The following is a 57,291-nucleotide window of genomic DNA, read 5'->3' as shown; positions in this document are numbered from 1 at the left end:
ACCCTCAGTGCCCCGGGCCTGGCCCCGCTGGAGGTGGCGCTGCCGAATGAGACGGCGGCCCTGCGCGGTGTGACCATCTGGCAGGACACCTTGCGGGTGCCCGATGCCGGCGACGAGGCCGGGGCCTGGGTCAGCGAATTCATCGGCAAGCCCACGCGCCTGGTGCAGGTCCCGCTGGAGCGGGCGCGGACCACCGCCGCCGGCTACGGCAAGGATGATGACCAAGTCGCCTTTGCCGACGGTTTTCCCTTGCTGCTGATCGGCCAGGCCTCCCTGGACGACTTGGCGAGCCGGGTTGGCCGACCCCTGGAGATGCTGCGGTTTCGGCCCAACCTGGTGGTCGAGGGCAGCGAAGCGTTCGCCGAGGACAACTGGAAGCGGGTGCGTATCGGCGATGTCGAGTTCCGCGTGGTCAAGCCTTGCTCGCGCTGCATCCTCACCACCATCGATCCGCAGACGGGCGAGCGCAGTGCTGATCGTGAGCCCCTGGCGACCTTGCAAAAGTACCGGGCCCGGGAGGATGGAGCGATGTTCGGCCAGAACCTGGTCAACGACGGTCATGGCCAGTTGCAGGTGGGCATGCCGGTGACCGTTCTCGAATAGCCTTGGCGAGGCAAAAAAATGCCCGTCTCCTGGTGGGGGGACGGGCATTTTTCATGCGTTGCTAAAAACCGGGCGAGGGATCAGCCGCGGTATTCGCACAGGTAGGCGGTGTCCACCGCGACCTTGAGCTGAAACTTGCTGTTGGCCGGTACGTTGAAGTGGCTGCCGCCAGCGAAGGTCTGCCACTCGTCGTTGCCTGGCAGCTTGACGGTCAGGGCGCCGGAAACCACGTGCATGATTTCCCGTTGCGCGGTACCGAATTCGTATTCGCCCGGGGCCATGACGCCAATGGTGGCGGGACCTTCGGCCGTGCCGAAGGCAATCGACTTGACGGTGCCGTCGAAGTACTCGTTGACTTTAAACATGGGCGATTCCTCAAGAATGGGTCAAAAAGGCCGGCCAGTATGCACAAGGCCCGAAGGGCCGTCACCTGTCGCCATCAGGGAAGAATCAGCGGCAATAGGCGCGCCGTATTTCGTGCATCTTCCAGCGCCCGGTGCTGCTGGCCGTTGAACTGCATGCCCGCCAGTTGCAAGGCGGCATTCAGGCCCAGGGGGCGCTCCAGGCGCCGGGCCTTGGCGAAGCGCTGCTTGAGGTTCATATGGGGGACATCGTTGAGCAGGCTGTGCAAGTGCTGGTTGTGCCACTCCAACTGCAACTGCTTGCGATCGTAGTCGCCCCAGCTGGCCCAGCCTTCCAGGCGCGGCTGATGCTGGGTCAGCCAGCGTTCGAACTGGCTCCAGACTTCGGTCAAGGGCGCGGCGGCGTCGATGTTGGCCTGGGTGATGTGGGTCAGTTCGCGACAGAACGGCGTCAGCATCGGGCGCCGCAGGGGACGCACGAAGCGCTGGAAGTGGTCCTGTTCCCGGCCTTGGCGGTTGACCAGCGTGGCGCCGATCTCGATGATTTCCATCTCGCTCACCGGCCAGCCCCCTTCATCCGTCGTGGCTTCCAAATCTATTACCAGCCAGTGGGGCATTACGAATTCCAGCCTTCAACCTTCTTGATGACGCTTGAGCGTAGCCAAAGCCGGGGAATCCGCCTAGGGGGGAGTGCCAGGCGGAGTACTCCGTGGCCGGCATCGATGGCCGCCTGCCGGCCTATTCCACCTCCAGCAGTACCTGGCGGTTCTTCACCTGGTCGCCGAGGCCGACCTGGACCCGGGTGATCATCCCGTCGATTCCGGCCTTGAGCGGATGCTCCATCTTCATCGCCTCCAGCACCAGCAATAGCTGGCCCTTACTGACGCGCATGCCCTCGCTCACCAGCACGTCGACGATGGCGCCATCCATCGGTGCCTTGAGCGTTCCCGAATGGGCACTCAACTGGCTCTGGACCGGGGCATGGGTTCGATCCTGCAGGTGCAGGCTGCCCTGTCGGCTGTGCAGCCAGAGCTCCTGGTTTTCCAGGTGGTAGGCGTATTGCCGGCGGATGCCCCCAACCTCCAGGATGGCCCGGCGACCGTCGGCGCTGCAGACCTTCAACTCCACTAATTGCCCTGCCTGGTGAACCTGCACCAGGCCTGCGGTCCCCGGGCTCAGTTGCAAGGACCAGTGCCGTTCCTCCTGTCCCAGGCCGTAGTGCAGCGCTACACCGGCGTTATTGCGCCAGGCGGCGAGCGGCCCGGCATGGGCCTTGGCGCCGTGGTGATGAAACAACGCGGCGGCGATGGCCAGTTCCTCGTGGCCGGGAAGCTGCGGTTGCAGGCTCGGATCCTCGGCAAAGTGTTCGGCGATGAATGCCGTGCTGAACTGGCCGCTGGCGAACACCGGGTGCCCGAGCAGGTTGGCCAGCAGGCGCCGGTTGCTTTCCAGGCCCAGCAACACGCAATCCTCGACGCCGCGCAGCAGCTTGCGCCGGGCCTCCTCACGGGTGGCGCCGTGGGCGATCAGCTTGCCCAGCATCGGGTCGTAGAAGGGGCTGACCCATTGGCCTTCCTGTACGCCATGATCGGTGCGGATGCCCGGCGCCGGTTCCCAGCGCAGCACCTGGCCGGTCTGTGGCAGAAAACCCTGGGCCGGGTTCTCGGCATACAGGCGTACTTCGATGGCGTGGCCGGACAATCGCACCTGTTCCTGCTTCAGCGGTAGTGGCTCGCCGGCAGCCACCTGCAGTTGCAGGGCCACCAGGTCCAGGCCGGTGACCAGTTCGGTAACCGGGTGCTCCACCTGCAGGCGGGTGTTCATTTCCAGGAAGTAGAACTGCCCCCGGGCATCGAGCAGGAACTCCACGGTGCCGGCGCCAACATAGTCCACGGCCCGTCCGGCCTTGAGCGCCGCTTCGCCCATGGCCTGGCGCAACTCCGGGGTCATGACCGGGCAGGGTGCCTCCTCGACGATCTTCTGGTGGCGGCGCTGGATCGAGCAGTCGCGCTCGCCCAGATAGATCAACTGCCCGTGGTGATCGCCGAAGACCTGGATCTCCACATGGCGCGGCTCGACCAGCGCTTGTTCCAGGATCAGCTCGTTGCTGCCGAAGGCGTGCAGCGCCTCGGAGCGTGCGGTCCTGATTTGCTCCAGCAGTTGCCCGGGTTCCTGTACCAGGCGCATGCCGCGCCCACCGCCACCGGCACTGGCCTTGATCATCAACGGATAACCGATGCGCTGGGCTTCGCGCTGCAAGGTGGCATCGTCTTGTTCTTCGCCCTGGTAGCCCTGGATGCAGGGCACGCCGGCCTCGAGCATGGCGAGTTTCGAGCGGCGCTTGCTGCCCATCAGCTCGATGGCCGCGGCGCTGGGGCCGATGAAGGTGATGCCGGCAGCCGCGCAGGCCGCGGCGAACTCGGCGTTCTCCGAAAGAAAGCCATAGCCGGGATGGATGGCATCGGCGCCGCTGCGCCGGGCTGCATCGAGGATCGCGGCGCTATCCAGGTAGGACTGCTGGACCGGCGCGGGGCCTATGCGCACGGCTTCGTCCGCCATGCGCACATGGGGCGCCTCAGCGTCGGCGTCGCTGAATACGGCGACGGTGCGATAGCCCAGCTGCTGGGCGGTGCGCTGGATCCGGCAGGCGATTTCGCCACGGTTGGCGATCAGGATCTTGGTGAACGCGGGCATCGTAGGCTTCCTGTGTCTGTGTGGGGCGTCAGCCGGCCCAGGACGGTTTGCGTTTCTGCACGAAGGCCAGGGTGCCTTCGGTGCCTTCCTCACCGCTGACGGCCTGGGCGAAGTCGTCGGCGGCCTGGTCCAGTAGCGGTCCCAGGGGCTGGTCGACGCTGGCCAGCAGCAGGGCCTTGGTCTGTGCATTGGCCCCAGGGGCGCAGCGCAGGACCTGCGCCAGTTGCTGCTCCAGGCGCTCCTGCAGCGCCGTGGCATCGTTCTCGACGAAGTGCACCAGGCCCAGTTGCCGGGCCTCTTCGCCATCGAAGCGGGCGGCGGTCAGCGCCAGGCGCCGGGCCTGGGTCAGGCCGATGCGCCGGACCACGAACGGGGCGATCTGTGCCGGCAGCAGGCCGAGGCTGGTTTCCGGCATGCCGAACTGCGCCGAGTGCTCGGCGATGGCGATATCGCTGACGCAGGCCAGGCCAAAACCGCCGCCGAGCACCGCGCCCTGCAGTACGCAGACCAGCACCTGGGGGATTTTCTGCGCTTCTTCGAGCAACGCGCCGAAGGCCCGGTTCAATTCACGGTAGGCCGCGGAACCCCTGGCCCGGGCGCCGGCCATGTCCTTGAGGTCGCCACCAGCGCAGAAGTGTCCGCCAGCGCCCTGCAGCACCAGGGCCCGGATGCTGCGGCGCTCGTTCACGGCGGCCAGCACCGTGCGCAATTCCGCCACCATCTCGAGGCTCATGGCGTTGCGGCACTCGGGACGGTTGAGGGTGATGAACAGCACGCCGTCGCGTGATTCCAGCAATAGGGTCTGGCAACTCGGCAACAGGCTCATTTCTTCTTCCCGGGCAGGATGCCCATGAGTTTGCAGATGATCCCCAGCATGATCTCGTCGGCACCGCCGCCGATGGACACCAGGCGCACATCGCGATAGGCCCGGGCCACCGGGTTGTCCCACATGAAACCCATGCCGCCCCAGTACTGCAGGCAGCTGTCGCTGACCTCGCGGCCCAGGCGCCCGGCCTTGAGCTTGGCCATGGAGGCCAGGCGGGTCACGTCCTGGCCGCGCACGTATTGTTCGGTGGCCTGGTACACCAGGGCCCGCAGGCACTCGATCTCGCTGGACAGCTCGGCCAGGCGGAAGTGGATCACCTGGTTGTCGATCAGCGGGTTGCCGAAGGTCTTGCGCTCCTTGCAGTACTCGATGGTGCTGTCGATGCAGTACTCCAGGCCCTTGATCATGTTCGCCGCGCCGAACAGCCGCTCCTCCTGGAACTGCAGCATCTGCATCATGAACCCGGCGCCTTCGTGGCCGATGCGGTTGCGCTGGGGCACCCGCACGTTGTCGAAGAACACCTGGGCGGTTTCCGAGCTGCGCATGCCGAGTTTGTCCAGGTGCGGGCTGAGGCTGATACCAGGGGCGTTCATCGGCACCATGATCAGCGACTTGTTGACGTGGGGCTTGTCGTCCGATGTGTTGGCCAGCAGGCAGATGAAATCGGCGCTGGGGGAGTTGGTGATCCACATCTTGCTGCCGTTGATCACGTAGTCGTCGCCGTCCTTGCGGGCGTGGGTCTTGAGCCCGGCCACGTCGGAGCCGGCCCCGACCTCGGAAACGCCGATGCAGCCCACCTGCTCGCCGCTGATGGCCGGGCGCAGGAATTCGTCGCGCAGTTCATCGGAGCCGAAGCGCGCCAGGGCCGGGGTGCACATGTCAGTCTGCACACCGATGGACATGGGAATGCCGCCGCAGCGGATGGTGCCGAACTCTTCGGCGGCAACGACCGAGTAGCTGTAGTCCAGGCCCATGCCGCCGAACTTCTCTGGCTTGGAGATGCCCAGCAGGCCCAGCTCGCCGGCCTTGCGGAAAATCTCGTGGATGGGGAAGCGCCCGGCTTCTTCCCATTCATCGACATGGGGGTTGATCTCGCGCTCGACAAAATTGCGCACCGTGCGCCGCAGTTCTTCGTGTTCCTGGGTGAAGATCATTGTTGTTGTCCTTCTCAAGTTGAGTGACGTCGCCAGCGGATCGTTGTGGCCCACTACCTGCGGGCCGTTCTGCGCGATCAGAACCGCGCCACACCAAAGCTGTTGGGTTGCAGCGGGCGCACCTGGGCTTCATGGCAGATGTCCAGCAGCAGGCCCAGCAAGGTGCGCGTGTCACGCGGGTCGATCAGACCGTCGTCCCACAGGTTGGCGCTGCCGTACAGTGCGGTGGACTGGCTGTCGAGCTTCTGCGCGGTGACCTGCTCCAGCATGTCGAGCATCTTCGGGTCGGCCTCCTGGCCGTTCTTGGCGTGCTTGGCCTCGGTGACGATGCGCAGCACCTTGCCGGCCTGGGCGCCGCCCATCACCGCGGTACGGCTATTGGGCCAGGCGAAGATGAAACGCGGGTCCAGGCCGCGGCCGCACATCGCATAGTTGCCGGCGCCGTAGGAGCCGCCGACCACGATGGTCAGCTTCGGTACCCGGGCGTTGGCCACCGCCTGGATCAGCTTCGAGCCGTGCTTGATCACCCCTTGCTGCTCGGATTCGGTGCCGACCATGAAACCGGTGGTGTTGTGGAAGAACAGCAGCGGTGTCTGGCTCTGGTCGCAAAGCTGGATGAACTGCGCGGCCTTGCTCGCGCCCTGGGGGGTGATCGGGCCGTTGTTGCCGATGAAACCGCAGGCCCGGCCCTGGATCTGCAGGTGACCGCAGAGCGTCTGGGCATCGAACTCGCCCTTGAATTCCAGGAACTGCGAGCCGTCCGCCAGGCGCGCGACGATTTCCCGGGCGTCGTAGGGTTTCTTCGGGTCGTCGGGAACCAGCCCCAGCAGTTCCTCTATCGGGTACAACGGTTCGCTCCAGGTCCTGGGCGGCTGTGTCGGCAGTTGGGCATTCCAGGGCAACAGGCTGACGATCTCGCGAACGATACGGATGCCGTCGGCATCGTTTTCCGCCAGGTACTCGGCGGTACCGGCAACCTGGGCGTGCATTTCGGCGCCGCCGAGCTGTTCGTCGGTGGCCACCTCGCCGGTGGCGGCCTTGAGCAAGGGCGGCCCGGCGAGAAACAGCTTGGCCTTGCCGCGTACCACCACCACGTAGTCCGACAACCCGGGCTGGTAGGCGCCTCCAGCCGTGGCCGAGCCATGCACCACGGTGATCTGCGGCAGGCCCATGGCCGACATCCGCGCCTGGTTGGCGAAGCTGCGCGCACCTTCGATGAAGATCTCAGCCGCGTAGTTGAGGTTGGCGCCGCCGCTTTCGGCCAGGGTCACCACCGGCAGTTTGTTCTCCATGGCGATCTGCTGCAGGCGCAGGGACTTGTACAGGCCGCTGGGGGAAATGGTGCCGCCCTTGATCGCGCTGTTGTTGGCCGCTACCAGCACGCGCACCCCGCAGACATAGCCGATGCCGGCGATCAGGCCGCCACCGGCCTGGCTGCCGTCCTTGTCGTCGTGCAGCTTGTAGCCGGCCAGGCCGGCCAGTTCGAGGAACGGTGCGCCCGGGTCCAACAGCAGGTTGAGGCGCTCCCGGGGCAGCAACTGCCCACGCTTTTCAAACTTGGCCTTGGCTTCGGCGGCCTTGTCCAACTGGTGTTGCTGGATGTCGCGCAGCTGTTGCAGGCCGGCCAGCATGGCCTGGTGGTTCTGGGCGAATTGCGCGCTGTGGGGATCGAGTTGGGATTGGATCACCGGCATGGCTTATTCCTCGCCCTTGAGCACATCGGGCAGGTAGGCCCGATGAAAACCGTTGTACGAGTGGCTGTTGCGCGCCTTGCCCAGGGGCCAGGCGCGGCTGCCGAGGCTGGCGGCGCCGTCGATGCGCAAGGTGCTGCCGCTGATGAAGGCCGCGCCGGGGCTGAGCAGGAACACGATGGCCGCGCTGACTTCCGATTCGCTGCCGATGCGCTTGAGCGGCACATGCTCGCGCAGGGTGGGAATCACCGCCTTGAAGGCGCCTTCGTAGGTGTCCATGCCGCTGGAGGCGATCCAGCCCGGGGCCACGGCGTTGACCCGTACCCCGGCATGCCCCCATTCGTAGGCGGCGGTCTTGGTGAAGTTGTCCATTCCCGAGCGCGCAGCGCCGGAATGACCCATGCCGGGCATGCCGCCCCACATGTCGGCGAGCATGTTGACGATGCTGCCGCCGTGCTTGCTCATGGACTGGTTGAACACTTCCCGGGCCATGAGGAAACCGCCCACCAGGTTGGTGCGCAGCACGGTCTCGAAACCCTTCTGGTTGATCGAGGCCAGGGGCGCCGGGTACTGGCCGCCGGCGTTGTTCACCAGGCCATGGATCGGGCCAAAGCGCTCGATCAGTTCACCGACCAGGGCCTTGACCGCCTCCTCGTCGCGGATGTCGCAGGCCTGCCAGTCCACCAGCCCACCGTCCTCGGCGATCTCGCCGGCGACCTGCTGGAGTTTTTCCGCTTTGCGCCCCACCAGCAGCACCCGGGCGCCCAGGGCCGCCAGCTCATGGGCGGTGCAACGGCCGATGCCACTGCCGCCGCCGGTGACGAGGATGGTCTGGCCGGCAAACAATTGCGTTTTGAAGATCGAGTCGTACACCACGGCAGCTCCTTAATTGACGGCGTCGGCGATGCGCTGGGGCACCGGGATCTGGATTTCCAGCAGTTGCTGGGCGAAGGCCTTGCCTTGGGGGTCGATGCGCAGGCTGGCGACGCCACCGCCGCCCAGGGCGTTTTCCAGGAGGAAGTTGAGGCTGTGGGTGCCTGGCAGGTACCAGCGCTGGACCCGGCCGTGGACCGGGTCCAGCACATGGCTCATCCAGTCCACCAGGACTTCCGGGGCCAGGGCCTCGGCGATCCACGGCAGGTAGTCGGGGTGGCGGGCCATGACCCCGATGTTGCTGTGGTTGCCCTTGTCGCCGGAACGGGCCACCGCCAGCTTGACCAGGGGCACGCTGGCATCGGCCTGGCCCTGGGGCCTGGGCAGCGGGTGGGGAACGGGCAGGGCGCCTGGGTCCAGCGGCTCGGGCCCTGGCAGGGAGCAGGCATGGCGCTGGCCGGCGAAGTCGATTTCCAGGTGGCAGCGGTCCTTGTCCAGCAGGAAGGAGAACAGGCGGATCACCGGGTACACCGTCGGCCGCCCGCCGACGATGCCGGTCAGGCCCGGGGCCATGCCGGTGGCGGCCTGGGCGATCTCCCGGGAGAACAGCACCAGGGCCGCCTTGTTCGGATGGCGTACGGCCAGCTTGATCACCACTTCGCGGCTGTCCTGGCGCTGGCCGTGGGGGCCATAGGTGGCCTCGCTGCCCAGTAGTTCGATGTTCACTTCGCTGTAGGGGCCCCAGCCGCGCTGGCTGAACATCTCGCTGGTCTTGTCGATGATCGCCTGGCTGACCCGACGGGCCTTGGCCACCGCGTCGATGCCGGCCAGCAGGCAACTGGCGGTGCAGCGGAAACCGTCCGGGTAGGTGGCGCTGACCTTGTATTGATGGCTGGGGGGTATGCCCCGGGCGCCCTGGACGCTGACTCGGTCGGCCGCTTCCTGGCGCAATTGCACCTGGGAAAAATCGCAGATCACATCCGGCAGCAGGTAGGCCTGGGGGTTGCCGATCTCATACAGCAGTTGCTCGCCCACCGTCAGCGGGCTGACCAGGCCGCCCGTACCGGGTGCCTTGCTCACCACGAAACGACCGTCGGCCTGGACCTCCACCACGGGGAAGCCGATGTGCTCGTAGTCCGGTACGTCGCGCCAATCGGTGAAGTTGCCACCGGTGCACTGCGCGCCGCACTCGATGATGTGCCCCGCCAGGGCGGCCTGGGCCAGGCGGTCGTAGTCCTGCCAGGACCAGCCGAATTCGTGCACCAGGGCGGCGCTGACCACGGCGCTGTCGACCCCGCGCCCGGTAATGACGATGTCGGCCCCCAGTTCCAGGGCGCCGACTATTCCCGGGGCACCGAGGTAGGCGTTGGTGGAGACGCACAGGGGGGGCAGTGGAGCGCCGGTGAACATTTCCTCGATACCGGCGCCGGCCAGCTCCTTGAGCTGTGGTTGCAGGTCGTCGCCCAGCAGCACGGCAATCTTCAGCGGTACGCCGGCCTTGGTACAGGCGGCGCGCAACGCGTCGGCACAAGCCTGGGGGTTGACCCCACCGGCATTGCTGATGACGCGGATCTTCTGGGTATGGATCGAGGCCAGTAGCGGGGCGAGGACTTCGACGAAATCCGTGGCATAGCCTGCGCCAGGATCTTTCATGCGCGCCCCGGCCATGATCGACAGGGTAATTTCGGCCAAATAGTCGAACACCAGGTAGTCCAGGCGAGCGCCTTGTACCAGTTGTGCAGCGGCGCTGCTGGTGTCGCCCCAGAAGGCACTGGCGCAGCCGATTCGTACGGTCTTGGTCATGGCAGGGCTCTCTAGAAAAGAACTGCACGGAGGCTACCAAGCAAGCGCTTGGTTTGTAAATGCCTTGATCTATTCTTCTACCCAAGCGCTTGCTTGGGGGTCGTGAGGAGCTTAAATTGCGCGCGCATGCCCGGTTTTAACGGGCCCGGCCCCAGGGCTATCGATGAAGTGAAGGTAGGAGAACACCGGTGGACGAGCAAAAGGCCCAGCAGGTAGTACGCGAGCTGATCGCCAGTGGGCAAGTGACCGATCCCGATAGTGCGCGGGGCAAGTTGTTGCGCACGGCAGCGCACCTGTTTCGCAACAAGGGCTATGAACGCACCACCGTGCGCGACCTGGCCAGTGCGGTGGGTATCCAGTCCGGCAGCATCTTCCACCACTTCAAGAGCAAGGACGACATCCTGCGGGCGGTCATGCAGGAAACCATTCACTACAACACGGCCTTGATGCGCGCCGAGCTGGCCGAGGCCGGCAGCGTGCGCGAGCGCGTGCTGGCACTGATTCGCTGCGAATTGCAGTCGATCATGGGGGGCAGCGGCGAAGCCATGGCGGTGCTGGTCTACGAGTGGCGTTCGCTGTCGGCCGAAGGCCAGGCGGCGGTCCTGGCCCTGCGCGACGTCTACGAGCAGATCTGGCTGCAGGTACTGGGGGAGGCCAAGGAGGCAGGATTCATCAAGGGCGATGTGTTCATCACCCGCCGTTTTCTCACCGGCGCCCTGTCCTGGACCACTACCTGGTTTCGCGCCGAGGGCAGCATGAGCCTGGAGCAATTGGCCCAGGAAGCCTTGTTGCTGGTGCTCAAGGAGCATTGACGCGCTGATTAATTGTCGGTTGCGAGATTGTCTCCGTAACTGAAAACGCCTAGCTTTACGGCATCCCTATTCTTTTGTCCGAGGTGTGTTGCCTTGATGTCCTTGCCGTTGCGATCGGCCTTGCGAATGCTCTTGCTGGCGCTGGCAACACTCTGGATCGGCCCGGTTTTCCCGGCGCAACTGGTACGGGTCGCCGCGGCGCACTTCCCACCCTATACGGTGCGCCCTGAAACCGGGGCCGACACCGGCCTGCTGCCGCAATTGGTGGAGGCTCTCAACCAGTCCCAGAGCGATTATCAGTTCGTCCTGGTGCCTACCTCCATTCCCCGCCGATTCCGGGATTTCCAGCAGGGCCGGGTGGACATGGCGATCTTCGAGAACCCGGCCTGGGGGTGGCAGGGTATCGAACACACCAGCGTCGACATGGGGCTCGAGGATGCGGAGATCTTCGTCGCCCAGCGCCAGCCCGGGCGTGGCCAGGACTATTTCGCCGATCTCAAGGGCAAGCGCCTGGCGCTGTTCAGCGGTTATCACTATGCCTTTGCCCAGTTCAACGCCGACCCCAAGTATCTCACCGACACCTATGACGCCACGCTGACCTATTCCCATGACAGCAACCTGTTGATGGTCCTGCGGGGCAGGGCGGATATCGCCCTGGTGACCCGTTCCTATCTCAGCGACTTCCTGGCACGCAATATCGACAGCACCGACCAGTTGCTGATCTCCGAGCGGATCGACCAGGTCTACCACCACTACACGCTGATCCGTCCCAACGCGCCCATCACGGCCCAGGACTTTGCCGGGTTGCTGCAAAAACTGCGCGAGAGCGGCCAGTTGCTGAAGATCTTCGATCCGTACCGCATCGTGGTCTCGCCCGTGCCTCAGGCCTGAGGCCGACATTGTCGCGGTTCGGCCGGGCGGGCTAAATTTTCTTCGATGGCCCACGTCACTTGGTTGATTGTCCAACCGACGGTGATCTGGTCATGGCCCTTGTGAACCCGCTGAACATTGACGCACTGCGCGCCAGCATGGTGGTTGGTATCGATGGGATTGCCGCCCGCCAGGCGCTGTTCCAGCCAGGGGCGAACAGCGTCCAGGAACCCTCCATCCAGATCCAGGCCGCCGAAGCGGCACGGCAGGAACGCTTGGCATTCTGGTTGTCGGCCCAGGTCCACGCCTTGTACCTGGACCCACCGGGTTGCGAAGGGCCCCCGGCGTTTGTCCATGAGTCCGCTTGTGCCGGGCCTGACCGTTGTCGGTACTGCCAGCGGGAGTTTGATCTGCTGCACAAGCGCGCGGCCTTGCGGGTTTTGGGGCAGAGCGGCCTGCTCGAGGGATGAACGGCATTGGCCGGGTAGCCCGGCATCGGTCGCGGCTCAGCGACGGGCGAAGGTATCGGGGCGATTACCCGAGACTTTGCGGCAATGCACCAGTGCATCGCGAATCATGAAGTTCACCAGGGTCGGCGAGACACCAAGTTCCTTGGCGATGTCCTTCTGTGGAACGCCGTGCAGGCGATACATCTCGAATGCGTAGCGAGTGCGGGTTGGCAGCTCGGTCAAGGCATCGGCGATATTTTCCAGGGTAGAGAAGTTCATGTGGGAGGTTTCAGGTGAGGCGCCATGGACGACTACGTTCAAACCTTCCTCTTCGGTGCCCGAATACTTCTGTTCCAACGCCTGCTTGCGATAGTGATCGATGGCCAGGTTGCGCACGATCTGGAACAGATAGCTGAGCTGAGCCTTGAACGAAGAGGTGATTTGCGGTGCCGATTGCAAGCGGAAAAACGCGTCTTGAACCACATCTTCAGCTCGTGACCGACAGCCGGTGATACGCGCTGCAATCTTGACCAGGATCAGCCTGTTATCGACAAATGCCTGGAGTAACGGTGAATCGCACCTGCTTGTGGATACTTGTTCCGTCATGGAAATCACCTTGTTGCAAAGAGGGTAGTGGGACTACTGAAGCGTCAGACGCGTCCTACACATCGAGCGACAAATTAGGCTGAATGATAATGATTGTCAATTGAGAAAAAGAACTAATGCTCTCCTGATTTACAAATTGCGAACGGGTGCTCGCCTCCGTTCCCAAGCAGGGTTTGCAGAGCAGGATGCGGACTAATTATTTCAAGACGTCATCCGTTCCCATTGGAGAATGATTCCGGGTAACAGACCCGGCCACGGCGCCTTCCTGAGATCCATGGTCCACTTGTAACTGTCTGATTCGTCGATAGTTATCAGGGCATGCCAGGACAGGGGCCGCTCTCCATTGCAAGCACAATCCTGGCAGGAAAACCCATGACGGACGCGTTCGAACTCCCCAGTACCCTGGCCCAAGCCCTTCAACGCCGGGCGGTCCTGGCACCTGATCAAGTGGCGTTGCGTTTCCTCGCCGAAGACCAGGAGCAGAACGTGGTCCTCAGTTACCGGGACCTGGATCTGCGGGCGCGCACCATCGCCGCGGCCCTGCAAGCCAATGCCGAGTTCGGCGACCGGGCGGTGCTGCTGTTCCCCAGCGGCCCGGACTACGTCGCGGCGTTCTTCGGCTGCCTGTATGCCGGGGTGATCGCGGTGCCGGCCTATCCGCCAGAGTCGGCCCGGCGCCATCACCAGGAACGGCTGATCTCGATCATGGCCGACGCCGAGCCGCGGCTGCTGCTGACCAGCGCCGGGCTGCGTGAGGCCCTGTTGCAGATGGACGAGCTCAAGGCCGAGGGGGCGCCGCAACTGTTGTGCGTCGATACCCTGGACAGCGCCCTGGCCGAGGGCTGGCAGCCCGTCGAGTTGGCGGACGATGACATCGCCTTCTTGCAATACACCTCCGGTTCCACGGCCTTGCCCAAGGGCGTGCAGGTCAGCCATGGCAACCTGGTGGCCAACGAGATGCTGATCCGTCGCGGCTTCGGCATCGACCTCAATCCGGACGATGTGATCGTCAGCTGGTTGCCGCTGTACCACGACATGGGCCTGATCGGCGGCCTGCTGCAACCGATCTTCAGTGGCGTGCCCTGCGTGCTGATGTCCCCGGCCTATTTCCTGGGGCGGCCCCTGCGTTGGCTGGAAGCCATCAGCGAATACGGCGGCACCATCAGTGGCGGCCCGGACTTTGCCTACCGCCTGTGCAGCGAGCGGGTCAGTGAGTCGGCCCTGGAACGCCTCGACCTGAGCGGTTGGCGCGTGGCCTATTCCGGCTCGGAGCCGATCCGCCTGGACACCCTGGAGCGCTTTGCCGAGAAGTTCAGTGCCTGCGGTTTCACTGCCGATAACTTCCTGGCGTCCTATGGCCTGGCCGAAGCCACCCTGTTCGTCGCCGGTGGTGTGCGGGGCCAGGGCATCCCGGCCTTGCACCTGGACGAGCAGGCCCTGGCGCAGAACCGTGCCGAACCGGGGCAGGGCAGCGCGATGATGAGCTGCGGCTTCAGCCAGCCGGAGCACGCGGTGCTGTTGATGGACCCGCAGCAGCTTTGCGAGCTGCCCGATAACCGCATCGGCGAAGTCTGGGCCGCCGGGCCGAGCATCGCCCATGGTTACTGGCGCAACCCCGAAGCGAGCGCCAAGACGTTCGTCCAGCACGCCGGCCGCACCTGGTTGCGCACTGGCGACCTGGGCTTCATGCGCGATGGCCAGCTGTACATCACCGGGCGCCTGAAGGACCTGCTGATCGTGCGCGGGCACAACCTGTATCCCCAGGACATCGAGAAGACCATCGAGCGCGAAGTGGAAGTGGTGCGCAAAGGCCGGGTGGCAGCGTTCGCGGTCACCGACCAGGGCCAGGAAGGCATTGGCATCGCCGCTGAAATCAGCCGCAGCGTGCAGAAGATCCTGCCGCCCGAGGCGCTGATCAAGGCCATTCGCCAGGCGGTCGCCGAAGCCTGCCAGGAAGCGCCCAGCGTGGTGGTGCTGCTCAATCCCGGGGCCTTGCCCAAGACCTCCAGCGGCAAGCTGCAACGCTCGGCCTGCCGTACTCGCCTGGCCGATGGCAGCCTGGATTACTACGCGCTGTTCCCGGATGCCTCGACGCCGAGCCAGGACGCCACCGGCGAAGCGCCAGGCAATGAATTGCAGGCCCTGATCGGGCGCATCTGGCAGGAGCAACTGCAATGCGTTGCGGTGGCCGCCGACGATCACTTCTTCCTGCTGGGTGGCAACTCCATCGCCGCCACCCAGGTCATGGCCCGCCTGAGCCAGGAGCTGGGCCTGGAACTGGGGCTGCGCCTGTTGTTCGAGGCCCCGACCCTGGTGGCGTTCAGCGCCGAGGTCGCGCGCTTGCAGCAGGACGGTGGCAGTGCCCAGGGGGCGATCAACGCCCTGTCGCGCCAGCAGCCGTTGCCGCAATCCCTGGCCCAGAATCGCTTGTGGATCACCTGGCAGTTGGACCCATGCAGCAGCGCCTACAACATTCCCGGTGGCCTGCGCTTGCGTGGCGAACTGGACGAAGACGCCCTGCGTGCCAGCTTCCAGCAACTGCTCGAGCGTCACGAAGCCCTGCGCACGCGTTTCTTCGAGCGAGATGGCCAAGCCCTGCAACAGGTGGATGAGCCCTGCGAGTTCAACCTGCAACTGATCGACATCAGCGACCTGCCGCCGGCCGAACGCGAAGCCCGGGCCCGGCAGATCCGCGAGGATGAGGCCCACACCCAGTTCGACCTGGAGAAGGGCCCCTTGTACTGGGCGACCCTGGTGCGCCTGGATGATGAAGAACATCAACTGTTGCTGACCCTGCACCACATCATTGCCGACGGCTGGTCGCTGAACCTGCTGATCGACGAATTCTCGCGCCTGTATGCGGCCTTCGCCCAGGGCCAGGCCCTGGAGCTGGCGCCGCTGGCCCTGCAGTACGCCGACTACGGCAGTTGGCAGCGCCAGTGGCTGGCCCAGGGCGAAGGCCAGCGCCAGTTGGATTACTGGAAGCAGCAGCTGGCCGATGAAGCCCCAGCCTTGAGCCTGGCCACCGATCATCCGCGCTCGGCCCAGGTCCGGCACAGTGCTGCGCGCCACGGCCAGCGCTTGAGTGCAAACCTCAGCGAGGCCGTGCGCCAGGCGGCCCAGGCCCAGCAGGTGACGCCATTCATGCTACTGCTGGCAGCCTTCCAGACGCTGCTCTACCGCTACACCGGCCAGGGCGATGTCCGCGTTGGGGTGCCCAATGCCAACCGCCCGCGCCTGGAAACCCAGGGCTTGCTGGGCTTCTTCATCAACACCCAGGTCTTGCGCGGCCAGTTGCATGGGCGCCAGTCCTTCGCCGAGTTGCTACAACAGACTCGCCAGGCAGCCCTGGGCGCCCAGGCCAACCAGGACCTGCCGTTCGAACAGCTGCTGGAAGCCTTCCCCGAGGCCCGCGAGCAAGGCCTGTTCCAGGTCATGTTCAACCACCAGCAACGCGACCTCAGTGCCCTGCGTCGCCTGCCCGGGTTGCTGGCCGAAGAGCTGCCGTGGCACAGCCGCGAGGCCAAGTTCGACCTGCAACTGCACACCGAGGAAGATCGCAACGGACGCCTGAGCCTGGCCTTCGACTACGCCGACGAGCTGTTCGAGGCGGCCACCATCGAGCGCCTGGCCGGACACTTCATCAGCCTGCTGGAATATGCCTGCCAGCAACCTGAGGCGGCCCTGGGCGACCTGCCGCTCTTGAGCCAGGCAGAGGCCGAGCAGCTGCAACAGTGGAGCGTGGCCCCCTGTGCGCCGGCCGAGCGCTGGCTGCCGGAGCGCCTGCATGAACAATGGCAGCTGACCCCGGAACGCACCGCGCTGGTGTGGGAGGGTGGCCAGTTGAGTTTTGCCGAACTGCACACCCAGGCCAACCGCCTGGCCCACTACCTGCGGGACAAGGGGGTCGGCCCCGACGTGTGCGTGGCCATCGCCGCCGAGCGTTCGCCGCAACTGCTGATCGGCCTGCTGGCCATCGTCAAGGCCGGCGGTGCCTATGTGCCCCTGGACCCGGACTACCCCGCCGAACGCCTGGCCTACATGCTTGGCGACAGCGGCGTCGAGCTGCTGCTGACCCAGACCCACCTGCTCGAGCGCATGCCGGCCATCGAGGGTGTCAGCGCCATCGCCATGGACAGCCTCAAGCTCGACAACTGGCCGAGCCAGGCCCCGGGCCTGCACCTGCATGGCGACAACCTGGCCTATGTGATCTACACCTCCGGTTCCACCGGCCAACCCAAGGGCGTCGGCAATACCCACGCCGCGCTGATGGAGCGCCTGCAATGGATGCAGGACAGCTACCAGTTGCAGGCTGACGATGTGCTGATGCAAAAAGCCCCGATCAGCTTCGACGTATCGGTATGGGAATGCTTCTGGCCGCTGATCACCGGCTGCCGCTTGCTCATTGCCGCTCCCGGCGAGCATCGCGACCCGCACCGTATCGCCCAACTGGTGCAGACGCATGGCGTGACCACGCTGCACTTCGTCCCGCCGCTGTTGCAACTGTTTGTCGATGAGCCGCTCAGCGCCGGCTGCCATAGCCTGCGCCGGGTGTTCTCCGGTGGCGAAGCCTTGCCCGCCGAGTTGCGCAATCGCCTGCTCGAACAACTGCCGGGCGTGCAACTGCACAACCGCTATGGCCCGACCGAAACCGCAATCAACGTCACCCACTGGCACTGCGCGGTGGCTGACGGCGAGCGCTCGCCCATCGGTCGTCCCTTGGGCAACGTGATCTGCCGCGTGCTGGATGCCGAACTCAACGTGCTGCCGGCTGGAGTACCCGGCGAGCTGTGCATCAGCGGCCAGGGCCTGGCCCGGGGCTACCTGGGGCGGGCCGCCCTGAGTGCCGAGCGGTTTGTCGTCGATCCACTGAGTGCCGATGGGGCGCGCCTGTACCGTACCGGCGACCGGGTGCGCTGGTGCGCCGATGGCGTACTGGAATACCTCGGTCGCCTCGACCAGCAGGTCAAGCTGCGGGGCTTCCGGGTCGAACCCCAGGAGATCGAAGCGCGCCTGCTCGCCCAGGACGGCGTAGCCCAGGCCGCGGTGCTGGTGCGTAAGACCCAGGCCGGAGCGCAGTTGATCGGCTACTACACGGCCCATGCCGACGATGAAGATGAACAACAGCAGAGCACGCGCCTGAAAACCGCCCTGGCCGCCGAGCTGCCCGAATACATGGTGCCGGCGCAACTGGTGCGCCTTGAGTCCATGCCCCTGAGCCCCAGTGGCAAGCTGGATCGCCGGGCACTGCCCGAGCCGCAATGGCAGGTGCGTGAGCATGTCGAGCCCGACACCGAGCTGGAGCAGCAGATCGCGGCGATCTGGCGCGAGGTGCTGGGCCAGCCGCGCATCGGCCTGACGGACGATTTCTTCGCCCTGGGCGGCCATTCGTTGCTGGCCACCCAGATCATTTCCCGCACTCGCCAGGCCTGTGATGTGGAGCTGCCCCTGCGCGTGCTGTTCGAAGCCAGCGAGCTGGGGGCCTTTGCCGAACAGGTGCGACTGATCCAGGAGACCGGGGCGCACAACCAGCAGCCACCGATCGCCCAGGTCGATCGCAGCCAGCCGGTGCCGCTGTCCTATTCCCAGCAGCGTATGTGGTTCCTCTGGCAGATGGAGCCGGACAGCCCGGCCTATAACGTCGGCGGCATGGCGCGGCTGAGCGGTGTGCTGGATGTCGGGCGTTTCGAGGCGGCCTTGCAAGCGCTGATCCTGCGCCATGAAACCCTGCGCACCACCTTCCCCAGCATCAACGGCGTGGCCCGCCAGCAGGTACATGCCGACACCGGCCTGCGCATGGCCTGGAAGGACTTCTCGGCCCTGGCTCCCGAGGCGCGGCAACAGCGCCTGCAGCAACTGGCGGACAGCGAGGCGCACCAGCCCTTCGACCTGGAAACCGGCCCTTTGCTACGGGCCTGCCTGGTCAAGGCCGGTGATCAGGAACACTACTTCGTCCTGACCCTGCACCACATCGTGACCGAAGGCTGGGCCATGGACATCTTCGCCCGTGAGCTGGGAGCGCTGTACGAAGCCTTCCTCGACGATCGCGATTCGCCGCTGGAACCGCTACCGGTGCAGTACCTGGACTACAGCGTGTGGCAGCGCCAGTGGCTGGAGTCCGGCGAACGCCAGCGCCAGTTGGACTACTGGACCGGGCAACTGGGCAGCGAGCATCCATTGCTGGAGCTGCCCAGCGACCGGCCGCGGCCGGCGGTACAGAGCCACCAGGGCGAGCTCTATCGCTTCGATCTTGGCGACGCACTGGCGGCCCGGGTCCGGGCTTTCAATGCCGAGCAGGGCCTGACCCTGTTCATGACCATGACCGCCGCCCTGTCGGTGCTGCTGTATCGCTACAGCGGCCAGACCGACCTGCGCATCGGCGCGCCAGTGGCTAACCGTATCCGCCCGGAAAGCGAAGGCCTGATCGGGGCTTTCCTCAATACCCAGGTGCTGCGCTGCCAGCTGGATGGACAGATGAGCGTCGGCCAGTTGCTGGAGCAGGTACGCCAGACGGTGATCGAGGGCCAGTCCCACCAGGACCTGCCGTTCGACCATCTGGTGGAGGCCCTGCAACCGCCGCGCAGCGCCGCCTACAACCCGCTGTTCCAGGTGATGTGCAACGTCCAGCGCTGGGAGTTCCAGCAGAGCCGGCAACTGGCGGGCATGACCGTGGAGTACCTGGTCAACGATGCCCGGGCCACCAAGTTCGACCTCAACCTGGAAGTCACCGACCTGGACCAACGCCTGGGCTGCTGCCTGACCTACAGCACCGATCTGTTCGACGAGCCGCGCATCGCGCGCATGGCTGCCCATTGGCGCAACCTGCTGGAGGCGTTGCTGGGCGATCCGGCACAGCGCCTGTGCGAACTGCCATTGCTGCAGCCAGACGAGCAGCGCCAACTGCTCGATAGCCTGGGCAGCGAAGCCGGCGAGCAGCGCCTGGACCAATGCATCCAGCAGTTGTTCAGCCAGCAGGCCCGGGCTCGCCAGGATGCCCCGGCGCTGACCTTCGCCGGCCAGACCCTGAGCTACAGCGAACTGGACAGCCGCACCAATCGCCTGGCCTGGATGCTCCGCGAACGTGGGGTGGGCCCGCAGGTGCGGGTCGGCCTGGCGCTGGAGCGCTCGCTGGAAATGGTGATCGGCCTGCTGGCGATCCTCAAGGCCGGCGGCGCCTATGTACCGCTGGACCCGGAATACCCCCTGGATCGCCTGCACTACATGATCGAGGACAGCGGCATCGGCCTGCTGCTCAGCGATGCGCGGATGTTCCAGGCCCTCGGCGAACTGCCGGCAGGCGTGGCGCGCTGGTGCCTGGAGGAAGACGGTGCACTACTGGCCGACTACCCGGCCAGCGAGCTGCCTTTGGTCAGCCTGCCGCAACACCAGGCCTACCTGATCTACACCTCCGGCTCCACCGGCCTGCCCAAGGGCGTGGTGGTCTCCCATGGGGAAATCGCCATGCATTGCCAGGCGGTGATCCGCCGGTTCGGCATGCGTGCCGACGATTGCGAGCTGCACTTCTATTCCATCAACTTCGACGCCGCTACCGAGCGCTTGCTGGTGCCGTTGCTCAGCGGTGCCCAGGTGGTGTTGCGGGCCCAGGGCCAGTGGGACGCCGAGGAAATCTGCCAGTTGATCCGCCAGCATCGGGTCAGCATCCTGGGCTTCACCCCCAGCTATGGCAGCCAGTTGGCCCAGCACCTGGCGACCCAGCAGCAAACCCTGGCAGTACGCATGTGCATTACCGGTGGCGAAGCCCTGACTGGCGAGCACCTGCAACGCATTCGCGCGGCCTTCCAGCCGAGCCTGTTCTTCAACGCCTACGGTCCGACCGAAACCGTGGTCATGCCATTGGCCAGCCTGGCGCCGGAGCAGTTGGCCGAAGGCGTGGCCAGCGTGCCCATCGGCAGCATCGTCGGTGCGCGGGTGGCCTATATCCTCGATGCCGACCTGGCGCTGGTGCCCCAAGGCGCGACCGGTGAGTTGTATGTCGGCGGCGCGGGCCTGGCCCAGGGCTACCATCGTCGCCCGGGCCTCAGCGCCGAGCGTTTCGTCGCCGACCCGTTCAGCGGCGCCGGCGGTCGCCTGTATCGCACCGGCGACCTGGTGCGCCAGTGCGCCGACGGTCAGGTGGAATACATCGGCCGGGTCGACCATCAGGTGAAGATCCGCGGCTTCCGTATCGAGCTGGGGGAAATCGAATCCCGCTTGCTGGATCATCCTGCGGTACGCGAAGCGGTGGTGCTGGCGCTGGATGCGCCATCGGGCAAGCAACTGGCAGGTTACCTGGTGACCGAGGTCGCCGGGCAGGACGAGGCGGCGCAAGCCGAGCTGCGGGAAGCCCTCAAGCAGCAGTTGAAGACCCAGTTGCCCGACTACATGGTGCCGACTCACCTGATCCTGCTGTCCAGCATGCCGCTGACCGCCAACGGCAAGCTCGATCGCCGGGCCTTGTCGGTGCCGGACCCGGAGCTCAATCGCCAGCAGTACGCGGCCCCGAGCAACGAGTTGGAGCAGAGCCTGGCGCGCATCTGGTGCGATGTGCTGAACGTGCAGCAAGTGGGCCTCAACGACAACTTCTTCGAACTGGGCGGCGATTCGATCTTGTCGATCCAGGTGGTCAGTCGCGCCCGCCAACTGGGCATCCATTTCACCCCGCGTGACTTGTTCCAGCACCAGACCGTGCAGACCCTGGCGCGAGTGGCCAGCCGCAGCCAGCGCATCAGCGCCGAGCAAGGACTGCTCAGCGGCGAGGCACCTCTGACCCCGATCCAGCATTGGTTCTTCGATAGCCGCATCCCGCAGCCGCAGCACTGGAACCAGGCGCTGCTGCTGGAGCCGGTAACGCCCCTGGATGCCCAGCGCCTGGAGCAGGCACTGCTGGCGGTGGTGGAACAACACGACGCCTTGCGCCTGCGCTTCAACCAGAGCAACGAACAATGGCGCGCCGAGTACTTGCCGCTGTCCGATGCGCCGTTGCTGTGGCAGGTACGGGTGCCGTCCATGGCGACCTGCGAAACCTTGTTCGCCGACGCCCAGCGCAGCCTCGACCTGGAGCATGGACCGCTGCTGCGCGCGGTGCTGGTGGACGGTCCGGAGGGTGAGCAGCGGCTGCTGCTGGCCATCCACCACCTGGTGGTGGACGGCGTGTCCTGGCGGGTACTGCTGGAGGATCTGCAGAACGTCTATCGCCAGTTGGAGGCGGGCCAGGCCGTGCAGTTGCCGGCCAAGACCAGCGCCCTGCGCGACTGGTCGAGCCGCTTGCAGGCCTACGCCGGCAGTGAGTCGCTGCGTGAGGAACTGGACTGGTGGCAACAGCAATTGGCCGGCCCGGCGGCGCAATTGCCAGGGTTGCAGCCGGACGGTGGCCAGCAACACCAGCATGCCCGCAGCCACAGCGTGACCCTGGATGCCGAGCGCACCCGTCAACTGCTGCAACAGGCCCCGGCGGCCTATCGCACCCAGGTCAACGACCTGCTGCTTACCGCCCTGGCCCGGGTGCTGTGCCGCTGGAGCGGGCAGCCTTCGGCACTGGTGCAACTGGAAGGACACGGCCGCGAGGCGTTGTTCGACGAGATCGACCTGACCCGCACCGTGGGCTGGTTCACCAGCGCCTATCCGCTGCGCCTGACGCCGTTACAGGTAGAAGAAGCCGCCGGGCAGGGCGCCTCGATCAAGGCGATCAAGGAGCAATTGCGCGGTGTGCCGCACAAGGGCCTGGGCTATGGCGTGCTGCGCTACCTGGCCGATGACGCCTGCCGAGCGGCCCTGGCGGCGCTGCCGCTGGCGCCGGTGACCTTCAACTACCTGGGGCAGTTCGACCAGAGCTTCGGTAGCGATGCGCTGCTGCGTCCGCTGGACGAGTCAGTCGGCCCGGCCCATGCCCTGGAGGCACCGCTGCCCAACGAGCTGAGCATCGACAGCCAGGTCTACGGCGGTGAACTGGTGCTGCGCTGGACCTACAGCGTCGAGCGCTTCGACCCTGAGCTGATTGCCGAGCTGGCGGCGGCCTACCTGGGTGAGCTGCAGAGCCTGATCACCCATTGCCTGAAGGATGATGCCGGTGGCTTGACGCCGTCGGACTTCCCCCTGGCGCGCTTGACCCAGGCCCAGCTCGATGCCCTGCCAGTACCCGCGGCGCAGATCGAGGATGTCTATCCGCTGACGCCGATGCAGGAAGGCATGTTGCTGCACACCCTGCTGGAGCCGGGTACCGGTCTCTACTACATGCAGGACCGCTACCGCATCAACAGTGAACTGGACCCCGAGCGCTTCGCCCAGGCCTGGCAGGCCGTGGTGGCCCGGCATGAAGCCCTGCGCGCCTCGTTCTGCTGGAACGTGGGCGAGGACATGCTGCAAGTTATCCACAAGCCGGGCAGCACGCCGATCGAGTACCTGGACTGGAGCGATGCGCCGGAGGCTGAACAAGAAGCCAGTCTGCAAGCCCTGCACAAAGCCGAGCGCGAGGCCGGTTTCGATCTGCTCAACCAGGCGCCGTTCCACCTGCGGCTGATCCGTGTCGGCGCCGCGCGCTACTGGTTCATGATGAGCAACCACCACATTCTCATCGATGCCTGGTGCCGCTCGTTGTTGATGAACGACTTCTTCGAGATCTACACCGCCCTGGGCGAAGGCCGCGAGGCGCAGTTGGCTGTACCGCCGCGCTACCGCGACTACATCGGCTGGCTGCAACACCAGAGCCTGGCCGAGGCGCGCCAGTGGTGGCGGCAGAATCTCGCGGGCTTCGAACGCACCACGCCGATCCCCAGCGACCGGCCGTTCCTGCGCGAGCATGCCGGCGACAGCGGCGGCATGATCGTCGGCGACTGCTACACCCGGCTCGATCCACGGGACGGTGCGCAATTGCGCGAGCTGGCGCAGCAGCACCAGTTGACCGTCAACACCTTCGCCCAGGCGGCCTGGGCCCTGGTCCTGCGGCGCATGAGCGGCGACCGTGACGTGCTGTTCGGCGTCACCGTGGCCGGGCGGCCGGTGGACATGCCGCAGATGCAGCGCACCGTCGGCCTGTTCATCAACAGCATCGCTCTGCGGGTCAAGTTGCCTGAGGATGGCCAGCGCTGCAGCGTGCGCCAATGGTTGGGCCAGTTGCTGGATAGCAACATGCAGCTGCGGGAGTACGAGTACCTGCCGCTGGTGGCGATCCAGGAAACCAGCGAGCTGCCCAAGGGCCAGCCGCTGTTCGACAGCCTGTTCGTGTTCGAGAACGCCCCGGTGGAGGTCTCGGTACTGGACCGGGCCCAGAGCCTGAACGCCACTTCGGATTCCGGCCGTACCCACACCAACTTCCCGATCACGGCCGTCTGCTACCCGGGGGACGACCTGGGGCTGCACCTGTCCTATGACCAGCGCTACTTCGAGCTGACGACCATCGAGCGCATGCTGGGCGAGTTCAAGCGCCTGCTGCTGGCGCTGATACAGGGCTTTAATGGCGACATGGCCGAGCTGCCGTTGCTGGGCGAGGAGGAGCGTGATTTCCTGCTGGCCGGTTGCAACCAGAGCCAGCACCAGTACCCGCTGGAGCGCAGCTATGTGGAGTTGTTCGAGGCCCAGGTGGCCGCGCATCCGCAGCGTATTGCCGCCAGCTGCCTGGAACAGAGCCATAGCTATGCCGAGTTGAACCTGCGCAGCAACCGCCTGGGCCATGCCCTGGTGGCCCAGGGCGTGGACTTCGACCAGCCGGTGGCCCTGCTGGCCGAGCGTGGCCTGGAGCTGTTGGGCATGATCATCGGCAGCTTCAAGGCCGGGGCCGGCTACCTGCCCCTGGACCCGGGCCTGCCGGGCCAGCGCCTGGGCCGCATCATCGAGCTCAGTCGCACGCCGATCCTGGTCTGTACCCAGGCTTGCCGTGAACAGGCCCAGGCCCTGCTGGACGAGTTCGGCTGCGCCGGTCGTCCGCGCCTGCTGGTCTGGGAAGACGTCCAGGCCGGGGCTGGGCGCGAGGACAATCCCGGACGCTACAGCCGTGCGGACAACCTCGCCTACGTGATCTACACCTCCGGTTCCACCGGCCTGCCCAAGGGCGTGATGGTGGAGCAGCGCGGCATGCTCAACAACCAGTTGAGCAAGGTGCCGTACCTGCAACTGAGTGAGGCCGATGTGATCGCCCAGACCGCCTCCCAGAGCTTCGATATCTCGGTCTGGCAGTTCCTTGCCGCGCCGCTGTTCGGCGCTCGGGTGGACATCGTGCCCAATACCATCGCCCATGATCCCCAGGGGCTCCTGGCCCATGTCCAGGAGCAGGGCATCACGGTGCTGGAGAGCGTGCCGTCGCTGATCCAGGGCATGCTGGCCCAGGACGCCATCGCCCTGGACGGCCTGCGCTGGATGCTGCCCACCGGCGAGGCCATGCCACCGGAGCTGGCGCACCAGTGGCTGCTACGTTATCCACAGATCGGCCTGGTCAACGCCTACGGCCCGGCGGAGTGCTCCGACGACGTGGCCTTCTTCCGCGTGGACCTGGCCTCGACCCGGGGCAGCTACCTGCCCATCGGCACGCCCACCGATAACAACCTGTTGTATCTGATGGACGAAGCCCTGGAGCTGGTGCCCCTGGGTGCGGTGGGCGAGCTGTGCGTGGCCGGTACCGGTGTCGGCCGTGGCTACGTCAGCGACCCGTTGCGCACTGTGCAAGCCTTCGTGCCCCATCCGTTCGGTGCTGCGGGCGAACGCCTGTACCGCACCGGCGACCTGGCACGCCGGCGCAGCGACGGCGTGCTGGAGTACGTCGGGCGGATCGACCATCAGGTGAAGATCCGTGGCTACCGCATCGAACTGGGCGAGATCGAAGCGCGCCTGCACGAACAACCGGAGCTGCGCGATGCCGCGGTCGGGGTGCAGGAGGGCGTCAATGGCAAGCACCTGGTGGGCTACCTGGTTGCCAGCGATTCGGGCCTGGGGCAAAGCGAGTGCCTGGAGCGGATCAAGCCGCGCCTGCGCGCCGAGTTGCCGGAGTACATGGTGCCGCTGCACTGGCTGTGGCTGGAGCGCCTGCCGCTCAACGCCAACGGCAAGCTCGATCGCAAGGCCCTGCCGGCCCTGGAGATCGGCCAGTTGCAGAGCCAGGACTACCTGGCCCCGAGCAGCGAGCTGGAGCAGACCCTGGTGGACATCTGGGCCGAAGTGCTCAAGGTGGAACGGGTGGGGGTGCGCGACAACTTCTTCGAGTTGGGCGGGCACTCGCTGCTGGCTACCCAGATTGCCTCGCGGGTACAGAAGACCCTGCAACGCAACGTGCCACTGCGGGCGATGTTCGAATGCAGCACGGTGCAGGAGCTGGCGGCCTACATCGACGGACTGGGGGCCAATGAAATCAGCGAGGAGAAGGTCGATCGCCTGAGCGACCTGATGGCTGAGCTGGAGGGCTTGTGACCCAAGGGTGACGGGGCCTTGTTCGCTGGCCAGTCAGGTTCTGTTGGCCAATAGCCCCTCAAGCCCTCTGTTATGATCGCGCCCGGCCCAGGTCCACGTACCTGCGCCGGGCGTTTTCATTCAAGGACCGGAACCATGGCAGAGCAGCTTTACTGGCACGATATCGAAGACACCCTGGGCCACTGGAGCGGCCTGGGCGTCGAGGTCGAACCCGGCGCCACGGACAAGCCGCCGCTGTACCTGCGCACCGGCGCGAATGCCCGGTTCAAGCTGATGCACCATGACACACCGCTGTTCTGGGCCACCATTGCCCGGGACCATGGCGGTGTCTGGCTGGTGCGCAAGCCGCTGGTCGATGGCGCTGAATGCCGGTTGCTCGCCCCCATCGACTCACCCACCGTCGAACAGCACGCGGCATTGGCGCCCGAGCTGCGGATCAAGGCCTGGAGCCGCTATTTCGTCAGCCGTCTGGGCGCCAGTGCCCGGCACTTCCTCACCCCTGGCTACTGGCTGGCCCAGGGCCTGGTGCCGGAGCCGTCCAGTACCGGCCACGGCCTGGACAAATGGCGCTTCACCTCGAGGGTCGACCCGTTGACCCACGTGCCCAGCTGGTTCCTGTATGGCGAGGACTTTCTCGACAACCTGCAACCCCAGACCCTGGAGTGGATCGACTGGTGGCACGGCGGCGGCAAGCTCATCGGCCTGCATCGCGTCGATCCACAGGCGGGGCGGCTCAAGTGGTGGCGCAAGAAGGCCCGGGAGGACAGCCTGCCACCGGTGCTGTTGTGGTACGTCGGCGGACTGGCGTCCTACCTGGTGATCGATGGGCACTACCGTTTGCAGGCCGCCATCGCGGAAAATCTCGCGCCGTCCTTCATCGTCCTCAGTGCTACCCGCGCGCGTGACTTCACGCCGAGCCTCGAGCATCGGCAACGGGTCATGGATTCGCTGCACAAGCGTGGCGATGCGGTGCCACGCAACAAGGCCTTGAGTACCGAGAACCTCAACCGGGTGCTGATCCAGGCTTTCGACGATCGGCCGCACTACGTCAGCGCGACCCAGGCCTGGGCCGGCAATGAACCCCAGGAACAGTGGTGCGATGAGGTGCGCCAGTGCCTGATCGGGCAGGGGCTCGAAGGTGAGGTGGACGCAGTGATTGCCCGGCGTGGCTGACGGGGCCTCTGTTATAGTCGCGCCCGCGCGCCACAGGGCAGGGGATTAGGGACGATGGTGGAACAGGTTTTCTGGCGGGATATCGAGGATCTGGCTGGCAACTGGAGCGGCCTTGGGGTGGACGTCAGGCACCCGGCCAACGGCAAGCCGAACCTGCGCCTGCTCAGTGGCGATAACCGGCGCATGCAGTTGGTCGTGGGAGGCCAGACGCTGCTGTGGGCCACCATGTCGCGCTGTCTCTACGGGGTGTGGCTGGTGCGTAACCAGTTGCTTGGGCAACTGCCGCAAACCCTGGTCGAGCCCATCGATTCGCCCCAGGTGGAACAACATTCGCGTCTCGCTCCGTCCCTGCAGCTCAAGGCCTGGAGTCGGTTTTTCGTCCAGCAGTTGCTGCGACATCAAGCGGATTTTCTCTACCCCGGCTATTGGTTGGTGCGGGCCCTGCAGCCTGCTGCCCACCCCTATGGGCGATCACTGCCCAGCGGCATCGACCAGTGGTACTTCAAAGGCGGCGAAGATGCCCTGAGCCATATGCCGCAGTGGACCATCGACGGCCGCAACATTCTCGACAACCGCCAGCCTGGCCCGGCGCGTTGGGTCGAACTCTGGGCAGGGGGTGGCGCGGTGGTTGGCCTGCATGGCGTCGATCCGCTGGCCGGGCGCCTGAAGTGGTGGCGCAAGAAGGCCCGTGAAGGCAGCTTGCCGCCGATCCTGTTGTGGTATGTCAGCGGCCTGAACAGCTACCTGATTCTTGACGGGCATTATCGTTTGCAGGCCGCCATCGATGAGAACCTGCCGCCGCAGTTCCTGGTGCTCAGCTCGCCGCGGGTGACGGCCTACGCCCCGAATCCGCAGGAGCAGCAGAAGGTCCTGGGGGCGCTGCAGGTGCAGATCCAGCGCAAGAACCTGGAGACTGCGCGCTTGAACCAACTGCTCATCAGCACCTTCGACGACCGGCCGTATCACGGCTTCGGCAGCCAGTCGTGGGCGGGGATCGCTTCGGAACAAGTGTGGATCGATCAGGTGAGGGGTGTTCTTGAGGAACGTGAGGAGGCTGGCGAGCTGGACGTTATCCTGGCTCGCGAAGCCCCCGAGCATGATTGATCCCACTCGCCAATGCCGAGTCCTGCAGGCGCTGCGTGTTCTGGCTGATTACTTGGGGCCGAGGATCTGCGTCAGCTTGCTCGGGGCTGGGGCACCTTGCTGTTGTTGCAGCTCGCCCTTGTCGTCGAGGTAGAAGATCGCCGGGGTGGCCGACAACTCCAGTTCCTCCATGAGCTTCATGTTGGCGTCGAGTTTGGCCTGGATCGCTTTGGGGATGCTTTGCAGGGGTTTCAGGCTGCTGCCCTTGCCGGCCTTCTCGTGATCCTGCAGGGCCTGGCTCGGGTCCTTGGCGGCCAGCAGGGCGGCGGATTTGCCTGGGCTGTCCTCGCGGATGATGCCGACCATGATGTGCCGCAGTTGTACCTTGCCGGCCTTGACCCAGGGCCGGGCCTGTTCCCAGAACATGTTGCAGTAGGGGCAGTTGGGGTCGCTGAACAGGTAGACGATACGTGGCGCATCGGCCTTGCCGTCGGCGATCCAGTCGCTTTTCTCCAGGTTGCCCCAGACTTCCTTGGCCATCGGTGCATAGACCAGTTTCTGCAGCGGTTCGGCGCTGAGGTCCTTGCCGTCGGCGTCGTACAGGTTGCCCAGCAGCACGTGCTGGCCATCGGCGGTCAGGTACAGGGTCATGCCGCGGTTCTGGTACTGCGCGGCATAACCCTTGAGGCCAGCCGGAGCGTCGAAGCTGCCGATGATCTTGGCGCCCTTGGCTTCGATCTTGCGGATCGGCGCGGGCAGTTCCTCGGCCTGCAGCAGCGGGACATTGAGCAGTGCCGCGCCCAGGGACAGGCTCAGCAGGTGGCGGATGAAGGGCATGGGGGTTTCCTTGAGGGGGCGACCGGAGTCGGATGGATGCCGTCGAAGTTCTCCAGGGCGCGGGCCAGGCTGGCCTCCGAGAGTTCCCCGAGATGGCTGCCCAGCAGGCGGCCGTCGGCGCTGTAGAACAAGGTGGTGGGCAGGGCCATGGAGCCCACGGCCTTGCCCAGGCGGCCACTGCCGTCGAACAGTACGTTGTCCAGGTTCAGTTCCTGGGTGGCCAGGAAGGTGGCGACGCTCTGCATGCTCTCGGCCTGGTTGACGAACAGGAAGGTCAGGTCCGGGCGTTGTTGCTGGGCTTTTTCCAGCACCGGCATTTCCCGCCGGCAGGGTGGGCACCAGGTGGCCCAGAGGTTGATCACCAGCGGCCCGCCCTGGTAGTCGGTGAGCTGCACGGTGTCGCCGTTGGCGTTGCGCAGGGCCACTTCCGGCAGGCGCGTGCCCTGGTCGTAGAGGCTCAGGGACAGGGTCGCCAGCAGCCAGAACGCCAGGCCGGTAGCGATCCCGGCGCCCAGGGGGCGGCGCAGGGCCGGGCGTTTCCAGCCCCAGGCCAGGGCTGCCAGGAGCATGACCAGCACCCCGGGCCAGGCCAGGAAACCGCCGTCGCGCAGGTCGATGGTCATCCACAGGTCGTGCTGGTAGTGCTTCCAGTAGGCGATGACGAAACTGACCCGGGCGGCGAGCATGCCAATCAGGAACAGCGAGAACAGCACCGACTCCGGGTTGTCACCGCCGCGCTTGGCCACGCGCCAGCCCACCAGCGTGGCCAGGGCCAGGGCACTGATCAGCAGCAGGTGGTTGAGGGCGATGGCGAAGGTGCCGATGGTAAAGGTCAGCATCAGCGGGCTTCCAGGGTCTGGGTCCAGCGTTGCAGGAAGGTTGCGGCATCCACTTCGCCGGTGATGCGTTGGCTGCGGCGTTCGCTGCCATCCGGGCCGATCCACAGCATGCTGGGAGGTCCCGGTACCTTGTAGCGGCCGAGCAGTTCGCGGCCGTCGGCATTATCTAGGGTTACGTCCAGGCGCAGCAGGCGCACGTCCTTCAGGGCCTCCAGGACCTGGGGCTGGCCGAATACGGTCTTCTCCATGATCTTGCACGACACGCACCAGTCGGCGTAGTAGTCCAGCAGCACCCACTGGCCCCGGGCCTGGGCGCTGTCCAGGGCGCCTTGCAGCTCGGCAGGCGTCTTGACCGTGGTGAAGGCGTCGTGGGCACTGGCGTTGCTGGCGGGGGCGCTGCCGCTATAGACCTTCAGCGGGTGCAGCAGGTCGTCGCTGCCGCCAGCGGCGCCCACCAGCAGCACGCTGCCCCAGATGCCGAACAGCAACGCACCGGCACCGAACAGGTGCAGCAGGCGCCCGGCGATCACCCGTTGCTGCCAGGCGCAGTAGGCCAGTACCAGGGCCAGGGCACCCCACAGGCCGATCCACAGGCTGGCGTTCAGCACCGGACGCAGCATGTAGATGGCGGTGCCGAGGAAAAGGATGCCGAACACGCCCTTGAGCAGGTTCATCCAGGGGCCGGGCTTGGGCAGGAAGCGGTTGCCCAGGGTCACCAGCAGCAACAACGGCAGGCCGATGCCCAGGCCCAGGGCGAACAGCGCCAGGCCGCCAAACAGGGCATTGCCAGTCTGGGCGATATACAGCAGGCCGCCGGCCAGGGGCGCGGTCATGCACGGGCCCACCAGCAGCGCGGACAGGGCGCCGAGGACCCCGCAGCCGATCAGGCTGCCGCCCTGGCGCTGGCGGCTGGCGCCTTCCAGGCGATCGCGCAGGAAGGCCGGCATCTGCAATTCGAAGAAACCGAACATCGGCAAGGCCAGCAGCACGAACAACGCGGCGAAGCTGCCCAGGACCCAGGGTTGCTGCAGCCAGGCTTGCAGGTTGCTGCCCAGCAGGGCGGCGATCACGCCCATGCCGGCGTACACCAGGGCCATGCACAGCACATAGCTGGATGCCAGGGCCAGGCCCCGGCGCGGGCTGGCGCCACTGCCCACCACCATGCCGGCGAGGATCGGCAGCATTGGCAGCGAGCAGGGAGCGAAGGCCAGCAGCAGGCCGAAGCCGAAGAACGCCAGCAGGCCCAGGCCCCAGGATTTCTGTTGCAAGTCGTTGGCCAGCAGTTGGTCTTGGGCTGCCGCGGTGTCTGCGTCCTGGACGCTAGCGTTGGCCCCCACGGCCGGGGCTCCGCCCAGGTCCACTTCCAGGGTTTGCGGTGGATAGCACAGGCCGGCGTCGGCACAACCTTGCCAGCCCAGCTTGACCTTGCCCGTGGCGGTTGCCGGCAGTTTCACCTCCAGGCCCTGGCGGTACACGGTCTGGTCGCCGAAGAATTCGTCGCTATGGGCTTCGCCCGCCGGCAGGCTCGGCTGCTGCTCCGGCGGCAGGCCGTCGAACTTCAGGCGTTTCTGGTACAGGTAGTAGCCGTCGGCGATCTGCCAGAACAGCTGGGTCTCGCCCGAGGGCAGGCGCTCGGAGCTGAATACGAACGCCTGGCCCACCGGCAGGAAGTCGGGCTTGACCTCGAACGGATTGTTGCCGGCTTGCGCCAGGGTGGTGAACAGCATGAACAACAGGATGAACAATCGACGCATGGTCAAGCCTTAAACCGGTGCAAGTTGCGAGCACAATGGCCGGCCCTGATTAACCGATGATTAAACCGCGCCTTGTGGCCCGGAGCGGGCGGGCATAATGTCCGCTTAATCCGCCGCTTGCTTAATCAACGCCCTTTGTACAGGACCGACCATGCACGTACTTGTCTGTGAAGATGATGAGCTGATCGCCAGCGGGATCGTCGCTGGCCTCACGGCCCAGGGCCTGACGGTCGAGCATGTGGCCACCGCTTCGGCGGCGCGGGCCATGCTCGGCGTGGCCGATTTCGACGTGATGGTACTGGATCTTGGCCTGCCGGATGAAGATGGCCTGAAACTGCTCAAGCAGCAGCGCCAGCAGGGCCTGGAGATCCCGGTGCTGATCCTCACCGCCCGGGACGCGGTGACCGATCGGGTCGACGGCCTGCAGGCCGGGGCCGACGACTATCTGCTCAAGCCCTTCGACCTGCGCGAGCTGGCGGCGCGCCTGCATACCCTGTTGCGCCGGGCGGCGGGACGCAGCGTCAACCTGATCGAGCATGGGCGCCTGACCTACGACCCCAGCACCCGCGAGACTTTGCTCGGCGGGCAGCCGGTGGATCTGTCCCGGCGTGAGCAGTCGTTGCTTCAGGCTTTGCTGCACAACCGTGGCCGGGTGCTGTCCAGCGAGCAGCTCAAGGACAGCGTCTACGGCTTCAACGACGAGCTGGAGAGCAACGCCCTGAACGTGCACATCCATCACCTGCGGCGCAAGCTCGGCAATGGCATCGTCGAGACCGTGCGGGGCCTGGGCTATCGCCTGGGGCCGGCGGATGGCGAGGAGAGTCGCTAAGTGAGGAGCCTGCGCCTGCGCCTGAGCATCACCCTGGGCGCTGCCTTCATCCTGATCTGGACCCTGGCCGCCGCCTGGATGCTCAGTGATCTACGCAATCAGATGATGTTTTCCCTGGACCAGCGACTGGTGGCTTCGGCGCGAATGGTCGCGGGCCTCTTGGAGCAGATGCCGGCATTACCGTCCCATGGCCCGCACGATCACATCGACAGTGGTGCCCTGAGCATTCCCGGCGGCATGGCTTGCCAGGTCAGCTCCCTGCGCGGACAGATCCTGGCCCGTAGCCACAGTACTCCCGATCACCCGCTGGAAGCGGAGAAGCTGGGGTTTCACGACCAGATGATCGACGACGCGCCCTGGCGCACCTTCACCCTGGTGCGTGGCGACCTGCGTATCACCACCGCCGACCGCCAGGTGGAGCGCGAGGCCCTGAATTTGTCGATCCTGCTGGCGGCTTCGGTGCCGGTGGGCGTGGCCCTGCTGGGTTGCCTGTGGCTGTTGTGGCTGGGGATCGGCCAGAGCCTGGCGCCGCTGAACCGCATCCGTGATGCCCTGATGCGCCGCAGCGCCGATTCCCTGGAGCCGTTGCAGATCCAGCCCATGCCCAGCGAGTTGCGCCCGCTGCTGGAAACCCAGAACCAGCTGTTCCAGCGCATTGCCCGGACCATCGAGCGCGAGCGGCGGCTGACCGGCGATGCCGCTCATGAACTGCGCAGCCCGCTGACGGCGATCAAGACCCACCTGCAAGTGGCGCGAATGACCGAGGGCGCGGCCCACGACCAGGCATTGGCCCGGGCCGAGGAGGGCGCCGATCGCATGCATCGGACCCTGGAGCAACTGTTGTTGCTGGCTCGCGTCGAGGGCAGCCTGTCGTTCGATGACGGCGTGCAGTGCACGGCGGAACAGGTGGCGCGCCTGGCGATCCAGGACGCGGTCGTCGGCGCCCGCCAGCGGGTCCAGTTGAATCTGGAGCCGACCGCGGCTGGCGCTGCGGTGGATATGCCCTCGACCCTGGCCATCGCCGCCTTGCGCAACCTGCTGGACAATGCCCTGCGCCATACGCCCGAAGAGTGTCCGGTGGAGCTGAACCTGGAGCTGGTCGCCGGTCGGGTGCGTTTCCAGGTGCGGGACCACGGGCCGGGGATTCCCGAAGCGGATCTGCAACACCTGACCCAGCGCTTCTGGCGTGACAGCCAGAGCAGCGGTTGCGGCCTGGGGCTGGCGATCGTCCAGGCCATCGTCCAGCGCTGTGGCTGCGAGCTGCATTTCGACAGCCAGTCCGATGGCCTGCGGGTGGAACTGACCCTGCCTGCCCGGCGCGCTTGAGCCTTCCTGGCCCAGGACGGGCCTTTGGGCAATTTCCCCGATCCAAGGTGTAAATCCCGACGCTGCTGGTGCGTTTTCAGAACAGGAAAACCTGTCAATGCGCACCTCCTCTCGGCTGCGCATCCGGCCGGTGGCCGTTTTGCTCAAATTGCAGCGTGAGGGTTCCACAGATGTCAGCCGTTACCAGCCTTATGGAAGATCAGCCGGTGGGGCTTGCCGCCCCGGTGGCCGAGACGCTCTACCAGTTCGACGAGTCGCCCCTGCTGGCTCGCCAGAATCGCCAGGAGTCCAATGCCCGCAGTTATCCGCGGCGCATTCCCCTGGCCCTCAAGCGCGCCAGCGGTATCCACGTCGAGGATGTCGAGGGGCGGCGCTTCATCGATTGCCTGGCCGGTGCCGGCACCCTGGCCCTGGGCCACAACCATCCGGTGGTGATCGCGGCGATCCAGCAGGTACTGGCCGATGAACTGCCGCTGCTGACCTTGGACCTGACCACGCCGGTCAAGGACCAGTTCGTCCAGGACCTGTTCGGCCTGTTGCCCGAAGCCCTGGCCGCCGAGGCCAAGATCCAGTTCTGTGGGCCCACTGGCACCGATGCGGTGGAGGCGGCCCTGAAGCTGACCCGGACCGCCACCGGGCGCAGCACCGTGCTGTCGTTCCAGGGTGCCTACCACGGTATGAGCCAGGGCTCGCTGAGCCTGATGGGCAGCCTGGGACCCAAGCGGGCGTTGGCCGGGCTGTTGAACAACGGCGTGCAGTTCCTGCCATTCCCCTATGACTATCGTTGCCCGTTCGGGCTCGGTGGCGCCGCCGGGGTCAAGGCCAACCTGAACTACCTGGAGAACCTGCTCTGCGATCCGGAAGCCGGCGTGGCGTTGCCGGCAGCGGTGATCGTCGAGACGGTACAGGGCGAGGGGGGCGTGATCCCGGCCGATTTGGAATGGCTGCGCGGCCTGCGCCGTATCACCGAGAAAGCCGGGGTGGCGCTGATCGTCGACGAGATCCAGAGCGGTTTCGGACGCACCGGCAAGATGTTCGCCTTCGAGCATGCCGGGATCATTCCGGACGTGGTGGTGCTGTCCAAGGCCATCGGTGGCAGCTTGCCGCTGGCGGTGATGGTCTATCGCGACTGGCTCGATACCTGGCAGCCCGGCGCCCATGCCGGCACCTTCCGTGGCAACCAGATGGCCATGGCCGCAGGTTCCGCGGTGATGCGCTATCTCAAGGAACACCGGGTGACCGAACACGCGGCGGCCATGGGCGAGCGCCTGCGCGAGCACCTGCTGATCCTGCAGCGCGACTACCCGCAACTGGGCGACGTTCGTGGCCGGGGCCTGATGCTGGGAGTGGAACTGGTGGACCCGCAAGGTACGCCGGACGCCCTGGGGCATCCTCCGCAACATCAACGCCTGGCGCCGCTGGTGCAGCGCGAGTGCCTCAAGCGCGGCCTGATCCTGGAGCTGGGCGGGCGCCATGGCAGCGTGGTGCGTTTCCTGCCGCCGTTGGTGATCAGCGCGGCGCAGATCGACCAGGTGGCGGAGATCTTCAGCAAGGCAGTGGCCGCCGCCGTGGCCAGCCTCTAATTTTCCACGACCCTGGTTCGTTACTTCTACACCATCGCCGCGCCTGGGCGCGGCGGCACTCATTCAGTGATGGAGACAAGCAATGACTTCTGTATTCGACCGCGACGACATCCTGTTCCAGGTAGTGGTCAACCATGAAGAGCAATATTCGATCTGGCCTGACTACAAGGCCGTGCCGCAAGGCTGGCGCACCGTGGGCAAGAGCGGCTTCAAGAAAGACTGCCTGGCGTACATCGAGGAAGTCTGGACCGACATGCGTCCCTTGAGCCTGCGCCAGAAGATGGATCAGCAAGCGGTTGCCGGCTAAGCCTTCGCTGCCATGAAAAAGCCCGCTGGACGTTCGGTCCAGCGGGCTTTTTCGTGCCTGGGGCTCAAGCTCGCTTGACGGCTTGCAGGGTGTAGCTCAGCGGCAGGCGCCAGGGCGCATGCTTGAGTCGATATTCGCCGTGTTCGTCGGCGTCCATCTGCCCGGGCAGGGCTTCCCATGGAATGCTCTGGTGCTCCACCAAGCCAGTGATTTCCAGGCCCTGGCCCAGCAATGCGCTGATGATCTCGCCCAGGCCATGGTTCCATTCGTGGGTGACCGTGGCCTCCAGCTCCTTGTCGGTCTCCACGTAAGTGCTGCTGTCGTCCCAGACCAAGGGTTCGCTGCGCTCGAAGTAGGACAGCTCCACCCGTAGCGAGTCGCTGTGATCTTCGTTGATCGCCCAGAGCATCGGGTGCCCTTCGCGGATGAACAGCCGGCCACCGGGCTTGAGCAGGGTGCCCACGGTCCGGGCCCATTGCTCGATGCTTGGCAACCAGCACAGGGCGCCGATGCCGGTGTAGACCAGGTCGAAGCTGGCCGCCGGCAACACATCGGCCGCCTTGTATACATCCGACTCGTGGTAGTCGATGGCGGTGTCGCAGCGCTGGGCCAGGGTGCGGGCCTCGGCGAGGGAAGCGGGGGAGAAGTCCAGGCCGCTCATCTGTGCGCCCAGGCGGGCCAGGGACAGGGTGTCGGTGCCGATATGGCATTGCAGATGCACGCCGCGCAGGCCACGGATATCACCCAACAGCGGCAGGTCGAAACGCACCACGTCGGAGAGGTATTGCGGATCGTCGATGAAACGCTGTACGCAATAGTCCGGCGAAGCAGCATGCAGGGGTGCGCGTTCGTCCCAGTTGGTCTTGTTGAGGTTTACGTAATCGCTCATGGCGCTCTTCCTAGCGTCTATTTAGGCGAGGCGCAGACTAGCACTGGGAAATGAGCGCGATCTTGAGGAAATATGTAAGCGCCGCCGCGCCATTTGTAGCCGTTGCCGAGCCTTCAGGTCATGGACGCATTGCAGCCCTGCGACGGGGTGCCGCCCAGACCGTTTTCAGATTCGGCAACGGTTACAGGCTCAGCTTTTCGGGGCCAGGGCCTGGATGATCTTCTGTTGGTTGGTTTCCAGCTCGCTGGCAGGGTCGGCGCTGTCGGTTTCCAGCACCAGCAACTGGCTGCCGCCGGCGCTGATGGCGGCCTTCAGTGCTTCCGACGGCTGGCGGTGATGCAGGACCAGGGCCACGTCGTTGTCCTTGAGTCGAGCCTGCAGTTTCTTCAGGGCCTCGGGCGTCCATTCGTTGTCGGCCCGGGCATCCACCTCCAGCAGCTCCAGGTTCAGGCCACTGACCAGGTAGCCGAAATGTTCCGACAGGCTCAGCACGCTGAGGTTGTCGGCTTCGGCCAGGCGCGCCTCGCTGTCGGCGCTGAGCTTGAGCAGGCGCTGTTTCAAGTTGGCCAGGTTGCTCTCGATCTGCGGTTTGGCCCCGGGAGCCAGGCGCACCAGGTCGGCCGCCAGTACGTCGGCCATGCGTCCCAGGTTATTGCTCGACAACCATGGCTGGGCGTTCAGGCCGTCGCTCTTGCCCGGCTGCAGGGCGATGCCGGGCAGGGCGCCATCCACGGGGCGTGCGGCATCGATTTCGACGATGCGGATATTGCTGCGCCGGGCATTGGGATACAGCGGGTCGTCCGGCCAGATCGAGCGCAGGCCGATCACCGCGTCGGCACCCTGGGCCAGCTTGCCCAGGGCCGGGGCGCCGCGCCCGGTGAAGTAGGCGGTTTGCCGCGAGCCCGGCAGGTTGGCCGGGGCGGCCCGCTCCAGCTTGACGTCGGTGCCTTGCAGCAGGATCTGGCCGAGGCCGAAGGTCACCGGCAGCGAGGCCAGCACCATCAGTGGTTGTCGGGTGGCGGTGGGTGCCGGTTGGCCCTGGCGGACATTGTCCGCTGCCGACAGAGTCGGGGCATGGAGCAGGCCGCCGAGAACCAGGACCAAGGCCAGGCGCGGCAGTGACAGATTGGGTGATGAATTGTGCATTTATCCGATATTCCCTTTCAGGCTGGGGACGGTGCCGCGGGCGATGGCGGCCAGGGCGAAGCAGATGCCGGCCACCAGGATGATCGCGGCGCCGGAGGGGACCGGCAGGTCGAAGACGATCGGCAGCAGGATGCCGCACAAGGTGCAGAGGGTGGCGATGCTCACCGAGATCCAGAAGAACCCCTTGAGCGACTGGCTGAGCAGGCGCGCTGCGGCGGCCGGGATCACCAGCAGGGCGCCGACCAGGATCGCGCCGATGACTTTCACCGCGGCCACGGTGATCAGCGTCACCAGGATCACGAACAGGTAGTCCAGGGCCTTCACCGCTACGCCACGCACCGCCGCCAGCTGTGGGTTGAAGCTGGCCAGCATGATGCGGTTGTACAGTGGCAGGCTCAGGCCCAGGACCATGCTGCCGACGACCAGCAGCACCAGCAGGTCATCGCCATTGACCGTGAGCACCGAGCCGAACAGTACGTTTTCCAGGATGTGTACGTTGATCTTGCCGGCCAGGATCAGCAGCAGGCTGGCGCCCAGGGCCAGGGATACCGAGAGGAAGACCCCGATCAGCGTGTCCGGGGCCAGGCCGGTGCGATTGCGCAGGTAGTTGAGCAGGATGCCGAACAGCAAGCAGTAGCCGAACAAGCTGCCGTAGGGGCCGGTGTAGGGTTCGCCCAGGAGGATGCCGATGGCTACCCCGGTCAGGGCGGCGTGGCCCACGGCCTCGGAGAAGAACGCGAAGCGCTTGACCACTACCAGGGTACCCAGGCCGCCGAGCACCGGGCCGATCAGCAGGCCGGCGAGCAGGGCGTTGACCACGAAACCGTAGGCCAGGGCTTCCGGCAGGTAGCCTGAAGAGGCCCAGCCCTGGACCATCAGGCGGAAAGCTTCATAACTCATCAGGCAGCGCTCCCGGCGGCTCGTGGATGGGTGGAAAACAGGCTGAGCAGGCGCTCCGGCGTCAGGGTCTGCTGCGCCGGGCCGTCGAACAGCACCCGGCGATTGAGACCGGTGACCCGGTCCGCCAGGCGGCCTACGGCTTCCAGGTCGTGCTCGATCCACAACAGGGTAATGCCGCTCTGGCGCCAGTCCTGGAGCAGGCGTTCGAAGACCTGGATCCCGGCTTCGTCGAGGGCCGACATGGGTTCGTCCAGGACCACCAGTTGCGGCGCCGGGATCAGGCCCTGGGCCAGCAGCACCCGCTGGCGCTCGCCACCGGACAGGGCGCCCATGCGGCGCTTGCGCTTGTCCTGCATGCCAACGCGCTCCAGTGCTTCGCCGATGGCCTTGGCGTAGTGTCGGCTCAGGCCGAGAAAGGCCGGCCGGCGCTGGCACATGGCGGCCATGAAGTCGTCCACGGTCATCGGCAGGCCGCGATCGAACTCCAGGGCCTGGGGTACATAGCCGATGATGCCTGGGGTCGTCGGCCATTGCAGGCGCAACTGGCCCTGGTGGGGCATCTGTCCCAGCAGGGTCTTGATCAGCGAACTCTTGCCGCCCCCGTTGGGGCCGACCAGCGCGTGCACGCTGCCGGGCTGCACTTGGAATGTCACCTGGTCGAGGATGGTGGTGCGGCCCAGGACCAGGCTGACCTGGTCGAATTCCACGGCCGGGCCTCGTAGCAGGGTCTCGATGGCGGTCATGCCCCGGCCTCCTGGATGGCCCGGACCACGGTGTCGAGGTTGCCCTTCATTTCCTTCTCGTACTTGTCGGCGCTGTAGTCGCCGTAGGAAATGTGTGACAGGGGGTAGAGCTTGACCCCGGACTCGCGCTGGATGGTCTCGACGTAGGTGGAGGGGAAGTCCATCTCCGAGAAGATCACCTTGACGTCCAGTTCACGCAGTTGGTCGATGGTCTTTTTCAACTGGCTGGGGCTGGGCTCGATGCCGTGGGCCGGCTCGACCACGGCGGTCACTTCCAGGCCGAACTCGCGCAGCAGGTAGTCGTAGGCGGCATGCACCGTGGCTACCCGCAGGTCGGCGTTGGGCGCCTGGGTCAGCTTGGCCAGGGCATCGGCGCGCATCTGCCGCAGGCGCTTGCCGTAGGCGCGGGCATTCTGGGTGTAGGTCTTGGCATTGGCCGGGTCCATCTTGCCCAACTCCCGAGCGATGTTGTTGACCTGGGCGATGGATGCGCTGATGGACAGGAAGGTATGCGGGTTCACCACCTTGCCGGCACCTCGGGCAGCGACGCCGGTGGCGGCCAGCAGCGGTACGTTTTCGTTGGCCTCGATCACCGGGATATCCGGGCGCTCGCTGGTGGCGATCATGCGGTCGGCGAAGTCATCATGGCCCACGCCGTTGAGCACGATCACGTCCAGGGTGCCGATGCGCTTGATGTCCTCGGCGCGGGGTTCGTAGGCGTGGGGGTTGAAGCCCGCCGGGATCAGCGGCACCACGTCGGCCTTGTCACCGACGATGTTGGCTACATAGCTGTAGTAGGGATGCAGGGTGATGCCGATGCGCAGGCGCTTGGCGGCATCGGCATTGGCCATGGGGCTAAGGAACAGGGCCAGCAGGCTGATCAGCAACACCTGAAGGACGGGGCGACGTGGAGATGAAATGGGCATGGGCTAGTGTTCTTCTCTCGGGGGACGGCGTGGACTCAGTGGCGGTGCTGGCGGGTCACTCCGGCATCGAATTGCGCCACCACCTGCTGCCAGCCGGCAGCGATCAGCTGTTGCTGGCCGAGGTCGTGGGGGACGCTGGCCGAGGGACTGCGGTTGAGCCAGATGTCTACCTGGGTGGCATTTTCGGGGGCGATACGCATGAGGAAGGAGCCGGCTACCTGGGGGTTCTGGCTCAGCCCCAGGTAGGCCTGGTCTAGCGCCTGCCAGGTGTGTCCGCCACGGCTGACCGAGCTGGCGTCCTGGGCGAAGGGGGCGAAGCCTTCCTCGGCCAGTTGCTCGGGGCTGGGCAGGGCCTGACCTTCGGCCAGCAGCAGGCGGATCTCGTCGAGGGTCACCCGCAGGTCGGCATAGATGCCTTGTTCGCCGGCGCTCAGGTCGCGGCGGGCATCCAGTTGATGGGCGGCGATGGCACTGCTGGTGTCCGCCTCGCTGTGCCACAGCACCACGCTGGCAGCGCTGCACAGGATCACCAGGCACAGCAGCAGGACATAGAGGGTTTCGTGACCGGCGCCGGCGGGACGCACGACTTGGGTAGTGGCGTTCATTGGGCCTCGATATCCGCTTGGTCGATCTCGACGACGTGGCCGGGGCCGGCATCGAACAGTACGTAGAACTCCGCGGCAGGCTTCTTGAAAGTCAGGGTCGAGTCGTTGCCCAGCTTGCCGGGCACCAGGATGGTCTCGTCGTAGCCGATCACGTCCAGGGTCACACCCGGGGCGCCACTGCCGTCGGAAAAGCCGCCGGTGCAGCGAATCTGCTCGGCATCGATGGCCTTGCACTCGCACATCGGGTTGTGGGCCAGGGCGCTGTGGCTGAACGTCGTGCCCGCGAGCAGCAGGGCTGCGGCGCCGAGGCGCCGGGTGAAGAGTGCGCGAGTCATGGTTTGCCTCCTTGTTTTTCGAGCCAGGCCACGGTGGCCGGCGAGGCCTGGCTCAGGGGAATGGCCGCCTGGTGCATGCTGCCGTCCCAGCCTTCCATGGTGATCCACAGTTCGGCGTCGGCCTTGGTCTTTTCCGGGATGGGCAGGCTGGCCCCCATGCGGTATGGGCTGCCGAAGAAGATCACCCCGGCGGCCCGCAGGCTGCGAGGCTTGCCAATGCGCAGGTAGGTGGCCTTGACCGGTTCGATGCAGGCTTGGCACAGGGCTGCGTTGAAGCTTTTCAGGTAACCGGCGGGGCCGTCGCTGCGAGGCGCTTCATCGCGCATTTCGGCCAGGCGCAGGCTCCAGGGGCCGACCTGGACTTCGCCGATCTCCCGTTCGCCCAGGCCGCTATCGCCACGAAACAGCGCGGCATCGGCGAAGTACTTGGGCATGAAACCCAGGGGAATCAACACCAGCAGGATGTTCAGGTGAAAGCGCCATTTGTGCCAGAACCGGCTCAGGGGCGAGTCAGGGGTAGCGGTGTGGGTCCGACTCACAGTGGGCTCTCCGAGGTTTCCCTGCTCAATGCCGGGGTGGGGGTACGTACGGGGCGCGCACGGGCGGCCTTTTCCTCGCGCTTGAGGGCGTTGGCGGTAGCCAGGGCGGTGCGCTTGGTCCAGATCAGCAGGCCGCTGAGGACCATCATGCTCAGTACCAGGCCGAAGAAGAACCAGATCAGCTTGACCCAGATCCCACCGAAGTCACCGGTATGCAAGGGGCGCATGGACTCGGTGACGAACTCCAGGGTGGTGCGGTCGCCCAACAGGTGCGAGGCATCCAGGGAGCCGGTATAGGGGTTGATATTGGCGGTTTGGAACATCAGCGGATACCAGCCGCGCCCGCCAACGTACAGGTGGCTGTAGGCATTGCTTGGTAGGCTGACGAAGCTGATATCGAAGCCAGGGATCTTCTGGGTGGCGGTAGCGATGGCCTGATCCAGGCTGATCATCGGTGTCGGGCTGCCGTCGGCGCTGACTGGCACCTGTTCCCGGGCGATTACCGGGACGATGGGTTCGCTGGAGATGCTGATGTGGTTGTCGCCCAGGATCGCGCGAATCAGGAACCAGATACCGGTGATGGAGATCACGGCAATGAACCAGATCGACCAGATGCCGCTCAGGCGGTGGAAGTCGCCCCAGAAGATCCGGGCGCCATGGCGCAGGCGCAGGGTCGGCTTGAGGAAGCCCTTCCAGAACTTCTTGTAGACCACCAGGCCGGTAATCAGCGAGATGAGCATCGGTACGCCAAGGAACGACACCAGGTACCAGCCCCAGCTGTAGCCGTTGGTGAAGGGGACCAGCCACCAGCCATGCAGGGCACGGGTGAAGGCCTGGAAGTCGAAGTCCGGGCTGGTGCCCTGGATGGCTCCGGTATAGGGATTGACGTAGAGCGTGGGTGAGCGGCCGTCCGGATAGCTGACGCTGACACTGAGGGCAAAGTGGCTTTCATCCGGCGTGATGATGGTCTCTACCTGCGTCTGGGGCTCGGCACGCTTGATGGCCTGGACGATCTGGTCGTAGTTCAGCGGTTGGGCATCATCGGTGGGCTTGCTGGCGCGAACATCGGGGTTGGCCAGCCAGACGATTTCCTGGCTGACCACTGCCAGGGTGCCGGTAACGCAGACGATCAGCACGAAGAACCAGATGGGCAGTGCCAGCCAGCTGTGCACCAGAAACCAGATTTTTGAGCGGGATTTCTTCGACATTGAATGGGCGTCTTGATTCGAGGAGTGGAGCGGCACTGGAACCCGGACCGGGCCTGGCGTGGTTCACGCTGGGCAGGGTCATGGCCAACGCGGCCTGCTGCATCTAATTAAGACGAATGAGAATCGTAAATCCCGAAAGGCGATATGAAAGTAAATGTTACAGAGCCTGTTGAAGCTTGCAGGCAAGGGCATTTATCGCAACGACAGGTGGGAAGATAAATAGGAAGCGAGGCGGGATTGCCGCTGGTCGGGCCGGCGCCAGCTCCGGTGGAAACTGGCGCCGGGGGAGTCAATGGGCCTGTTGCTGGAACAACTGCACGGCGCGCTCATTGATTTGCTCGACCGTCAGGTTCTCCTTGCGGGTGGCGATGAACCAGACATGTCCGAAAGGATCGCGCAGGGCGCCGCTACGGTCGCCATAGAATTGGTCCTTGATCGGTTCCGCTTCGCTGGCGCCAGCGGCAATCGCCCGGGCGAAGTAGCTGTCTACATCCTCCACATACAGGTGCAGGCCCACCGAGGTCTTGTGGGCTTCCGGACTGCCCATCGGGGTCTCCTCGCAAGGGCTGCCGAGCATGATGGGGGCGCCACCAATGATCAGTTCGGCATGGCCGACGCTGCCATCGGGCATGTCCAGGCGCAGGGTCTGTACGGCACCAAAGGCCTTCTTGTAGAACTCGATGGCCTCGGCGGCCTGGCGAATACCCAGGTAGGGCGTGACGCCAATGAAGCCTTCGGGAATGGGTTTGACGCTCATGGTGGGGCTCCTTGCTCTTATTGTGGGGGGATCAAGCAGATTTCACTCTATACCCGGAATGTTGCAGGGGTGGGATAGGCCGACGAGGTGTAGCCGGGTCACAAAACCCTGGCAGTTTGCCTGGCGATGCCTGCGGCTCGGCGGCCGTTGCCGAGTCGTGCTGGCTAGGATGGCAAGTCGTCGTTGGGAGCATCGGGCTCCAGTAGCCGGGCGCCCTGGCCGGTTTCCCCGAGGTAATCGCCCTGGTTGCGCAGTGGGCAACCGTCCATTGACAGGCAGCCGCAGCCGATGCACAGGTTCAAGCGCTCGCGCAGCAGGCTCAGTTGCTGGATACGTTCGTCCAGCTCACGGCTCCATTGTTCCGACAGGCGCTGCCAATCCGCGGCGGTGGGTGCGCGATCATCGGGCAGGGTAGCCAGGGCCCGGCCGATTTCCGCCAGGGGAATACCCAGGCGCTGGGCCACCTTGATCAGGGCGACCCGACGCAGCACCGAGCGTGGGTAGCGACGCTGATTGCCCTGGTTGCGCTGGCTCTTGATCAATCCCTTGGTTTCGTAGAAATGCAGTGCGGTGACGGCTACCCCGCTGCGGGCCGCCAGCTGGCCGACGGTGAGTTCCTTGTGGATGCTGTCGTGATCGATCATCTGGAGGGTACCGAAAGTGAAAAACAGGCTTGACCTTTACTTAACTAGAGGTTTTACCCTGCCGTACATCCAGCCGCAAGATCCTCTTACGCAGTAGGGAATGACCCATGAGCGCCTTTGAAAAAAACCACAGCTTCACCCAGTTGATCGAGTTCGAGATCGAGCCTCATCAACAGGAACCCCTGGTATTGGCCCTGGTCGAGCAGAGTGAGCGCCTGGCCCAGGATCATGGTGGTTTCCTCAGTGCCAGCGTGCAGGTCAGCGACGATGGCCGGCGTGTGCTCAATTACCTGCAATGGCAAACCCGGGAAGCTGGCGAGGCGGCTTTCCAGGGATTCGAGAGTGGGGAGCAGGATTTCTGGCAGTTGATTCTCGCTTATCGGGCCAGGACCGTGACCTTCGGCTCGTTCCAGGTACGCAGCAGCATTGCCCGCAGCCATGACAACGCCTTGCACTGTCGCCTGGCCGGTTAGCTAGATCGACAGCTGCAGGGTGCGTTCGCTGGGGGCATCTATCGGGCGACGCTTGTTCACTGCCAGCTCTCCGATCTTGATCAGCCGAGTGCGGGTTACATTGCGGCTCAGGCCCAGCAGGTTGGCGGTATGCACCTGGTTGTAGTGGCTGAAACGATAGGCTGCACGCAAGAGGGCATCCTCGACCTTTTCATGCAGGGCACCGGCCTGTTCCGCGAAGAGTTTCTGGAAGGCCCGTTCCAGCAAGCCCTCGGCCGAATCGTCAAGCCCAGGGTAGCTGTCGTCGGCGCGCTCGATACGCATGTTCGACAGGCGCAGGTCACCCTGGGCGATGATGCCGTCGCGGCAGATCAGCAGGGTGTGGTGAATGACGTTTTCCAGCTCGCGGATATTGCCTGGCCAGCTGTAGTGCTTGAGCTTGTGTTCGGCCTCCGGGCTGATGCTGATGCTGCCGTAGCCCAGGCGCTGGCTGTAGGCCTCGATGAAATGCCGGGTCAGCGGCAGGATATCGCCAGGGCGCTCGCGCAGCGGGCTCAACTCCAGATTGACCACATCCAGGCGGTAGTACAGGTCTTCACGGAAATTTCCGGCGTTGATGGCCTTTTCCAGTTGTACGTTGGTGGCAGCCAAGACCCGGACGTCGATCGGGATGCTCTTGCGCGAGCCCAGGCGCACCACTTCACGTTCCTGCAGGACCCGCAGCAGCTTGACCTGGATAGCCATGGGCAGGTCCCCGATTTCATCCAGGAACAGGGTGCCGCCATCGGCCTCCTCGAACCAGCCGGCCTTGGCACTGAGGGCCCCGGTGAAGGCACCTTTTTCATGGCCGAACAACTCGGCCTCCACCAGGGATTCCGAGAAGGCCCCGCAGTTCACCGCTACGAAGGGACGATGGCGGCGGGCGCTGAGGTTGTGGATATGCCGTGCCACCAGTTCCTTGCCGGTCCCGGTCTCACCAATGATCAGCACGCTGGCCTCACTCGGCGCCACCTGTTGCAGGTGTGCCAGCAGGGCCTGGGATTTCGGGTCTTCGAATACCTGGGCGGTAGCACGGATCGAAGTCGCCAGGGCGGGCGAGGGGGGCAGGGTCAGTAGCTGCATGGGCATTCTCCGCAGGCAAGGCTAGGAATAGAAGGTCGGGGTCGGCAGCGCCTGGTTCAGCGACCAGTCCCCCAGTTCGTGGAGTTTGTAGTCCAGCGGGTCGTGCAGGGTCTGGGTGCGCAGGTTGCGCCAGTGTCGGTCCAGGCCCAGGGAGGCGTGGGTCGAGCGTGCCCCGGTGACTTCGAACAATCGGCTGCACAGCTCCAGGCCCTGGCGGCTGGCGGCGACCTTGGCGGTGGCAATCGCCGTGGCCAGGTGCCCACGCTCTTCGGCGCTGAGCTTGGCGCCCTTGGCCCAGGCCTGGTCGAGCAGGGTCGCGGCGCGCTCCACCAGCAGGCGTATGCCTTCCAGGGCCACCCAGAACTCGCCGTAGTGGCTGAGGATGTAAGGGTCCTGGCGCACGTCCCGGGCGCTGGAGCGATGCCAGACCCGGGTTTCGCCGAGGGTGTATTGCCGGGCTTCGGCGAATGCGCCCTCGGCGATCCCAAGGAACATATGGGTGAAGGTCAGCTGGGCGATCAGTGGACGCAGGCAGGCGAATGGTGTGCTCAGAGGGCCCGGGTCCAGCAGCAACTCCGACTCCTCGACCCTGACCCGCTCGAAGGTGGCGCTGCCGCTATCGGTCTGGCGCTGGCCGATGTTGTTCCAGTCGTTGTGCAGGGTGATGCCGCTGCGGCCGCTGGGAATGGCGGCGATGAGCAACTTGCCGCCGTTGCTTTCGTCCACCGCCGAGGCGATTAGCATTTCCGAATCGCTGGCCCCGGAGCAGAAGCTTTTTTTGCCGGAGAACTCGCGCCAGCCCCCCAGGTTCCTGACCACCGTGCGGGTATCCAGCGGATTCAGGGCATTGCCCCAGAACCAGTTCTTGCGTGCCGTCTGTTCGAACCAGGGTTGCCACTGCTCGGGCAGGGCGAACAGGCGCACGGTAGCCAGCATCAGGTGATGGAAACCGAAGACATGGGCGATGGAACTGTCGACCCTGGCGAATTCGCGGACGACTCCCAGGGTTTCGCTCCAGGAGGCACCGAGCCCACCGAACTGGCGGGGAATGCTCAGGGCCAGCAGGCCGCTGTGGCGCAGGGCATCACGCTCGGCCTTGGGGGTGCCGCCGCGCTCATCACGTTCGACGGCGGTCAGGGCAAACTCGGCGGCCAGCTGGCGGGCGGTTTGCTGGGGGGACAACAGGGCGCTTTGCGGTGTGGCAGTCACGCGATGTTCCTCGTTCTGGGCCGTTTGTGGCCGGGGAAGGGGCGGTGCAGGCCTGCCGTGACGACGGCAGGCGGCAGGTCTCAGGCGTGGTTGGGCAGTACGTCATTGGCGATCATTTCGCCGAACGGCCCGGTCAGGTTGGTGACACCGCGACCGGCCAGGCTGGCGTAGGGTTCCGGCAGCAGCGGGAATACCAGTTCGGCGAAGCGATAGGCCTCCTCCAGGTGCGGGTAGCCGGAGAAGATGAAACTGTCGATTCCCAGGTCTGCGTATTCCTTGATGCGTTCGGCCACCTGTTGTGGGTTGCCCACCAGGGCCGTGCCGGCACCACCGCGTACCAGGCCAACCCCGGCCCAGAGGTTGGGTGCGACCTGCAATCGGTCACGGCGCCCGCCATGCAAGGCGGCCATGCGCCGCTGGCCTTCGGAGTCGAAGCGCGAGAAAGATTGTTGGGCCGCGGCGATGGTTTCATCACTGATGTGCTCGATCAGGCGGTCGGCATCCTTCCAGGCCTGTTCCTCGGTTTCGCGCACGATGACGTGCAGGCGGATCCCGAACTTCACCCGACGGCCCTTGCGGGCTGCGCGCTCACGCACGTCGGCGAGCTTCTGTGCCACTGCGGCCGGCGGCTCGCCCCAGGTCAGGTAGACATCCACCTGGTCGGCGGCCAGTTCATGGGCAGCCTCGGAAGAACCGCCGAAATACAACGGTGGGTAGGGTTTTTGCACCGGGGGATAGAGGGCCTTGGCATTTTCTACCTGCAGGTGCTTGCCCTGGAAATCCACGGCCTCGCCTTGCAGGACCCGACGCCAGATGTGCAGGAATTCGTCGGTGACTTCATAGCGTTCGCTGTGGCTGAGGAAGCTACCATCGCCACGGTTCTCGTCGGGATCGCCGCCGGTCACCACGTTGATCAGCAGGCGACCGTTGGACAGGCGATCAAGGGTCGCGGCCATGCGTGCCGATACTGTTGGGGAGATGATTCCGGGGCGGATCGCTACCAGATAACGCAGGCGCTCGGTCAATGGCACCAGGGCCGAGGCAATGACCCAGGAGTCTTCACAGGAGCGCCCGGTGGGAATCAGCACGCCGTGATAGCCCAGGGTGTCTGCGGCCTGGGCCACCTGCTTGAGGTAATTGAGGGTGACCGGACGAGCCCCCTGGGTGGTGCCCAGGAAATGACCATCGCCGTGGGTCGGGAGAAACCAGAACACATCCATGATTGTTCCTCAGGCGATTTTCAACAGTTTGTCCGAGTGGGCGGTAAACAGCGGTGCAGCTCGTTCGGCGGCGAGGCGGATGCGCGCCTGCAGCAGCTCACTGGTGATTCGGTAGTCACTGAAATCAGCCTCGGTGGCGTATACGCCAATCGGTAAGGTCAGGGCCTGGAAGAAGCTGAACAGTGGGCGCAACTGGTGGTCCAGGACCAGGGCATGCCGCTCGCTACCACCCGTAGCGGCCAGCAATACCGGCGTGTCCACCAGGGCGTTGAGGTCGATCAGGTCGAACAGGTGCTTGAGCAGGCCCGGATAGGACCCGCGATACACCGGTGCGGCGACGATCAGCAGGTCGGCGTTCTCGATGGCCTGCAGTTGCGCCTCGACCTCGTCCGGCAGTTCCTGGCGGGACAAGGCCGCACCGACTGGCCGGGCAATGTCGCCCAGTTCGATCAGGTGACTGTCGATGGGCAGTTGGGCTGAGAGCTCGGCCAGCAAGGCCTGGGTCAGGACCAGGGTCCGCGATGGACGCCAGGTTCCACCGGAGAGCGCGACGACATTCAAGGGACGGGACATGGACAGCTCCTTGGTAAACAGTGGCTCGATGAGCGATGAGTGATGCCAGGCTCTGGAGCAAGAGCTGTACCAACGCCTGCAAGCCCGGTATCACGGGGTTTACGCCCTGAAAGCGGCTTTGCCTGTTGTTGGGCCAGCACTGTTTTGTTGATCGACTGTTGCCAGCGCAACAGTTGCCCTGGCAACAGTTGGCAGCGGGATACTGTTGTTATAGAGGGTTGTTGTTATTCCTTAAAAGATCTTGTTTCCATATTTATAGGTCTTAAAGGAATATTGAAGAGTGGCTTGCCCTGGTCGCGAAACAGTCGATAGCGACTATCGAGCGGGATGATTTTTGCGTCGTCGGGCCCGCGAGTAGCCTGTGTCCATCGTTCGCAAGCTGCTCCAGGTGTTCGCCATGAAGGCTTTTCCCGTTGCCCTGCTGTTATTGGTTTCCAGTGTTCTGGCCGGTTGTGCCAGCCCGCAAGCTCCCGAATTGCGCCCTTACACCGTCGAGGAAACTCGTGAGCTGGCGCTGGAGGCCCTGAACCGACGGGGCTTGTCATTCGATGAGTACCAGCAGAAAAAGGCCGAGTTGGCAGGTCATTCCGCAGCTTTCGATACCCAGGGTGAAATGAGTGCCCAGCGCAATCTCAGTCGTCATCAGCCCGCCAGTTGACAGCAACTGTACGGGTCGAAGTTCTGGCCAACTGTCCGTAGGTTTCGCCGCAGTCGCAGGTTAGGGTCGAATCCTGATCGATCTTGTCCAGGAAACCTGCCTCTTATGTCCCTTTCGCCCGACCTGCTGTTGGCGTTCGCCCTGTTTGCCCTGGTTACCTCGATTACTCCCGGGCCCAACAACACCATGCTGTTGGCGTCAGGGGTGAACTTCGGTTTCGGCCGCTCGATCCCGCATATTCTCGGCATCAGCTGTGGTTTTTTCGTGCTGGTGCTGGCGGTCGGCCTGGGGTTGGGCGCGGTGTTCCAGGCTTACCCACTGTTATATGGCGTGCTGCGTTATGTCGGTGCGGCCTACCTGTTGTACCTGGCATGGCGGATCGCTCGTTCAGGTCCCATGTCCGATGAGCAACAGGGGCAGGGCCAGCCCTTGGGATATTGGGGAGCAGCGGCTTTCCAGTGGGTCAATCCCAAGGCCTGGGTGATGGCCGTGGGCGCTATCAGCACCTATACCCCGTTGCAAGGCTACTTCACCAATGTGCTGGTGATTGCTGCGGTGTTCGCCCTGATCAATGCGCCGACGGTCAGTCTTTGGGCGGCCTGTGGCAGCCTGCTACGCAATGTGTTGCGCAATCCGCGCTGGCTACGCCTGTTCAATCTGGGGATGGCGGTGCTGTTGGTGCTGTCCCTGGCGCCACTGCTCGTTGACAGCCTTTGTTAAGTCCCACTTCAATTTTGCGGTCCTGGCCTGTTAAGCTGGTTGCTAGGAGCGTTCCTACGCACTTTTAAATGAAGTCCTCTTCCTTTAAGCATCGGGTCGGTATCGCTTCGCTGACTGCCGTTGATGCGTCCTCTGCGAGTGAGGCATCGATGAGGCTTCTTTTTCGAGTCGACCCGGTCCGGGAACAAGCCCCGCAGGTTTTCAGCCATGAACGCACGTCCTCTTTATTTCGACTATGCCGCCACCACGCCGGTGGATGAGCGAGTCATCCAGGTGATGCTCCAGTGTCTGGGCTTCGACGCCAATTTCGGTAATCCGGCTTCCAGCTCCCATGCCTTCGGCCAGCAGGCGCGCCGCAGTGTCGAGCACGCCCGGCAGCAGGTGGCGCAAATGGTCGGTGCGCAACCGGAGCAGATCGTCTGGACCTCGGGTGCGACCGAGTCCAATAACCTGGCGCTCAAGGGTGTGATGCAGGCGCGTGGCCTGGCCGGTGGCCATGTCATCACCAGTCAGATCGAACATAAGGCCGTGCTCGATACGGCCCGGCAACTGGAGGACAGTGGGGTAGCGGTGACCTACCTGGCCCCTGATGCCGATGGACTGATCACCCCCCAGGCTGTGAGTGAGGCCATGGGGGACGATACCGTCCTGGTGTCGCTGATGCTGGTCAACAATGAACTGGGCACGATCAATGACATTCCGGCGATTGGCCGGGCGGTCCGCGAGCGGGGGGCCTTGCTCCATGTGGATGCCGCCCAGGGTGCGGGCAAGGTCGCCATCGATCTTGCCCATTGGCCGGTGGACCTGATGTCGTTTTCCGCTCACAAGCTCTATGGCCCCAAAGGGATCGGTGCGCTGTATGTCGGCTCTCGCGCCCGCCAGCACGTGCAGGCGCAGATCCATGGTGGCGGGCATGAGGGCGGTTTGCGCTCCGGGACACTGGCCACCCACCAGATTGCCGCCATGGGTGCGGCCTTTGAGTTGGCTGGCCAGGCCTGGGAGGAGGAGGCCGCGAAGATCGTCTCCTTGCGCCAGCGACTGCTGGAGCAATTGGCTGATGTCCCTGGCCTGCGCTTGAATGGCAGTGCTGCTTCGCGCATTCCCCATACCCTGAGCCTGACCTTCGATGAAGGTGAGTTCGATGCGGCTGCATTGAGCGCATCCATGGCGTTTTCCTCTACCTCCGCCTGCAATTCGGCAAGCAATGCACCCTCTCATGTGCTGTTGGCGCTGGGGCTCGATGCCCGACAGGCTGGCAGGACCATCCGCTTGAGCCTGGGGCGGTTCACCACCGAGCAGGATGTGGATCGCGCGGTACAACTGATCAAGACGACAACCTCCAGCGCTCCGGCATTCTGGGTCGGGGCCAATACCTGAGGGTCGGGCGCTTCCGACCCTCCATAACAATGATTAGCCGGTTAAGGAGACACAATGAGTACGCAGCCTTCGACCAACGCAGGGGTTCCCCAGCGCCTGGCGCACGTTCGCCAACTGATGAGCCGTGAAGGCATCCATGCCTTGCTGGTGCCTTCAGCCGACCCGCACTTGTCGGAGTACCTGCCGGGTTATTGGCAAGGGCGCCAATGGTTGTCGGGTTTCCACGGTTCGGTCGGCACCCTGATCGTGACTGCGGATTTCGCGGGTGTCTGGGCCGATAGCCGGTACTGGGAACAAGCCAGCAAGGAGCTCAAGGGCAGTGGCATCGAGTTGGTGAAGCTGCAGCCAGGCCAGCCCGGCCCCCTGGATTGGTTGGCGCAGCAGACGCCGGCCGGTGGCGTGGTGGCGGTGGATGGTGCGGTCATGGCGCTGGCCTCGGCCCGTACCCTGGGCGACAAGCTGGCAGAGCGCGGAGCCAGGTTGCGTACTGATATCGACTTGCTCCAGGAGGCCTGGAGCGATCGTCCGGCCTTGCCCGACCAGCCGGTCTACCAGCACCTGCCGCCCCAGGCCACGCAAAGCCGGGTGGAAAAACTCGCCATGCTGCGCGAGGCGTTGAAGGAGCGGGGAGCGGACTGGCATTTCATCGCCACCCTGGATGACATCGCCTGGCTGTTCAACTTGCGTGGCGCTGATGTGTCCTTCAACCCGGTATTCGTTTCCTTCGCCCTGATCAGCCAACAGCAGGCCACCCTGTTCGTGGCCCTGGACAAGGTCGATGCGCAGCTGCGTGCGGTGCTTGAAGCCGATGGCGTCAGCCTGCGTGATTATTCGCAAGTGGCGGCGGCGCTGCGTACGGTGCCTGGTGATGTGAGCCTGCAGATCGATCCGGCACGGGTCACGGTGGGGCTGCTGGAGCACCTCGATCCGCAGGTGCGGCTGGTCGAAGGGCTCAATCCCACGACCCTGGCCAAGTCACGCAAGAGCCTGGCCGATGCCGAGCATATTCGCCAGGCCATGGAGCAGGACGGTGCGGCGCTGTGCGAGTTCTTCGCCTGGTTGGACGGTGCCCTGGGTCATGAACGTATCACCGAGCTGACCATCGACGAACGCCTGACGGCAGCCCGTGAACGGCGTTCGGGTTATGTGTCGTTGAGCTTCAACACCATCGCGGCGTTCAATGCCAATGGTGCGATGCCGCATTATCACGCCACTGCCGAGGAGCACGCGGTGATCGAGGGAGATGGCCTGCTGCTGATCGATTCCGGCGGCCAGTACCTGGGGGGCACTACCGATATCACCCGTATGGTGCCGATCGGTACGCCAAGCACCGAGCAGAAGCGTGACTGCACCCGTGTGCTCAAGGGGGTCATCGCCTTGTCTCGAGCCCGGTTCCCCAAGGGGATCCTCTCGCCACTGCTGGATGCCATTGCCCGTGCGCCAATCTGGGCCGACGGCGTGGATTACGGACACGGCACTGGGCACGGGGTCGGTTATTTCCTCAATGTCCATGAAGGTCCGCAGGTTATCGCCTATCAGGCTGCACCGGCGCCGCAGACTGCAATGCAGCCGGGGATGATCACGTCCATCGAGCCTGGGACATATCGACCAGGGCAGTGGGGGGTACGCATCGAAAACCTGGTGCTGAACCGCGAGGCGGGGAGTACCGAGTTCGGTGAGTTCCTGACGTTCGAAACCCTGACCCTGTGCCCGATCGACACTCGCTGCCTGGAGCCTGCGCTGCTCACCCAGGATGAGCGTGATTGGTTCAACGCCTATCATGACCAGGTACGCCAGCGCTTGAGCCCCTTGTTGCAAGGGGCGGCGCTGGAGTGGTTGCAGGTTCGTACGGCGGCGATCTGAAATCGACCATCACCCGTGCAAGGCGGGTGATGGCCAGCTGCACTCCCGGTGTGTGACCGGGCGTGCAGGGTTCAATGTCGCTCGAGAGCCTCGCGGACAAAATCCAGGCGGTCCTGGCCAAAAAACAGCTCGTCACCCACGAACATGCTGGGGGCACCGAACACCCCTCGTTTCAATGCCAGATCGGTGTTGTCCTTGAGCCGGGCCTTGACCTCTTCGTCATTGCTCAGGTCGAGGACTTGCTGTGGATCGAAGCCGGCTCGCTCCAGGACCTGGGTGATGACGACGGCATCGTTGAGGTTGCGCTGTTCGACCCAGAGTGCGCGGAACAGGCAGTCGATGAACTCGACGAAGCGCTCAGGCAGATGCATCTGGACACCGGTCACCGCACGCATCAGCAGCAAGGTGTTGATGGGGAAATGCGGATTGAATTCAAGCTCGACCTCATAGCGTCGAGCGAAGCGCGCCAGATCATGCAGCATGTAGCGGCCCTTGGCAGGAATGCTGATGGGCGAGGCATTGCCGGTGGTCTTGAATATGCCGCCGAGCAGCATGGGTTGGTACGTCAGCTGGCTGCCGGTCTCGGCACAGATTCTGGGTAACTGGGTGTAGGCCAGGTAGGCGGTCGGACTGCCCAGGTCGAAGAAGAACTCCACGGTTTTGCTCATGATTCGGTCTCGATGATTGTTCTTGTCGGGGCGGATTACCAGCGCTCGTTCCAGGGGCGCAGGTCCAGTTCGAAGGTCCAGGCATCTCGTGGTTGATTGTGCAGGTACCAGTAGTTCTCGGCGATGTGTACGGGATCGAGGATGCCGTCCTGGTCCTTGAGTGCGTATTTCTCGGGAAAGCTGGTACGGATGAAGTCGGTATCGATGGCGCCGTCGACGATGATATGGGCGACGTGGATGTTCATTGGGCCCAGTTCCCGGGCCATGCTCTGGGCCAGGGCGCGGATGCCGTGCTTGGCTCCGGCGAAGGCGGCAAAGCCCGCAGCGCCACGAACACCTGCCGTGGCACCGGTGAACAGGATGGTGCCGCGTTTGCGAGTGACCATGCGCTTGGCCACTTCGCGGGCATTGAGAAAACCTGAAAAACAGGCCATTTCCCAGATTTTGAAATACTTGCGCGCGGTTTCTTCAAGGATGCTGCAGGGCACATTGGCGCCGATATTGAAAACGAATGCTTCGATCGGGCCGATCTGGGTTTCGATCTGTTCGATCAAGGCGATCACTTCCTCTTCCTTGCGGGCGTCGCAGGCAAAGCCATGGGCCTGGCCTCCGGCATGCTGGATGCTTTGCACCAGGGGCTGCAGTTTGTCCGCGTTGCGTCGAGTGAGGCAGGTGATAAAACCTTCTGCGGCGAAACGTTTGGCAATGGCACCTCCTGTGGCATCGCCGGCACCGACCACCAGTACGACTTTCTTGTTCAAGGTTGTAGTCATGGGGTTCGCTCTTTAGTAAACGATCGTTAGGTAAACGAACGTTATGCTATGATTTTTCGATCGTCAAGAACACTGGTGGAGCTTTTCAGGGATGCGCTATTCAGCCGGTCACAAGCAGGAAACCCGGGAGCGTTTGCTGCAAAGCAGCGCAGGCCAGGCCAAGAATGAAGGGTTTTCCACCGTGGGCGTCGATGCCTTGATGAAAGCCATTGGCCTGAGCGGTGGGGCGTTCTATAGCCATTTCGCTTCCAAGGACGAGCTATTTGGTTCGATTGTCGAGCGTGAGTTGAAGCAGAGCCTGGAGCGCTTGGGTGGGCATGGGCAGCACGATCAGGAGAAGTTGCAGCGTTGCCTGCAGCAGTACTTGAGTATGGCGCACTTGCAGCAACCAGCAGCTGGTTGTGCCATTCCTGCCCTGGGGGCGGAGATTTCCCGGGGCGGTGTCGAGGTGCGGCAACAGTCCGAGAATCTGATCTGTCGCTTGCATCAGGCTTGGGCGCAAACGCTGGGGAGCGAAAGCCTGGCCTGGTCGATACTGTCACAGTGTGTAGGAGCGCTGGTGGTGGCGCGGATGCTCGTTAGTCCGGATATCCAGCAGCAGATCCTGGCGTCCAGCCACGAACAGATTCTCAAGCAACTGCAGTAGCTGCTTGAGAACAGGCAGGTCAACCTATTTGCAGATGACGATCATGCTGCGGCTGGTGTAACCGGCAGGGTTGAGGCCGAAAGGGTAGTCTCCCGGATCTTCAACCGTGTCGCCGGATTTGGCGATCACCTTGTAGCCCTTCGGACCGCAGGACTCGGCTGCCTTGGTGTAGCACTTGTCCCATGAGGAGGACAAGCCCGAGCAATTGATGTGGAGTCCTTTTTTACCCCGTTTGACTTCGGTCTTGCTGGTTGCCGCACAGCCTGCAATGGCAAGTATGGTCAACAGTATCAAAAATCGTTTCATCCCCGTCCTTATCGCTAGCCTCGGATCTGATGCCCGAGTGTGACTGCAGTACCGTTGGCGATATCCCTGTCTGGCAACTTCCTGGGTGACGTTGAGTAGCCGACTAAACATGGCCTAATTGAGCGCCAATTACCAGACTTGCGTCTCAATCAGCTGCAACTAATGGTTTGGACTCACGGCGCATGGTCATGGTTGCTCCTACGGAAGCGAAGATGATGCAGGCAATGGCGGTCCACTGCGCCAGGGATAGGTACTCATGCAGGAACAATAGGCCAGAGAGTGCGCCGAAAGCAGGTTCGATACTCATCAGGGTGCCAAAGGTTCGGGCTGGTATGCGTGTCAGGGCAACCATCTCCAAGCTGTAGGGGAGGGCGGTGGACAGGATGGCGACGCCCAGCGCTACGGGAATCAGTGCAGGTGTGAGCAGGGCAGTGCCTGCGTGAACAATACCGATAGGGGCCACGAACAAGGCAGCAATCAGTACACCCAGCGCTGCGGTCTGGACTCCGTGCTCGGCGCCGGCTTTTTGCCCAAACAGGATATACAGCGCCCAGCAGACACCAGCCCCCAGGGCGTAACCGGCCCCGACCAGATCGATGGGAGTCTCGGTGGCTCCAGTCGGTATCAGCAGGAGTAATCCGATGATAGCCAAGGCGATCCAGACAAAGTCGAGTGCCTTGCGTGACGCATAGAGGGCAACAGCCAATGGTCCCGTGAACTCCAGGGCGACGGCGATTCCCAGTGGCACGCTTCTCAACGACATATAGAAGAGGAAGTTCATTCCGCCCAGGGCCATGCCGTAGACCAGGACCGAACGTAGTGTCTTGGCGGTGAATTTGGCGCGCCAGGGCTTTAGTAGCAGAAGCATGATGATGCTGGCGAACACCAGTCGAAGCGCTGTCGTCCCCTGGGCGCCCACAATGGGGAACATGCTTTTGGCCAGGGAGGCTCCCGATTGGATCGAAGCCATGGCGATAAGTAGCAGGCCAACCGGAAACAGGGTCGAGGCAAGACTGCGGGGTTGGTCATTCATGCAGAGGGCATCCAAAGTGTTGGAAAGAAAACAGGGCGCTTGGGGCATGATGCTCAAGTAATAGGCATTGAGCAATATAGTGCGCAAAGTCTTTTGCGTTTCCTATATATAAG

48 protein-coding genes (1 of these 48 only partly in view) are annotated in these 57,291 nt (G+C 64.5%); 17 read left to right on the top strand and 31 right to left on the bottom strand.

The window, feature by feature from the left end:
• Window positions 1-603, top strand: partial view of an MOSC domain-containing protein gene (locus tag C4K39_RS30220; RefSeq protein WP_068585607.1) — the 3' portion only. Its footprint begins 201 nt before the window's first position; 603 of the gene's 804 nt are visible here — the last part of the coding sequence; its start codon lies beyond the left edge, outside the window; its stop codon occupies window positions 601-603.
• Between the two features lie 80 nt (window positions 604-683).
• On the opposite strand, the gene ppnP is transcribed toward C4K39_RS30220, so the two are convergent.
• The 8 genes from ppnP to C4K39_RS30180 all read right to left on the bottom strand — a co-directional run bounded on the left by ppnP (window position 684) and on the right by C4K39_RS30180 (window position 10,006).
• On the bottom strand, window positions 684-968 hold the full coding sequence (gene ppnP, locus C4K39_RS30215; protein WP_068585611.1) for a pyrimidine/purine nucleoside phosphorylase: 285 nt from the start codon (window positions 966-968) through the stop codon (window positions 684-686).
• Between the two features lie 74 nt (window positions 969-1,042).
• The gene (locus tag C4K39_RS30210) at window positions 1,043-1,582 is read right to left on the bottom strand and encodes a 3'-5' exonuclease (protein WP_068585614.1); all 540 of its coding nucleotides are present in this window, start codon (window positions 1,580-1,582) and stop codon (window positions 1,043-1,045) included.
• 121 nt (window positions 1,583-1,703) lie between these two features.
• Window positions 1,704-3,659 carry an acetyl/propionyl/methylcrotonyl-CoA carboxylase subunit alpha gene (locus C4K39_RS30205; protein ID WP_124348203.1) on the bottom strand — a complete coding sequence of 652 codons (1,956 nt, stop codon included), beginning with the start codon at window positions 3,657-3,659 and terminating at the stop codon, window positions 1,704-1,706.
• Between the two features lie 28 nt (window positions 3,660-3,687).
• Window positions 3,688-4,485 (bottom strand): enoyl-CoA hydratase/isomerase family protein, encoded by a 798-nt coding sequence (locus tag C4K39_RS30200; protein WP_124348202.1) that lies wholly within the window; start codon window positions 4,483-4,485, stop codon window positions 3,688-3,690.
• Complete coding sequence (atuD, locus tag C4K39_RS30195; RefSeq protein WP_068585621.1) at window positions 4,482-5,639, bottom strand: citronellyl-CoA dehydrogenase; 1,158 nt, start codon at window positions 5,637-5,639, stop codon at window positions 4,482-4,484. Before atuD ends, C4K39_RS30200 begins: the two co-directional genes overlap by 4 nt.
• Window positions 5,640-5,716: 77 nt before the next feature.
• Window positions 5,717-7,333 carry a geranyl-CoA carboxylase subunit beta gene (gene atuC / locus C4K39_RS30190; RefSeq protein WP_068585624.1) on the bottom strand — a complete coding sequence of 539 codons (1,617 nt, stop codon included), beginning with the start codon at window positions 7,331-7,333 and terminating at the stop codon, window positions 5,717-5,719.
• A gap of 3 nt (window positions 7,334-7,336) precedes the next feature.
• On the bottom strand, window positions 7,337-8,206 hold the full coding sequence (locus C4K39_RS30185) for an SDR family oxidoreductase (protein WP_068595479.1): 870 nt from the start codon (window positions 8,204-8,206) through the stop codon (window positions 7,337-7,339).
• A 9-nt stretch (window positions 8,207-8,215) separates the two neighbouring features.
• A complete protein-coding gene (locus C4K39_RS30180) occupies window positions 8,216-10,006 on the bottom strand; it encodes an acyclic terpene utilization AtuA family protein (RefSeq protein WP_124348201.1) in 1,791 nt (596 codons plus the stop codon).
• Between the two features lie 188 nt (window positions 10,007-10,194).
• Here C4K39_RS30180 and C4K39_RS30175 point away from each other — a divergent pair, with 188 nt between their 5' ends.
• From C4K39_RS30175 to C4K39_RS30165, 3 genes are all read left to right on the top strand, one after another.
• Window positions 10,195-10,818, top strand: coding sequence for a TetR/AcrR family transcriptional regulator (locus C4K39_RS30175; RefSeq protein ID WP_068585634.1), 624 nt, complete (start codon window positions 10,195-10,197; stop codon window positions 10,816-10,818).
• 96 nt (window positions 10,819-10,914) lie between these two features.
• On the top strand, window positions 10,915-11,709 hold the full coding sequence (locus tag C4K39_RS30170) for a substrate-binding periplasmic protein (RefSeq protein WP_068585637.1): 795 nt from the start codon (window positions 10,915-10,917) through the stop codon (window positions 11,707-11,709).
• A 92-nt stretch (window positions 11,710-11,801) separates the two neighbouring features.
• Complete coding sequence (locus C4K39_RS30165; RefSeq protein WP_068585641.1) at window positions 11,802-12,158, top strand: pyoverdine biosynthesis protein; 357 nt, start codon at window positions 11,802-11,804, stop codon at window positions 12,156-12,158.
• 36 nt (window positions 12,159-12,194) lie between these two features.
• On the opposite strand, the gene C4K39_RS30160 is transcribed toward C4K39_RS30165, so the two are convergent.
• Window positions 12,195-12,743 carry an RNA polymerase factor sigma-70 gene (locus C4K39_RS30160; protein ID WP_068585644.1) on the bottom strand — a complete coding sequence of 183 codons (549 nt, stop codon included), beginning with the start codon at window positions 12,741-12,743 and terminating at the stop codon, window positions 12,195-12,197.
• A gap of 372 nt (window positions 12,744-13,115) precedes the next feature.
• Between C4K39_RS30160 and C4K39_RS30155 the strand changes: the two genes are divergently transcribed.
• The 3 genes from C4K39_RS30155 (at window position 13,116) to C4K39_RS30145 (ending at window position 28,412) form a co-directional block, all read left to right on the top strand.
• Window positions 13,116-26,135 (top strand): non-ribosomal peptide synthetase, encoded by a 13,020-nt coding sequence (locus tag C4K39_RS30155; protein ID WP_124348200.1) that lies wholly within the window; start codon window positions 13,116-13,118, stop codon window positions 26,133-26,135.
• A 135-nt stretch (window positions 26,136-26,270) separates the two neighbouring features.
• Window positions 26,271-27,308, top strand: coding sequence for a hypothetical protein (locus tag C4K39_RS30150; RefSeq protein WP_124348199.1), 1,038 nt, complete (start codon window positions 26,271-26,273; stop codon window positions 27,306-27,308).
• A 54-nt stretch (window positions 27,309-27,362) separates the two neighbouring features.
• A complete protein-coding gene (locus C4K39_RS30145) occupies window positions 27,363-28,412 on the top strand; it encodes a hypothetical protein (RefSeq protein ID WP_068585595.1) in 1,050 nt (349 codons plus the stop codon).
• 48 nt (window positions 28,413-28,460) lie between these two features.
• On the opposite strand, the gene dsbG is transcribed toward C4K39_RS30145, so the two are convergent.
• From dsbG to dsbD, 3 genes are read right to left on the bottom strand one after another with little or no spacing between them, the layout of a single operon-like run.
• Complete coding sequence (dsbG, locus tag C4K39_RS30140) at window positions 28,461-29,228, bottom strand: thiol:disulfide interchange protein DsbG (RefSeq protein WP_124348198.1); 768 nt, start codon at window positions 29,226-29,228, stop codon at window positions 28,461-28,463.
• Complete coding sequence (locus C4K39_RS30135; protein WP_124348197.1) at window positions 29,204-30,067, bottom strand: TlpA disulfide reductase family protein; 864 nt, start codon at window positions 30,065-30,067, stop codon at window positions 29,204-29,206. Before C4K39_RS30135 ends, dsbG begins: the two co-directional genes overlap by 25 nt.
• Complete coding sequence (dsbD, locus tag C4K39_RS30130) at window positions 30,067-31,821, bottom strand: protein-disulfide reductase DsbD (RefSeq protein ID WP_124348196.1); 1,755 nt, start codon at window positions 31,819-31,821, stop codon at window positions 30,067-30,069. The genes C4K39_RS30135 and dsbD overlap by 1 nt, the downstream gene beginning before the upstream one ends.
• 151 nt (window positions 31,822-31,972) lie before the next feature.
• On the opposite strand from dsbD, the gene C4K39_RS30125 reads away from it, so the two are divergent.
• From C4K39_RS30125 to C4K39_RS30110, 4 genes are all read left to right on the top strand, one after another.
• Complete coding sequence (locus C4K39_RS30125; RefSeq protein ID WP_022639968.1) at window positions 31,973-32,650, top strand: response regulator; 678 nt, start codon at window positions 31,973-31,975, stop codon at window positions 32,648-32,650.
• Window positions 32,651-33,976, top strand: a complete 1,326-nt coding sequence (locus C4K39_RS30120) for an ATP-binding protein (RefSeq protein WP_124348195.1) — start codon at window positions 32,651-32,653, stop codon at window positions 33,974-33,976.
• Window positions 33,977-34,146: 170 nt separating this feature from the next.
• On the top strand, window positions 34,147-35,559 hold the full coding sequence (locus tag C4K39_RS30115; RefSeq protein ID WP_068585515.1) for an aspartate aminotransferase family protein: 1,413 nt from the start codon (window positions 34,147-34,149) through the stop codon (window positions 35,557-35,559).
• Between the two features lie 82 nt (window positions 35,560-35,641).
• Window positions 35,642-35,866, top strand: coding sequence for an MbtH family protein (locus C4K39_RS30110; RefSeq protein WP_022639965.1), 225 nt, complete (start codon window positions 35,642-35,644; stop codon window positions 35,864-35,866).
• Between the two features lie 64 nt (window positions 35,867-35,930).
• On the opposite strand, the gene C4K39_RS30105 is transcribed toward C4K39_RS30110, so the two are convergent.
• The 11 genes from C4K39_RS30105 to soxR all read right to left on the bottom strand — a co-directional run bounded on the left by C4K39_RS30105 (window position 35,931) and on the right by soxR (window position 44,558).
• Window positions 35,931-36,755, bottom strand: a complete 825-nt coding sequence (locus C4K39_RS30105) for a class I SAM-dependent methyltransferase (protein ID WP_068585518.1) — start codon at window positions 36,753-36,755, stop codon at window positions 35,931-35,933.
• Between the two features lie 189 nt (window positions 36,756-36,944).
• Window positions 36,945-37,901, bottom strand: a complete 957-nt coding sequence (locus tag C4K39_RS30100; RefSeq protein WP_124348194.1) for a metal ABC transporter solute-binding protein, Zn/Mn family — start codon at window positions 37,899-37,901, stop codon at window positions 36,945-36,947.
• A complete protein-coding gene (locus C4K39_RS30095) occupies window positions 37,902-38,801 on the bottom strand; it encodes a metal ABC transporter permease (RefSeq protein WP_068585524.1) in 900 nt (299 codons plus the stop codon).
• Entirely contained in the window at window positions 38,801-39,544 is a 744-nt protein-coding gene (locus C4K39_RS30090; RefSeq protein WP_124348193.1) for a metal ABC transporter ATP-binding protein, read from the bottom strand. The genes C4K39_RS30095 and C4K39_RS30090 overlap by 1 nt, the downstream gene beginning before the upstream one ends.
• The gene (locus tag C4K39_RS30085) at window positions 39,541-40,470 is read right to left on the bottom strand and encodes a metal ABC transporter substrate-binding protein (protein WP_124348192.1); all 930 of its coding nucleotides are present in this window, start codon (window positions 40,468-40,470) and stop codon (window positions 39,541-39,543) included. Before C4K39_RS30085 ends, C4K39_RS30090 begins: the two co-directional genes overlap by 4 nt.
• Before the next feature lie 35 nt (window positions 40,471-40,505).
• Window positions 40,506-41,075 carry a DUF6162 family protein gene (locus C4K39_RS30080; protein WP_124348191.1) on the bottom strand — a complete coding sequence of 190 codons (570 nt, stop codon included), beginning with the start codon at window positions 41,073-41,075 and terminating at the stop codon, window positions 40,506-40,508.
• Window positions 41,072-41,410, bottom strand: coding sequence for a hypothetical protein (locus C4K39_RS30075; RefSeq protein ID WP_068585538.1), 339 nt, complete (start codon window positions 41,408-41,410; stop codon window positions 41,072-41,074). The genes C4K39_RS30080 and C4K39_RS30075 overlap by 4 nt, the downstream gene beginning before the upstream one ends.
• The gene (locus C4K39_RS30070; RefSeq protein ID WP_124348190.1) at window positions 41,407-41,949 is read right to left on the bottom strand and encodes a PA2404 family protein; all 543 of its coding nucleotides are present in this window, start codon (window positions 41,947-41,949) and stop codon (window positions 41,407-41,409) included. Before C4K39_RS30070 ends, C4K39_RS30075 begins: the two co-directional genes overlap by 4 nt.
• Window positions 41,946-43,157: a PepSY-associated TM helix domain-containing protein gene (locus tag C4K39_RS30065; protein WP_124348189.1), complete on the bottom strand. Its 1,212-nt coding sequence runs from the start codon at window positions 43,155-43,157 to the stop codon at window positions 41,946-41,948. The genes C4K39_RS30070 and C4K39_RS30065 overlap by 4 nt, the downstream gene beginning before the upstream one ends.
• A gap of 289 nt (window positions 43,158-43,446) precedes the next feature.
• Entirely contained in the window at window positions 43,447-43,914 is a 468-nt protein-coding gene (locus C4K39_RS30060; RefSeq protein WP_068585546.1) for a VOC family protein, read from the bottom strand.
• A 164-nt stretch (window positions 43,915-44,078) separates the two neighbouring features.
• Window positions 44,079-44,558: a redox-sensitive transcriptional activator SoxR gene (soxR, locus tag C4K39_RS30055; RefSeq protein WP_068585548.1), complete on the bottom strand. Its 480-nt coding sequence runs from the start codon at window positions 44,556-44,558 to the stop codon at window positions 44,079-44,081.
• Window positions 44,559-44,665: 107 nt separating this feature from the next.
• On the opposite strand from soxR, the gene C4K39_RS30050 reads away from it, so the two are divergent.
• Window positions 44,666-45,031: an antibiotic biosynthesis monooxygenase gene (locus C4K39_RS30050; RefSeq protein WP_124348188.1), complete on the top strand. Its 366-nt coding sequence runs from the start codon at window positions 44,666-44,668 to the stop codon at window positions 45,029-45,031.
• On the opposite strand, the gene C4K39_RS30045 is transcribed toward C4K39_RS30050, so the two are convergent.
• From C4K39_RS30045 to msuE, 4 genes are all read right to left on the bottom strand, one after another.
• Window positions 45,032-46,132 carry a sigma-54 interaction domain-containing protein gene (locus C4K39_RS30045; protein WP_124348187.1) on the bottom strand — a complete coding sequence of 367 codons (1,101 nt, stop codon included), beginning with the start codon at window positions 46,130-46,132 and terminating at the stop codon, window positions 45,032-45,034.
• Window positions 46,133-46,153: 21 nt separating this feature from the next.
• Entirely contained in the window at window positions 46,154-47,341 is a 1,188-nt protein-coding gene (locus tag C4K39_RS30040) for an acyl-CoA dehydrogenase family protein (RefSeq protein ID WP_124348186.1), read from the bottom strand.
• Between the two features lie 80 nt (window positions 47,342-47,421).
• Window positions 47,422-48,561, bottom strand: a complete 1,140-nt coding sequence (gene ssuD, locus C4K39_RS30035) for an FMNH2-dependent alkanesulfonate monooxygenase (protein ID WP_124348185.1) — start codon at window positions 48,559-48,561, stop codon at window positions 47,422-47,424.
• 9 nt (window positions 48,562-48,570) lie between these two features.
• Complete coding sequence (gene msuE / locus C4K39_RS30030) at window positions 48,571-49,134, bottom strand: FMN reductase (protein WP_124348184.1); 564 nt, start codon at window positions 49,132-49,134, stop codon at window positions 48,571-48,573.
• A gap of 397 nt (window positions 49,135-49,531) precedes the next feature.
• Between msuE and C4K39_RS30025 the strand changes: the two genes are divergently transcribed.
• The 4 genes from C4K39_RS30025 to C4K39_RS30010 all read left to right on the top strand — a co-directional run bounded on the left by C4K39_RS30025 (window position 49,532) and on the right by C4K39_RS30010 (window position 53,752).
• Window positions 49,532-49,792, top strand: coding sequence for a hypothetical protein (locus C4K39_RS30025; protein ID WP_068585589.1), 261 nt, complete (start codon window positions 49,532-49,534; stop codon window positions 49,790-49,792).
• 105 nt (window positions 49,793-49,897) lie between these two features.
• Window positions 49,898-50,512, top strand: coding sequence for a LysE family translocator (locus C4K39_RS30020; RefSeq protein WP_068585566.1), 615 nt, complete (start codon window positions 49,898-49,900; stop codon window positions 50,510-50,512).
• A 207-nt stretch (window positions 50,513-50,719) separates the two neighbouring features.
• A complete protein-coding gene (locus C4K39_RS30015; RefSeq protein WP_124348183.1) occupies window positions 50,720-51,889 on the top strand; it encodes a cysteine desulfurase family protein in 1,170 nt (389 codons plus the stop codon).
• Window positions 51,890-51,943: 54 nt separating this feature from the next.
• Complete coding sequence (locus C4K39_RS30010; protein ID WP_124348182.1) at window positions 51,944-53,752, top strand: aminopeptidase P family protein; 1,809 nt, start codon at window positions 51,944-51,946, stop codon at window positions 53,750-53,752.
• A 71-nt stretch (window positions 53,753-53,823) separates the two neighbouring features.
• Here the strand turns inward: C4K39_RS30010 and C4K39_RS30005 are convergent, their stop codons facing one another.
• Both C4K39_RS30005 and C4K39_RS30000 read right to left on the bottom strand, forming a co-directional pair.
• Window positions 53,824-54,420 (bottom strand): 2-hydroxychromene-2-carboxylate isomerase, encoded by a 597-nt coding sequence (locus C4K39_RS30005; protein WP_068585577.1) that lies wholly within the window; start codon window positions 54,418-54,420, stop codon window positions 53,824-53,826.
• A gap of 35 nt (window positions 54,421-54,455) precedes the next feature.
• Entirely contained in the window at window positions 54,456-55,193 is a 738-nt protein-coding gene (locus C4K39_RS30000) for an SDR family oxidoreductase (protein WP_124348181.1), read from the bottom strand.
• A 91-nt stretch (window positions 55,194-55,284) separates the two neighbouring features.
• Here C4K39_RS30000 and C4K39_RS29995 point away from each other — a divergent pair, with 91 nt between their 5' ends.
• Window positions 55,285-55,839: a TetR/AcrR family transcriptional regulator gene (locus C4K39_RS29995; RefSeq protein WP_124348180.1), complete on the top strand. Its 555-nt coding sequence runs from the start codon at window positions 55,285-55,287 to the stop codon at window positions 55,837-55,839.
• 24 nt (window positions 55,840-55,863) lie between these two features.
• Here the strand turns inward: C4K39_RS29995 and C4K39_RS29990 are convergent, their stop codons facing one another.
• Both C4K39_RS29990 and rhtA read right to left on the bottom strand, forming a co-directional pair.
• Window positions 55,864-56,145, bottom strand: coding sequence for a hypothetical protein (locus C4K39_RS29990; RefSeq protein ID WP_068585586.1), 282 nt, complete (start codon window positions 56,143-56,145; stop codon window positions 55,864-55,866).
• A 145-nt stretch (window positions 56,146-56,290) separates the two neighbouring features.
• On the bottom strand, window positions 56,291-57,178 hold the full coding sequence (gene rhtA, locus C4K39_RS29985; RefSeq protein ID WP_124348179.1) for a threonine/homoserine exporter RhtA: 888 nt from the start codon (window positions 57,176-57,178) through the stop codon (window positions 56,291-56,293).
• Window positions 57,179-57,291 lie beyond the last annotated feature (113 nt).

This window comes from Pseudomonas sessilinigenes (genome assembly GCF_003850565.1).
Lineage (GTDB): Bacteria > Pseudomonadota > Gammaproteobacteria > Pseudomonadales > Pseudomonadaceae > Aquipseudomonas > Aquipseudomonas sessilinigenes.
This window is presented reverse-complemented; position numbering and strand designations above follow the sequence as displayed.

Excerpts from the sequence above, each read along its gene's own strand:
- ppnP (WP_068585611.1), bottom strand. The coding sequence starts at position 968 with ATGTTTAAAGTCAACGAGTACTTCGACGGCACCGTCAAGTCGATTGCC.
- C4K39_RS30210 (WP_068585614.1), bottom strand. The coding sequence starts at position 1,582 with ATGCCCCACTGGCTGGTAATAGATTTGGAAGCCACGACGGATGAAGGG.
- C4K39_RS30205 (WP_124348203.1), bottom strand. The coding sequence starts at position 3,659 with ATGCCCGCGTTCACCAAGATCCTGATCGCCAACCGTGGCGAAATCGCC.
- C4K39_RS30200 (WP_124348202.1), bottom strand. The coding sequence starts at position 4,485 with ATGAGCCTGTTGCCGAGTTGCCAGACCCTATTGCTGGAATCACGCGAC.
- atuD (WP_068585621.1), bottom strand. The coding sequence starts at position 5,639 with ATGATCTTCACCCAGGAACACGAAGAACTGCGGCGCACGGTGCGCAAT.
- atuC (WP_068585624.1), bottom strand. The coding sequence starts at position 7,333 with ATGCCGGTGATCCAATCCCAACTCGATCCCCACAGCGCGCAATTCGCC.
- C4K39_RS30180 (WP_124348201.1), bottom strand. The coding sequence starts at position 10,006 with ATGACCAAGACCGTACGAATCGGCTGCGCCAGTGCCTTCTGGGGCGAC.
- C4K39_RS30170 (WP_068585637.1), top strand. The coding sequence starts at position 10,915 with ATGTCCTTGCCGTTGCGATCGGCCTTGCGAATGCTCTTGCTGGCGCTG.
- C4K39_RS30165 (WP_068585641.1), top strand. The coding sequence starts at position 11,802 with ATGGCCCTTGTGAACCCGCTGAACATTGACGCACTGCGCGCCAGCATG.
- C4K39_RS30160 (WP_068585644.1), bottom strand. The coding sequence starts at position 12,743 with ATGACGGAACAAGTATCCACAAGCAGGTGCGATTCACCGTTACTCCAG.
- C4K39_RS30155 (WP_124348200.1), top strand. The coding sequence starts at position 13,116 with ATGACGGACGCGTTCGAACTCCCCAGTACCCTGGCCCAAGCCCTTCAA.
- C4K39_RS30150 (WP_124348199.1), top strand. The coding sequence starts at position 26,271 with ATGGCAGAGCAGCTTTACTGGCACGATATCGAAGACACCCTGGGCCAC.
- C4K39_RS30145 (WP_068585595.1), top strand. The coding sequence starts at position 27,363 with ATGGTGGAACAGGTTTTCTGGCGGGATATCGAGGATCTGGCTGGCAAC.
- dsbG (WP_124348198.1), bottom strand. The coding sequence starts at position 29,228 with ATGCCCTTCATCCGCCACCTGCTGAGCCTGTCCCTGGGCGCGGCACTG.
- C4K39_RS30135 (WP_124348197.1), bottom strand. The coding sequence starts at position 30,067 with ATGCTGACCTTTACCATCGGCACCTTCGCCATCGCCCTCAACCACCTG.
- dsbD (WP_124348196.1), bottom strand. The coding sequence starts at position 31,821 with ATGCGTCGATTGTTCATCCTGTTGTTCATGCTGTTCACCACCCTGGCG.
- C4K39_RS30125 (WP_022639968.1), top strand. The coding sequence starts at position 31,973 with ATGCACGTACTTGTCTGTGAAGATGATGAGCTGATCGCCAGCGGGATC.
- C4K39_RS30115 (WP_068585515.1), top strand. The coding sequence starts at position 34,147 with ATGTCAGCCGTTACCAGCCTTATGGAAGATCAGCCGGTGGGGCTTGCC.
- C4K39_RS30110 (WP_022639965.1), top strand. The coding sequence starts at position 35,642 with ATGACTTCTGTATTCGACCGCGACGACATCCTGTTCCAGGTAGTGGTC.
- C4K39_RS30105 (WP_068585518.1), bottom strand. The coding sequence starts at position 36,755 with ATGAGCGATTACGTAAACCTCAACAAGACCAACTGGGACGAACGCGCA.
- C4K39_RS30100 (WP_124348194.1), bottom strand. The coding sequence starts at position 37,901 with ATGCACAATTCATCACCCAATCTGTCACTGCCGCGCCTGGCCTTGGTC.
- C4K39_RS30095 (WP_068585524.1), bottom strand. The coding sequence starts at position 38,801 with ATGAGTTATGAAGCTTTCCGCCTGATGGTCCAGGGCTGGGCCTCTTCA.
- C4K39_RS30090 (WP_124348193.1), bottom strand. The coding sequence starts at position 39,544 with ATGACCGCCATCGAGACCCTGCTACGAGGCCCGGCCGTGGAATTCGAC.
- C4K39_RS30085 (WP_124348192.1), bottom strand. The coding sequence starts at position 40,470 with ATGCCCATTTCATCTCCACGTCGCCCCGTCCTTCAGGTGTTGCTGATC.
- C4K39_RS30080 (WP_124348191.1), bottom strand. The coding sequence starts at position 41,075 with ATGAACGCCACTACCCAAGTCGTGCGTCCCGCCGGCGCCGGTCACGAA.
- C4K39_RS30075 (WP_068585538.1), bottom strand. The coding sequence starts at position 41,410 with ATGACTCGCGCACTCTTCACCCGGCGCCTCGGCGCCGCAGCCCTGCTG.
- C4K39_RS30065 (WP_124348189.1), bottom strand. The coding sequence starts at position 43,157 with ATGTCGAAGAAATCCCGCTCAAAAATCTGGTTTCTGGTGCACAGCTGG.
- C4K39_RS30060 (WP_068585546.1), bottom strand. The coding sequence starts at position 43,914 with ATGAGCGTCAAACCCATTCCCGAAGGCTTCATTGGCGTCACGCCCTAC.
- soxR (WP_068585548.1), bottom strand. The coding sequence starts at position 44,558 with ATGATCGATCACGACAGCATCCACAAGGAACTCACCGTCGGCCAGCTG.
- C4K39_RS30050 (WP_124348188.1), top strand. The coding sequence starts at position 44,666 with ATGAGCGCCTTTGAAAAAAACCACAGCTTCACCCAGTTGATCGAGTTC.
- C4K39_RS30045 (WP_124348187.1), bottom strand. The coding sequence starts at position 46,132 with ATGCAGCTACTGACCCTGCCCCCCTCGCCCGCCCTGGCGACTTCGATC.
- ssuD (WP_124348185.1), bottom strand. The coding sequence starts at position 48,561 with ATGGATGTGTTCTGGTTTCTCCCGACCCACGGCGATGGTCATTTCCTG.
- msuE (WP_124348184.1), bottom strand. The coding sequence starts at position 49,134 with ATGTCCCGTCCCTTGAATGTCGTCGCGCTCTCCGGTGGAACCTGGCGT.
- C4K39_RS30025 (WP_068585589.1), top strand. The coding sequence starts at position 49,532 with ATGAAGGCTTTTCCCGTTGCCCTGCTGTTATTGGTTTCCAGTGTTCTG.
- C4K39_RS30020 (WP_068585566.1), top strand. The coding sequence starts at position 49,898 with ATGTCCCTTTCGCCCGACCTGCTGTTGGCGTTCGCCCTGTTTGCCCTG.
- C4K39_RS30015 (WP_124348183.1), top strand. The coding sequence starts at position 50,720 with ATGAACGCACGTCCTCTTTATTTCGACTATGCCGCCACCACGCCGGTG.
- C4K39_RS30010 (WP_124348182.1), top strand. The coding sequence starts at position 51,944 with ATGAGTACGCAGCCTTCGACCAACGCAGGGGTTCCCCAGCGCCTGGCG.
- C4K39_RS30005 (WP_068585577.1), bottom strand. The coding sequence starts at position 54,420 with ATGAGCAAAACCGTGGAGTTCTTCTTCGACCTGGGCAGTCCGACCGCC.
- C4K39_RS30000 (WP_124348181.1), bottom strand. The coding sequence starts at position 55,193 with ATGACTACAACCTTGAACAAGAAAGTCGTACTGGTGGTCGGTGCCGGC.
- C4K39_RS29995 (WP_124348180.1), top strand. The coding sequence starts at position 55,285 with ATGCGCTATTCAGCCGGTCACAAGCAGGAAACCCGGGAGCGTTTGCTG.
- C4K39_RS29990 (WP_068585586.1), bottom strand. The coding sequence starts at position 56,145 with ATGAAACGATTTTTGATACTGTTGACCATACTTGCCATTGCAGGCTGT.
- rhtA (WP_124348179.1), bottom strand. The coding sequence starts at position 57,178 with ATGAATGACCAACCCCGCAGTCTTGCCTCGACCCTGTTTCCGGTTGGC.